The 57,671-nt window shown below is 72.7% G+C and carries 48 protein-coding genes (2 of these 48 only partly in view); 27 read left to right on the plus strand and 21 right to left on the minus strand.

Annotation, left to right across the window (positions count from 1 at the left end; genetic code table 11):
• From AC6CH9_RS15865 to AC6CH9_RS15875, 3 genes are all read right to left on the minus strand, one after another.
• On the minus strand, positions 1–379 hold the 5' portion of the coding sequence (locus tag AC6CH9_RS15865) for a sugar O-acetyltransferase (protein ID WP_498155760.1). It extends 257 nt beyond the left edge of the window; only the first 379 of its 636 coding nucleotides appear in the window; its start codon is at positions 377–379; its stop codon lies beyond the left edge, outside the window.
• Positions 380–494: 115 nt separating this feature from the next.
• Positions 495–1,220, minus strand: coding sequence for a HEAT repeat domain-containing protein (locus AC6CH9_RS15870; protein ID WP_498155761.1), 726 nt, complete (start codon positions 1,218–1,220; stop codon positions 495–497).
• Between the two features lie 108 nt (positions 1,221–1,328).
• Positions 1,329–2,768: an NAD(P)/FAD-dependent oxidoreductase gene (locus AC6CH9_RS15875; RefSeq protein ID WP_498155762.1), complete on the minus strand. Its 1,440-nt coding sequence runs from the start codon at positions 2,766–2,768 to the stop codon at positions 1,329–1,331.
• Between the two features lie 191 nt (positions 2,769–2,959).
• Here AC6CH9_RS15875 and AC6CH9_RS15880 point away from each other — a divergent pair, with 191 nt between their 5' ends.
• On the plus strand, positions 2,960–3,421 hold the full coding sequence (locus tag AC6CH9_RS15880; RefSeq protein ID WP_498155763.1) for an Lrp/AsnC family transcriptional regulator: 462 nt from the start codon (positions 2,960–2,962) through the stop codon (positions 3,419–3,421).
• 37 nt (positions 3,422–3,458) lie between these two features.
• On the opposite strand, the gene AC6CH9_RS15885 is transcribed toward AC6CH9_RS15880, so the two are convergent.
• The gene (locus tag AC6CH9_RS15885; RefSeq protein ID WP_498155764.1) at positions 3,459–5,021 is read right to left on the minus strand and encodes a class I adenylate-forming enzyme family protein; all 1,563 of its coding nucleotides are present in this window, start codon (positions 5,019–5,021) and stop codon (positions 3,459–3,461) included.
• Positions 5,022–5,171: 150 nt separating this feature from the next.
• Between AC6CH9_RS15885 and AC6CH9_RS15890 the strand changes: the two genes are divergently transcribed.
• From AC6CH9_RS15890 to AC6CH9_RS15905, 4 genes are all read left to right on the plus strand, one after another.
• Positions 5,172–5,846, plus strand: coding sequence for a TetR/AcrR family transcriptional regulator (locus tag AC6CH9_RS15890; RefSeq protein WP_498155765.1), 675 nt, complete (start codon positions 5,172–5,174; stop codon positions 5,844–5,846).
• An 89-nt stretch (positions 5,847–5,935) separates the two neighbouring features.
• The gene (locus AC6CH9_RS15895; protein WP_498155766.1) at positions 5,936–7,687 is read left to right on the plus strand and encodes an acyl-CoA dehydrogenase family protein; all 1,752 of its coding nucleotides are present in this window, start codon (positions 5,936–5,938) and stop codon (positions 7,685–7,687) included.
• Between the two features lie 69 nt (positions 7,688–7,756).
• Positions 7,757–8,230, plus strand: coding sequence for a GNAT family N-acetyltransferase (locus tag AC6CH9_RS15900; RefSeq protein ID WP_498155767.1), 474 nt, complete (start codon positions 7,757–7,759; stop codon positions 8,228–8,230).
• A 45-nt stretch (positions 8,231–8,275) separates the two neighbouring features.
• On the plus strand, positions 8,276–8,851 hold the full coding sequence (locus AC6CH9_RS15905; RefSeq protein ID WP_498155768.1) for a DUF4240 domain-containing protein: 576 nt from the start codon (positions 8,276–8,278) through the stop codon (positions 8,849–8,851).
• A gap of 49 nt (positions 8,852–8,900) precedes the next feature.
• Here AC6CH9_RS15905 and AC6CH9_RS15910 read toward each other — a convergent pair whose 3' ends face one another.
• A complete protein-coding gene (locus AC6CH9_RS15910) occupies positions 8,901–10,289 on the minus strand; it encodes an FAD-binding oxidoreductase (RefSeq protein ID WP_498155769.1) in 1,389 nt (462 codons plus the stop codon).
• Between the two features lie 115 nt (positions 10,290–10,404).
• On the minus strand, positions 10,405–11,202 hold the full coding sequence (locus AC6CH9_RS15915; RefSeq protein WP_498155770.1) for an alpha/beta hydrolase: 798 nt from the start codon (positions 11,200–11,202) through the stop codon (positions 10,405–10,407).
• Between the two features lie 175 nt (positions 11,203–11,377).
• Between AC6CH9_RS15915 and AC6CH9_RS15920 the strand changes: the two genes are divergently transcribed.
• A complete protein-coding gene (locus AC6CH9_RS15920) occupies positions 11,378–12,439 on the plus strand; it encodes an iron-siderophore ABC transporter substrate-binding protein (protein WP_498155771.1) in 1,062 nt (353 codons plus the stop codon).
• A 43-nt stretch (positions 12,440–12,482) separates the two neighbouring features.
• Here AC6CH9_RS15920 and AC6CH9_RS15925 read toward each other — a convergent pair whose 3' ends face one another.
• Positions 12,483–13,499, minus strand: coding sequence for a 5'-3' exonuclease (locus tag AC6CH9_RS15925; RefSeq protein WP_498155772.1), 1,017 nt, complete (start codon positions 13,497–13,499; stop codon positions 12,483–12,485).
• Between the two features lie 122 nt (positions 13,500–13,621).
• Here AC6CH9_RS15925 and AC6CH9_RS15930 point away from each other — a divergent pair, with 122 nt between their 5' ends.
• The gene (locus AC6CH9_RS15930) at positions 13,622–13,912 is read left to right on the plus strand and encodes a hypothetical protein (protein WP_498155773.1); all 291 of its coding nucleotides are present in this window, start codon (positions 13,622–13,624) and stop codon (positions 13,910–13,912) included.
• Between the two features lie 12 nt (positions 13,913–13,924).
• On the opposite strand, the gene AC6CH9_RS15935 is transcribed toward AC6CH9_RS15930, so the two are convergent.
• Together AC6CH9_RS15935 and AC6CH9_RS15940 are read right to left on the minus strand one after the other, a co-directional pair.
• The gene (locus tag AC6CH9_RS15935; RefSeq protein WP_498155774.1) at positions 13,925–14,791 is read right to left on the minus strand and encodes a CPBP family intramembrane glutamic endopeptidase; all 867 of its coding nucleotides are present in this window, start codon (positions 14,789–14,791) and stop codon (positions 13,925–13,927) included.
• A 115-nt stretch (positions 14,792–14,906) separates the two neighbouring features.
• On the minus strand, positions 14,907–15,269 hold the full coding sequence (locus AC6CH9_RS15940) for an ArsR/SmtB family transcription factor (RefSeq protein WP_498155775.1): 363 nt from the start codon (positions 15,267–15,269) through the stop codon (positions 14,907–14,909).
• An 84-nt stretch (positions 15,270–15,353) separates the two neighbouring features.
• On the opposite strand from AC6CH9_RS15940, the gene AC6CH9_RS15945 reads away from it, so the two are divergent.
• A complete protein-coding gene (locus AC6CH9_RS15945) occupies positions 15,354–16,772 on the plus strand; it encodes an FAD-dependent oxidoreductase (protein WP_498155776.1) in 1,419 nt (472 codons plus the stop codon).
• A 49-nt stretch (positions 16,773–16,821) separates the two neighbouring features.
• Here the strand turns inward: AC6CH9_RS15945 and AC6CH9_RS15950 are convergent, their stop codons facing one another.
• Together AC6CH9_RS15950 and AC6CH9_RS15955 are read right to left on the minus strand one after the other, a co-directional pair.
• On the minus strand, positions 16,822–17,238 hold the full coding sequence (locus AC6CH9_RS15950; protein ID WP_498155863.1) for an arsenate reductase ArsC: 417 nt from the start codon (positions 17,236–17,238) through the stop codon (positions 16,822–16,824).
• A 43-nt stretch (positions 17,239–17,281) separates the two neighbouring features.
• Positions 17,282–18,298 (minus strand): metalloregulator ArsR/SmtB family transcription factor, encoded by a 1,017-nt coding sequence (locus AC6CH9_RS15955; RefSeq protein ID WP_498155777.1) that lies wholly within the window; start codon positions 18,296–18,298, stop codon positions 17,282–17,284.
• 164 nt (positions 18,299–18,462) lie between these two features.
• On the opposite strand from AC6CH9_RS15955, the gene AC6CH9_RS15960 reads away from it, so the two are divergent.
• Together AC6CH9_RS15960 and AC6CH9_RS15965 are read left to right on the plus strand one after the other, a co-directional pair.
• Entirely contained in the window at positions 18,463–18,906 is a 444-nt protein-coding gene (locus AC6CH9_RS15960; protein ID WP_498155778.1) for an acetyltransferase, read from the plus strand.
• A gap of 89 nt (positions 18,907–18,995) precedes the next feature.
• On the plus strand, positions 18,996–19,373 hold the full coding sequence (locus AC6CH9_RS15965) for a VOC family protein (RefSeq protein WP_498155779.1): 378 nt from the start codon (positions 18,996–18,998) through the stop codon (positions 19,371–19,373).
• Positions 19,374–19,462: 89 nt separating this feature from the next.
• Here the strand turns inward: AC6CH9_RS15965 and AC6CH9_RS15970 are convergent, their stop codons facing one another.
• From AC6CH9_RS15970 to AC6CH9_RS15980, 3 genes are all read right to left on the minus strand, one after another.
• Positions 19,463–20,137, minus strand: a complete 675-nt coding sequence (locus AC6CH9_RS15970) for a response regulator transcription factor (RefSeq protein WP_498155780.1) — start codon at positions 20,135–20,137, stop codon at positions 19,463–19,465.
• Complete coding sequence (locus tag AC6CH9_RS15975; protein WP_498155781.1) at positions 20,134–22,146, minus strand: sensor histidine kinase; 2,013 nt, start codon at positions 22,144–22,146, stop codon at positions 20,134–20,136. The genes AC6CH9_RS15970 and AC6CH9_RS15975 overlap by 4 nt, the downstream gene beginning before the upstream one ends.
• Positions 22,147–22,316: 170 nt before the next feature.
• Complete coding sequence (locus AC6CH9_RS15980) at positions 22,317–23,012, minus strand: hypothetical protein (protein WP_205201303.1); 696 nt, start codon at positions 23,010–23,012, stop codon at positions 22,317–22,319.
• Positions 23,013–23,189: 177 nt separating this feature from the next.
• Here AC6CH9_RS15980 and AC6CH9_RS15985 point away from each other — a divergent pair, with 177 nt between their 5' ends.
• From AC6CH9_RS15985 to AC6CH9_RS15995, 3 genes are all read left to right on the plus strand, one after another.
• The gene (locus AC6CH9_RS15985; protein ID WP_498155782.1) at positions 23,190–25,079 is read left to right on the plus strand and encodes an alkyl/aryl-sulfatase; all 1,890 of its coding nucleotides are present in this window, start codon (positions 23,190–23,192) and stop codon (positions 25,077–25,079) included.
• A gap of 188 nt (positions 25,080–25,267) precedes the next feature.
• A complete protein-coding gene (locus tag AC6CH9_RS15990) occupies positions 25,268–33,148 on the plus strand; it encodes a DUF5979 domain-containing protein (protein WP_498155783.1) in 7,881 nt (2,626 codons plus the stop codon).
• Positions 33,149–33,212: 64 nt separating this feature from the next.
• Positions 33,213–33,632 (plus strand): phage holin family protein, encoded by a 420-nt coding sequence (locus AC6CH9_RS15995; RefSeq protein ID WP_389275507.1) that lies wholly within the window; start codon positions 33,213–33,215, stop codon positions 33,630–33,632.
• Positions 33,633–33,673: 41 nt separating this feature from the next.
• Here AC6CH9_RS15995 and AC6CH9_RS16000 read toward each other — a convergent pair whose 3' ends face one another.
• A complete protein-coding gene (locus AC6CH9_RS16000) occupies positions 33,674–34,303 on the minus strand; it encodes a PAS and ANTAR domain-containing protein (RefSeq protein ID WP_498155784.1) in 630 nt (209 codons plus the stop codon).
• A 625-nt stretch (positions 34,304–34,928) separates the two neighbouring features.
• Here AC6CH9_RS16000 and AC6CH9_RS16005 point away from each other — a divergent pair.
• Positions 34,929–35,426: a DUF1269 domain-containing protein gene (locus tag AC6CH9_RS16005; RefSeq protein ID WP_498155785.1), complete on the plus strand. Its 498-nt coding sequence runs from the start codon at positions 34,929–34,931 to the stop codon at positions 35,424–35,426.
• A gap of 176 nt (positions 35,427–35,602) precedes the next feature.
• Here the strand turns inward: AC6CH9_RS16005 and AC6CH9_RS16010 are convergent, their stop codons facing one another.
• Entirely contained in the window at positions 35,603–37,162 is a 1,560-nt protein-coding gene (locus AC6CH9_RS16010; protein ID WP_498155786.1) for a helix-turn-helix transcriptional regulator, read from the minus strand.
• A 415-nt stretch (positions 37,163–37,577) separates the two neighbouring features.
• On the opposite strand from AC6CH9_RS16010, the gene AC6CH9_RS16015 reads away from it, so the two are divergent.
• From AC6CH9_RS16015 to AC6CH9_RS16035, 5 genes are all read left to right on the plus strand, one after another.
• Positions 37,578–38,768 (plus strand): metal-dependent hydrolase family protein, encoded by a 1,191-nt coding sequence (locus AC6CH9_RS16015; RefSeq protein WP_498155787.1) that lies wholly within the window; start codon positions 37,578–37,580, stop codon positions 38,766–38,768.
• Positions 38,769–38,908: 140 nt separating this feature from the next.
• Positions 38,909–40,318, plus strand: coding sequence for a glutamate decarboxylase (gene gad, locus AC6CH9_RS16020; protein ID WP_498155788.1), 1,410 nt, complete (start codon positions 38,909–38,911; stop codon positions 40,316–40,318).
• A 92-nt stretch (positions 40,319–40,410) separates the two neighbouring features.
• Positions 40,411–41,148, plus strand: coding sequence for a hypothetical protein (locus tag AC6CH9_RS16025; protein WP_498155789.1), 738 nt, complete (start codon positions 40,411–40,413; stop codon positions 41,146–41,148).
• 51 nt (positions 41,149–41,199) lie between these two features.
• Entirely contained in the window at positions 41,200–41,883 is a 684-nt protein-coding gene (locus tag AC6CH9_RS16030; protein WP_498155790.1) for a GAP family protein, read from the plus strand.
• Between the two features lies 1 nt (position 41,884).
• Positions 41,885–43,585 (plus strand): cation:proton antiporter, encoded by a 1,701-nt coding sequence (locus AC6CH9_RS16035; RefSeq protein WP_498155791.1) that lies wholly within the window; start codon positions 41,885–41,887, stop codon positions 43,583–43,585.
• 9 nt (positions 43,586–43,594) lie between these two features.
• Here the strand turns inward: AC6CH9_RS16035 and AC6CH9_RS16040 are convergent, their stop codons facing one another.
• Positions 43,595–44,380: a tyrosine-protein phosphatase gene (locus tag AC6CH9_RS16040; RefSeq protein WP_498155792.1), complete on the minus strand. Its 786-nt coding sequence runs from the start codon at positions 44,378–44,380 to the stop codon at positions 43,595–43,597.
• 11 nt (positions 44,381–44,391) lie between these two features.
• Positions 44,392–44,949, minus strand: coding sequence for an HdeD family acid-resistance protein (locus tag AC6CH9_RS16045; protein WP_498155793.1), 558 nt, complete (start codon positions 44,947–44,949; stop codon positions 44,392–44,394).
• 422 nt (positions 44,950–45,371) lie between these two features.
• On the opposite strand from AC6CH9_RS16045, the gene AC6CH9_RS16050 reads away from it, so the two are divergent.
• A complete protein-coding gene (locus tag AC6CH9_RS16050) occupies positions 45,372–45,587 on the plus strand; it encodes a hypothetical protein (RefSeq protein WP_498155794.1) in 216 nt (71 codons plus the stop codon).
• On the opposite strand, the gene AC6CH9_RS16055 is transcribed toward AC6CH9_RS16050, so the two are convergent.
• Positions 45,488–47,770 (minus strand): FUSC family protein, encoded by a 2,283-nt coding sequence (locus AC6CH9_RS16055; protein WP_498155795.1) that lies wholly within the window; start codon positions 47,768–47,770, stop codon positions 45,488–45,490. The two genes, AC6CH9_RS16050 and AC6CH9_RS16055, sit on opposite strands and share 100 nt — an antisense overlap.
• Before the next feature lie 768 nt (positions 47,771–48,538).
• Between AC6CH9_RS16055 and AC6CH9_RS16060 the strand changes: the two genes are divergently transcribed.
• The 3 genes from AC6CH9_RS16060 to AC6CH9_RS16070 are packed head-to-tail and all read left to right on the plus strand — an operon-like array spanning position 48,539 to position 53,693.
• On the plus strand, positions 48,539–51,127 hold the full coding sequence (locus tag AC6CH9_RS16060) for a YhgE/Pip domain-containing protein (protein ID WP_498155796.1): 2,589 nt from the start codon (positions 48,539–48,541) through the stop codon (positions 51,125–51,127).
• Positions 51,124–53,310, plus strand: coding sequence for a YhgE/Pip family protein (locus tag AC6CH9_RS16065; RefSeq protein WP_498155797.1), 2,187 nt, complete (start codon positions 51,124–51,126; stop codon positions 53,308–53,310). The genes AC6CH9_RS16060 and AC6CH9_RS16065 overlap by 4 nt, the downstream gene beginning before the upstream one ends.
• A 53-nt stretch (positions 53,311–53,363) precedes the next feature.
• Entirely contained in the window at positions 53,364–53,693 is a 330-nt protein-coding gene (locus AC6CH9_RS16070; RefSeq protein ID WP_498155798.1) for a GAP family protein, read from the plus strand.
• A 31-nt stretch (positions 53,694–53,724) separates the two neighbouring features.
• On the opposite strand, the gene AC6CH9_RS16075 is transcribed toward AC6CH9_RS16070, so the two are convergent.
• Positions 53,725–54,993 carry an AI-2E family transporter gene (locus AC6CH9_RS16075; protein WP_498155799.1) on the minus strand — a complete coding sequence of 423 codons (1,269 nt, stop codon included), beginning with the start codon at positions 54,991–54,993 and terminating at the stop codon, positions 53,725–53,727.
• Between the two features lie 149 nt (positions 54,994–55,142).
• Here AC6CH9_RS16075 and AC6CH9_RS16080 point away from each other — a divergent pair, with 149 nt between their 5' ends.
• The 4 genes from AC6CH9_RS16080 to AC6CH9_RS16095 all read left to right on the plus strand — a co-directional run bounded on the left by AC6CH9_RS16080 (position 55,143) and on the right by AC6CH9_RS16095 (position 56,970).
• A complete protein-coding gene (locus tag AC6CH9_RS16080) occupies positions 55,143–55,550 on the plus strand; it encodes a DUF7144 family membrane protein (RefSeq protein WP_378215421.1) in 408 nt (135 codons plus the stop codon).
• A gap of 83 nt (positions 55,551–55,633) precedes the next feature.
• A complete protein-coding gene (locus AC6CH9_RS16085) occupies positions 55,634–56,065 on the plus strand; it encodes a DUF6325 family protein (protein ID WP_498155800.1) in 432 nt (143 codons plus the stop codon).
• Positions 56,066–56,125: 60 nt separating this feature from the next.
• A complete protein-coding gene (locus tag AC6CH9_RS16090; protein WP_472862953.1) occupies positions 56,126–56,473 on the plus strand; it encodes an SHOCT domain-containing protein in 348 nt (115 codons plus the stop codon).
• Between the two features lie 14 nt (positions 56,474–56,487).
• Complete coding sequence (locus AC6CH9_RS16095) at positions 56,488–56,970, plus strand: DUF1269 domain-containing protein (RefSeq protein WP_498155801.1); 483 nt, start codon at positions 56,488–56,490, stop codon at positions 56,968–56,970.
• A gap of 20 nt (positions 56,971–56,990) precedes the next feature.
• On the opposite strand, the gene AC6CH9_RS16100 is transcribed toward AC6CH9_RS16095, so the two are convergent.
• A protein-coding gene (locus AC6CH9_RS16100; protein ID WP_498155802.1) for a sigma-70 family RNA polymerase sigma factor crosses the window boundary here: on the minus strand, positions 56,991–57,671 show its 3' portion. The gene runs 396 nt beyond the window's last position; only the last 681 of its 1,077 coding nucleotides appear in the window; its start codon lies beyond the right edge, outside the window — the gene reads right to left on this strand; the stop codon is at positions 56,991–56,993.

Genomic DNA, 57,671 nt, shown 5'->3' on the forward strand with positions numbered 1-57,671 from the left:
AGATCGAGCACCGCGGCCCGATGAGGCAGTCGGGACCGATCGTGACGAGGCCTCCGCCGATGACCATGAAGTCGGCGTTGATGAAGGTCCGCGCGCCGATCAGCAGACGGTCGCCGTAGTCGATCGTCAGCGGCGGGCGGAAGTCGATCCCGTCCTCGGCGCCGGGGACGAGCCGGTGGAAGAGGCGGCGCGCCTCGTCGACGTCCTCGAAGTACACGCTCCCGATCCGGGCGCACGTCGCGTGCGCGTCCCGGGTCAGCTCCTGGAGCGCCGGCGACGTGCGGTAGCGCAGCCAGCCGCCGGAGAGCAAGCTCCGGAGGTCCTCGTCCGCGGCGGCCAGCTCGGCCATCCTCGTCGTCGGCTCAGTCGTGCTGGTCATCGGACTCCCTCGTCGCGGATTAGTATTTCCGTTAAACATATAGGTCCCCGCGGCGCGACGCAAGACCTCTCGGCACCACCTCTGTGCCGGCGCCGGGGCGGCTCCGGTGCCCCGGTCAAGCCGTGCCGTCGAGCACACGGCGCAGGCGCGCCTTCTTCTCGTTCTCGCGCACGACCCACGCCACGTCCGGGTCCGACGACCCGCGCAGCGCCGCGAACCGCGGCACGCCGGCGGCCGGGTCACCGGCGACGGCGACGCTCCAGCAGTACCCGAGGGCCTGGCGCAACGTCCGCACGTCGGCGTCGCGGCGTGCGTCGGAGGGGAGCGCGCCGATCGAGGCGGTCGCGGCCGCGCAGGCGTCCAGCGCGGCGGTCGCGGACGCGGGGTTGCGCAGGAGGCGCGGCTCGCAGACCCCGGCGACCGCCGCGCGTCGGACCAGCGGGTCAGGGTCAGCCACCCACGACGACACGAGCGCGCGGAGCGTGGCCGGCTCGGCGTCGCCGATCCGCTGGAGCGCCATCGCGGCGGCCTCGCGGACGCGCCACGACCCGTCCGAGGCACGGGCGCGCAGCCGGTCGGTCGGCTCCGCGCGCGCGTCGGCGGGGGCCTCGACGACGAGCCGGCCCAGCCCGCACGTGCCGCAGCACCGGAGGTACTCGTCGGGGTCGTCGGCGAAGGCGCGCACCAGGTCGGCGGGCGCGACGTCGGCGAACGCGCCCAGGAGCTCGAGGTTCGCCCGGGGCCCCGGGAGCCCGGAACCCGCGGCGAGGTACGCCCGCACCGCGGCCGGGTCGCCGTCGAGGGCGCGCAGCGCGGCCCGGTGCTGCTCTCGCACGCTCATGACGACCACGCTAGGACGCGGCGCCCCCGTTCGACAGGGTCTTTGGGCCGGGCTCGGCCGGGTTCGGCCGGGCGCGGCGGAGCCGTCCGAGGGCGCCTGCCGCCGGGCTCAGCGCAGCGGGTCGAACGCGCGGATCTCGTCGGGGGTCTCGCCGGTCGTCACGAGGTGGGAGAGCGCACGGCCGGTGGCGGGCCCGAGCACCATGCCCCACATGCCGTGGCCGCCCGCGACGTAGACGCCGGGGGTGCGGGTCGCGCCGACGAGCGGCAGGCCGTCGGGCGTGACGGGGCGCGAGCCGACCCACTCGTCGTGCCGGTCGTCGAGGTCGACGCCCTGGAACAGGTGTCGCACGGACGCGAGGATCGCCTCGATGCGGCGCGGCTGGAGCGGCTCGTCCGGGCCGCGGAACTCCATGGTGCCCGCGATGCGGAACCGCCCCTGGTACGGCGTGCACGCGACGCGGCGCGCGGGCAGGTAGATCGGCGTCTCGACGGGCTCGTCGGTCTTCACGGTGAACGAGTAGCCGCGCCCGGCCTGGACGCGCGTGCGCACGCCGAGCGGCGCGGCGAGCGTCGGCAGCCACGCGCCGGTCGCGAGCACGACGGCGTCGCCGCGCAGCACGACCCCCTCCTCGCGCTCGGTGGGGGACCCGGCCCGGCGGGGTGCCCCGGCGTCGGGCCCGACGCCCTCGCCCGCGCCGGACTCCCGGCTCGTCCCGGCCGCGCCGACGAGGGCGGGGTGCGCGGCGGCGTCGGGGTGCACGGCGCGCGCGAAGACGCACGCGCCGAGGCGGCCGGGCTCGACGTCGAGCACCTCGAGCCCGGTGAGGATCCGCCCGCCGCGGGCGCGCACGGAGTCGGCGAGGGCGTGGACGAACGGTCCCGGCTCGAGGAAGCGCTGGCCCTCGAGCGCGTAGACGGTGGAGACGCTGTCGGTGAGCTGGTGCGCGCGCTCGCCGGCCTCGACGCGCCGGAACGGGACGGTCTGGCCGGCGCCGGCGACGTGCTCGAGCTCGCGGAGGAACGGTCGCGCCTCGCGCACGTGCTCGAACGCGACGGTGAACGGCCCGGGCGTGGTGCCGGCCTCGACGCCGTGCCCGAGCCTCCCGCCGCCGGCGAGCTCGTCGAACGCGTCGAGCGCGACGCGGTCGATCGGGGTGAGGGCCGCCATCGCGTGGTCCCAGCGGCGCTGCGTCGCGTGCGCCATGAAGCGCGCGAAGAACGTCCACAGTCGCGGGTCGAACCGCAGCGGCACGTGCAGGGGTGCGGCGGGGTCGAGGAGGGCGCGCGGTCCGTACGTCCAGAGGGACGGGTCCGCCAGCGGCATCGCCATGCCCGGGGTGAGCCACCCGGCGTTGCCCCACGAGGACCCCGCGGCGACGCCCTCGCGGTCGACGACGGTGACCTCGACGCCCTGCTCCTGGAGGTGCCAGGCGGTGGCGAGGCCCACCATGCCGGCGCCGACGACGACCGCCGTGCGGGGCGCTCGGCCGGGCGACGCGGACCGGGCGTCGCGGGTGCGGGGACGGGAACGGGGGGTCGTGCTCACGCCGGGCTCCTTCGACCGACGCCCGCCTCGCGGGTGGCGAGGCGGGCGCGTGGCTGGTGTGCGACGGGATGGTGTCGCAACGACTCCAGCGTGGTGGATCCTTCGGTGTGCGGCAAGATGTGCCGAAGGATCGTCGTGACGCCCCGCGGCGACCGACCCGACCTTCGTCGAACCACCTCAGGAGGCTCCCCGTGCCGAAGGATCTTCGACCCGCCGTCCTGGACCACGTGGACCGCCGCATCCTCGACGTCCTCGCGACCGACGCGCGGGCGACGAACGCGGCGATCGCGGCCCGCGTCGGCATCGCCGCGTCGACGTGCCACGCGCGCGTGCGCGCCCTCGTGGACCGCGGCGTGATCCGCGGCTTCCGGGCCGACGTCGACCCGGCCGCGCTCGGCCGCGGGCTCGAGGCGCTCATCGCGATCCGGCTCCAGGCGGGCGCGCGCAAGGGCCTCGAGGCGTTCCGCGACTACCTGCTCACGCTGCCCGACGTCGAGGGCGTCTTCTTCGTCACCGGCGACCGTGACTTCCTCCTGCACGTCGCCGTCGCCGACTCCGACGCCCTGCGCGACCTGGTGTCCAAGACGCTCAGCGTCCGGCCCGAGGTCGCGGGGACCAGCACGACCGTGATCTTCGAGCACGCGCGTCCCTGACCCCGGCGGCACGGTCGGGGTCAGGGACGGCGACGGGTCAGACGGCGGCGTCCTCGCGGACCTGTGAGCGCAGCACGTGCTTGGTGAGCTTGCCCGAGGGGTTGCGGGGCAGCTCGGTGACGAGCACGACGTCGCGCGGCACCTTGTAGCGCGCGAGCCGGTCGGCGAGGAACGCGCGCAGCGAGTCGAGCGAGGGCTCGGCGCCCGGGGCCGGGACGACGAACGCGACGACGGTCTCGCCCCAGTCGGCGTGCGGGCGCCCGACGACGGCGACGTCCGCGACCTCGGGCGACCCGCGCAGCGCCTCCTCGACCTCCTGCGAGTACACGTTCTCGCCGCCGGTGATGATGACGTCCTTGAGCCGGTCGACGATGAAGAGGTACCCGTCCTCGTCGACGTGCACGACGTCGCCCGTCCGGTACCAGTCGCCGACGAGGACGGCGGCGGTCGCCTCGGGGTCGTCGAGGTAGCCGACCATGCGGGTGTCCGACCGCAGCCAGACCTCGCCCGTGCCGCCCGGCCCGACGTCGTTCCCGTCGAGGTCGACGACCCGCACGTCGACGCCCGGCATGCCCGCGTGGCCGATCGAGCCCGCCTTGCGCTCCTGGTCGGCCGGACCGAGCGCCGTGCCGACCGGACCCATCTCGCTCATGCCGTAGACCTGGTGCAGCTCGCCCGGGTAGGCGGCGCGGATCGCCCGGACGGTGTCCGCGCCGACGGGCGCGCCGCCCGCGAGCCAGAGCCGCGCGCTCGACAGGTCGAACGCCGACAGGTCGATCCCCTGCGCGGCCGCGACCTGGAGCGGCGCGACGTACGCGATGGGCGCGCCGAAGAACGCGGTCGTGCGCTCGGCCGCGACCGTCCGCAGCATCTCGATCGGGTGGTACTCGCGCAGCAGCACGGTCGTCCCGCCGAGGAACACCATCGACAGGAACCAGTTGTTGAGCGGCGACGCGTGCCAGATCGGCATCGCGAGCAGGAAGCGGTCGTCCGCGCGCAGCCCGACGGCGGCCGTCGTGTACGCCGCGACCGAGCTCAGTCCGCGGTGGGTGTGCTCGCAGCCCTTCGGGGCCGCGGTCGTGCCGGACGTGTAGAGCACCTGGGCGATCACGTCCTGGTCGGGCGGGACGCCGTCCCACGGCGCGGCGGCCACGACGAGCGCGTCGAAGTCGTCGTGCCCTGGCGTCCCCTCCGCGCCTGCCGCGTCCTGACCGACGGCGTCCGTCTCCGTCCACAGCCAGCGCACCGCGGGCGCGGCTGCGGTCACGACCGGGGCCAGGCTCGCGTCCGCGACGCCCAGCACCGCGCCGCTGTGCGCGACGAGCCGCGCGACCTCCGGCGCCTGGAGCTTGTGGTTGACGGGGACGAGCACGGCGCCCGCGCGCCACAGGCCGAACGCCGCGACGACGAAGCCGGGGGTGTTGAACGTCATCACGGTGACGCGGTCGCCGGGGCGCACCCCGGCGTCGCGGAACACCGCGGCGGCGCGGCGTGCGGCGTCGTCCAGCTCGGCGTAGGTGAGCCGGCGCTCGCCCAGCACGAGCGCCTCCTTGGCGGGGACCTTGCGTGCCGTGCTCTCCAGCATGCTGCCCAGGTGCATGTCGTCCTCCTCGACGTCCTGCCCGGCGTCGCCCTCGACGCCGTCTCGGCGGCCCGGCCGGAGCCGGTACCGTGATGAATTGAACCATGGTTCAATTCTTGGTGGGAAGCCGCGACGGGGCGGCGCACCCTCGACGACGACGGAGGAACCGTGCCCTACCGCGAGACGCCCGCCACGCGGGCCGCCCGCGAGCGCAAGCGTGCGGCGCTGCTCGACGCGGCGCGCACGATCGTCGCCGCGCACGGGTTCGCCGGGGCGAGCGTCCAGGCGCTCGCCGCGCGCGCCGGGGTGAGCACGGGCGGCGTCTACTCGTACTTCCCCACCAAGGCCGACCTGCTCGTGGCCGTGTTCCGGCAGGCGGCGGACGTCGAGCTCGACGCCGTGCGCGCCGCCGCCGCAACCCGCCCGGACGACCCCCCGGGCGACCGGACCGCCGCGCGCCTCCGCCGCGCCGTCGACACCTTCGCGCGGCGCGCGCTGCGCGGCCCGACGCTCGCGTGGGCGCTGCTGCTCGAGCCGGTCGACCCGGCCGTGGACGCCGCGCGCCTGGAGTACCGGCGCGCGTACGCGGAGACGTTCGCGGACGTCGTGCGCGCCGGCGTCGACGCCGGGGAGATCCCCGACCAGGACGTGGCGGTCGTCGCGACCGCCCTCGTCGGCGCGATCGGCGAGTCGCTCACCGGTCCGCTCTCCCCGCTCGCGGGTGGCCCGACCGGCCCCGACGGCGCGGTCGCGCCCGCGGCGCGGGACGCCGTCGTCGCGACGATCCTGCGCTTCTGCCTGGGCGCCGTCGGCGCCCAGGCCGCCGCGCACGAGTCGACCTGACCGCGCCCTGGCCGACCTGAGCACCGGACCAGTCCGCACCACCGCCGCAGCGCGGCCCCGAACCACCCGCAGAGCCGCAGGAGGACACCGTGACCCCCACCGACACCACCACGACACCCGCCTCGGGCACTGCCTCGAACCCGGCCGCGACGGCGGCGCACCCGGCGCCGCACGTCACCCACCGGGTGACGAACCAGCCGCCCGAGCGCGAGGGCGTCAACGAGTACCTCGACCACCCCGTGCTGCGCGAGGCCGTGCACGCCTACGGCGGCGCGTGGGGCGAGGACCGGCTCGTCGAGGTCGGCGCGCTCGTCGGCTCGGGGGACTTCCAGCGCGCGGCCGAGCTCGCGAACGTCCACGAGCCCGTGCTGCGCACGCACGACCGGCGCGGGAACCGCGTCGACGAGGTCGAGTACCACCCGGCGTACCACGAGGTGATCGGGGCGGCCGTCGCGCACGGCGCGCACACGAGCGCGTGGGCGGAGCCCGGGCCGGGCGCGAACGTCGTGCGGGGCGCGGCGTTCTCGCTGTTCGCGCAGGTCGAGCCGGGTCACGCGTGCCCGGTCTCCATGACGCACGCGGCGGTGCCGTCCCTGCGCCACGCGCCGGGGCTCGCCGCGGTCTGGGAGCCGCGCCTGCTGTCCCGCGGGTACGACGGCGCCCTCGCGGCGCCGGCGAGCAAGCCCGGCGCGCTCGTCGGCATGGCGATGACGGAGAAGCAGGGCGGCTCGGACGTGCGGGCGAACGCGACGACGGCCGTGCCCGCCGGAGCGGACGGCGCGTACCTGCTGACCGGGCACAAGTGGTTCTGCTCGGCGCCGATGTCGGACGCGTTCCTCGTGCTCGCGCAGGTCCCGGGCGCCGCGGGCGAGGGGGCGCCGTCGTGCTTCCTCGTGCCGCGCGTGCTGGAGGACGGCACGCGCAACGTGTTCCGCATCCAGCGGCTCAAGGAGAAGCTGGGCAACCGGTCGAACGCGTCGTCGGAGATCGAGCTCGACGGCACGGTCGGGTTCCTCGTCGGGGAGCCGGGGCGCGGCGTGCGGACGATCATCGAGATGGTGTCGCGCACCCGGCTCGACTGCGTGCACGGGTCTGCCGCGGGGATGCGGCAGGCCGTGACCGACGCCCTGTGGCACGCGCGGCACCGCAGCGCGTTCGGCGCGGCGCTCGTCGACCAGCCCGCGATGACCGCGGTGCTCGCCGACCTCGCGCTCGAGTCCGAGGCGGCGACCCTCACGTCGGTGCGCCTCGCCGCCGCGCACGACGGCGAGTCCGAGCACGACCGCGCGTTCCGTCGCCTCGCGACGGCCGTGAGCAAGTACTGGGTGTGCAAGCGCGGGCCGCACCACGCGTACGAGGCGATGGAGTGCCTCGGCGGCAACGGGTACACCGAGGCGTTCCCCCTCGCGCGCCGCTACCGCGAGCAGCCCGTCATGGCGATCTGGGAGGGCTCGGGCAACGTCATCGCGCTCGACGTGCTGCGCGCCATGGGCCGCGAGCCGGAGTCGGTCGCCGCGTTCGAGGCCGAGCTGGGCACGACGGCCGGCGCGCACCCCGTCCTCGACGCGCACGTCGCGCGCACGCGTCGTCTGCTCGCGGAGGTCGCGGGGGCCGACGCCGGGGCGCAGCAGGCGCAGGCCCGCCGGGTCGTGGAGTCGCTCGCGCTCGCGCTCCAGGCGTCGCTCGTGGTGCGGCACGCGCCGTCGGCCACGGCGGACGCGTTCGTCGCCGCCCGTCTCGGCGAGGACCGTGGCCACGGCTACGGCGTCCTGCCGCGGGGGACCGACGCGCACGCGATCCTGGCCCGGCACGCGGGCCAGGACGTGACCCCGCACGCGTGACCGGCCGTCTCGTCCGCGCGCCGGTCATGCGTTCGGCGCCGCGTGGGACCCCCGGCGTACGGTCCCCGCATGGACGTGCGACTTCGCGACCTCGCGGACGGTGACCTGGACCGGCTCTTCGGGTGGGAGCGCGACCCCGCGGCCGTCGCGCTGGCGGCGTTCACGCGGGCGGACCCGTCCGACCGCGCGGCGTTCGACCGCCACTATGAGCGCATCCGCGCCGACCCGACGTGCACGGTGCTCGCCGTCGAGCACGCCGGGTCGTTCGTCGGGACGATCGGGAGCTTCACCATGGACGGGGAGCGGGAGGTGACCTACTGGGTCGACCCGTCGCTCTGGGGTCGGGGGGTCGCGTCGTCCGCCCTCGCGACGTTCCTGACGGTCGAGCGCGAACGACCGCTGCGGGCGCGCGTCGCCGTCCACAACGTCGGCTCCGCCACGGTGCTGGTTCGCGCCGGATTCGTGGAGGAGGGTCGCGAGACGTCCTACGCCCCCGGCGTGGGATCCGACGTCGTCGAGCTGGTCTACCGCCTGGACTCGTGACCGCCGAACGCGCTCCTGTGGGTGCCGGGCCGTAGCGTCCCAGCAATGGATCGAGAGACCTTCTGGGAGATCGTCGACGCCGCGCGTGACCGGGCGGGCGCGGGTGCGGACGACCGCGGCGCCGAGGACGACCCGCTGCCCGGCGTCCTGACCGACCTGCTCGTCGAGCGGCTGAGCCCGGACGAGATCCTCGCGTTCGCCGACGTCGCCGGTGCCGTGGCGCGCGACGCCTACGCGTGGCCGGTGTGGGGAGCGGCGTACCTCGTCGAGGGCGGGTGCAGCGACGACGGCTTCATGGACTTCCGCGACGGGCTCGTCTTCGCGGGTCGTGCGACGTTCGAGCGAGCGGTCGCCGACCCGGACTCCCTCGCCGACCACCCCGTCGTCGCGGCGATGGCCGACGGCGGGTCGCCCTGGTTGGGGTTCGAGTCGCTGGACTCGCTCGTCGGCGGGGCCTGGTCGCGTGCGACGGGCGAGGACGACGAGGCGTACTACGCGGCCCGGGAGCGGACGTCGTCGGGCCGCGCCCTCGCCGAGCCCGCCGGCGAGCAGTGGGACTTCGACGACGACGAGGAGAACGCGCGCCGTCTTCCGCGGCTCACCGCCCTCTTCGCCGTGTGACCGGGACGGACCGGGGCGCCTCCCCCGGGCGGCGGGGGAGGCGGCGAGGTCAGACCCGCCAGGCGAAGAGGCCCGTCGGGTCGTAGGCCGACCGGACGGACGCGAGCCGCGCCGCCGTCTCGGGCGACCAGGCCCGCGCGAGCGTCTCGTCCGTCCACGGGCCGGGAAGGAAGTTGATGTTCGTCTCCGTCGCGGCCCACGGCTGCGACCACTGCGCGAACGTGGCTGCCGTCTCGATCATGTCCGGCACGCGCGGCGGGTTCACCCCGACCAGGCTGAACAGGAACCCGGCCGTCCGCCCGCCCGCGGCGGACCCGCCGTCGACGTCGCGGGCACCGGCCGCGCCGACGTGCCGCAGCTCTGCCGCGACGAACGGGGACCCGCTGCCCGGGCCGAGCTCGGCCAGGAACCGGTCGAGGAACGCCCCGTCCACCTCGCGCAGGCCCGCGCCGTAGACCCAGGACGGGCCGGCGTCCTCGGGGTCGTTGTGGATCGTCGCGACGGCGGTCGTCGGGATCTCCCCGACCGCGTCGGCCAGGACCGGGGCGAGCGCCCGCAACGGCGCGGCCAGGCGCTCGCCCTCCGCGGCGTCGCCCGGGTAGGCGAAGCGCAGGGTGAGCACGGTGCGACCACGCAGGTGCTCCGGGACGAACGGCAGGTCCGGGAGGGCGAGCACGACGGCCGACGTCGTGACGTCGTCGGGCGCGGTCGCGGTCCAGGCGACCCAGCCGCGCAGCACGTCCTCGATGTGCGGTGCGTCGAACGTGAGCGACCCTGCGTACAGGGTGCGCAGCGGCGCGAGCTCGACGTCGACCCGCGTCACCACGCCGAGGCCGCCCTTGCCGCCGCGCAGCGCCCAGAACAGGTCCGGCTCGGAGTCCGCGCTCGCCTCGACGACCGAGCCGTCGGCCAGCACCACCCGGAAGCCCCGGACCCAGTCCGTCGTGAGCCCGTGGCTGCGCGTGAGCGGGCCGAAGCCACCCCCGAGCGTGTACCCCACGACGCCGACGCCCGTGGAGGACCCGGTGACGGGGAGCAGGCCGTGCTCCGCCGCCGCCTCGACCACGGACTTCCAGCGCGTGCCCGCGCCGATGCGGGCGACTCGTGTCCCCGGGTCGATCTCGACGCCGGCGAGGTCGCCCGTGCCGAGGACCAGGCCGTCCGTGACGGGCGAGGCCGCGCCGTGGCCCGTCGCGTGGGCCCGCACCCGCAGCCCGTGGTGGGACGCGAACCGGACCGCCTCCACGACGTCGGACTCGGTCGCGGCGAGCACCGCGAGGTCGGGGTCGTGCACGACGAGCGTGCTGTGGGCGGCCACGGCCTCCGCGGCGGTGGGGCCGCCGTCGGGCAGGTCGCCGCGGGCGAGGACGCGACCCGTGACGCGGTCGCGCAGCGCGGCGACGTCGGTGGGCGGCAGCGTGGTGGCAGAGGTGGTCATGGTGTGGTCCCCTTCGTCGCGGTGTGCGCGTCTCGACGCTAGGTGCGGTCACCCGCACGACGACGCGCGGGCACGGTGTGTGACACGAGCCCCGACGGGTAGGGAGGGAGCCGGGTCAGGTTCGTGGCGTCCCCGGCAGCGGCAGCCAGTCGAGGACGTCCTGGATCGTGCGGTCCCAGAAGCCCCACTCGTGCGTCCCGGGTGAGAACTCCGACCGCAGCGCGACGCCCGACTCACCGGCGACCCGCTCGAACGCGCGGTTGCCGTCGACGAGGAAGTCCTCCGTCCCGCACGCGAGATACAGGTCCGGCAGGTCCGCGGTGCGCCCCTCGGCGGCGGCCCGGCGCAGGAGCGCGAGCAGGTCGTCGTCCGAGCCCGTGATCTCGCGGTCGCCGAACACGCGCTCGATGTCCGGCAGCCGGCGCTCGCGGTACGACTCGTCGGCGAGGTCGAGGACCCCGGACAGGCTCGCCGCCGCCGCGAACCGCTCGGGGTGGCGCAGCGCCCACCGGAACGCGCCGTAGCCGCCCATCGACAGGCCCGCGACGAACGAGTCCTCGCGGCGCGACGACACCCGGAAGAACTGGCCGACCAGGCTCGGCAGCTCCTCCGACAGGAAGGTCCAGTACCGGTGCCCGTGCACCTCGTCGGCGTAGAAGCTGCGCTCGACGCGCGGCATGACGACGGCGAGCCCGCGGTCGGCGACGTACCGCTCGATCGACGTCCGCCGCGTCCAGATCGTCTCGTCGTCGCTCATGCCGTGCAGCAGGTAGAGCACCGGTGCGCCCTCGGTGCGCGCGCTCGCGGACCCGGTCATCCCGATCTGGGTCGTCGTGGCCTGCGGGAGCACGACGGTCATCGTCGTGCTCACCTCGAGCACGTCGGAGTAGAAGGAGCAGCGGACGAGTGCCACGGGTCGCCTCCCGGCGGGTCGGGGTGTGCCGGCGGGGGCGCCCGGCGGCGCCCTCAGTCTGCCCGCTGTGAGCCAATGCACGGGCCGCGCGCCCCTCATCGGTCAAGGATGAGGCTAGCCTTACCTTGCTCTGCCGCCGTGTCCCGGCGGCGCCACCGTTCCCCTGGGAGAGTCCATGCGTCGTCCGACGTCCTCCACCTCGCGCCGCGCCGCCGCGGTGGCCACCCTCGCGCTCGGCGCGCTCGCGCTCGCCGGCTGCTCCGCCGGGGCCGACGACGGCGCTGCTGCCGACGACGCGTCCAAGGCATCGACCGCCGGCGGCGCCTTCCCCGTGACGATCGAGAGCGCCCTGGGCGATGCCGTCATCCCCGAGCAGCCCGAGCGGGTGGTGACCTGGGGCTGGTCGACGCAGGACGCGGTTCTCGCGCTCGGGGTCGTCCCCGTCGCGATGCCGCGCAACGACTACGGCGGCGGCGAGGCGGGGATCCTCCCGTGGGACGAGGACGCGATCGAGGAGCTCGGCGGTGAGACGCCGACCCTGCTGTCCGGCTCGGACACGGGCGAGGTCCCGTTCGAGGAGATCGCCGCCGCGCAGCCCGACGTGATCCTCGCGCCCTACTCCGGCATCACGCAGGAGGAGTTCGACCGGCTGTCCGAGGTCGCGCCCGTCGTCGCGTACCCGGACCAGCCGTGGGCGCTGCCGTGGCAGGACCAGCTCGAGATCGTCGGGACGGCCCTCGGCAAGAGCGACGAGGCGGCGGCGCTCCAGGCCGAGACCGACGAGTACGTCTCGTCGCTCGTCGACGAGCACCCGGAGCTCGACGGCACCACGTTCGTCTACGCGGCCGCCAACACCCCGGGCACGCTCAACATCTTCCGGGCGGACGACCCGCGCGTCGACCTGCTCGAGGACATGGGCATGACGCTCAGCCCGAGCGTCGCCGAGCTCGACGCGTCGCCCGACGACGGCACGTACTTCTACGGGCTCAGCGAGGAGCGCCTCGGCGAGATCGACACCGACGTGCTCGTCATGTACTTCGGCAGCCAGGAGGAGGTCGACGCGTTCACGGCGCTGCCGTCCGTCGGTGCGATGGAGTCGGTGCAGGAGGGCCGGTTCGCCCCGATCGTCGGCGAGTCGTTCGTCATGGCGAGCAGCGCCCCGACCGTGCTCTCCATCCCGTGGATGCTCGACCAGTACGTCCCCCAGCTCGCCGAGGCGGCCGCCGCGTCGAAGTGACCAGTGCGGCCGCGTCGTGCGCGACGCGGCCGCGACGGCAGCCTCAGCCGCCCAGGACGTCCAGCAGGCGCCGGACCGACGTCCCGAGGCCCCAGCGCTCGGTGAGCTCAGCGAGCGCGTCAGGGTCCGCGGGGGCGGTGGGGAGCGCGTCGTGGAGCTCCCCGACGGGTGCGTCGGGGGCGACGCGCACCACGAGCGGGGCGACCTCCAGGTAGGGAGCCGCCTCGGTGAGCCGACGGCGCTGCGTCGCTGTCAGCCCGGGGTCGCCCGCCTCGCGAGCGGCGAGCACGCCCGCGAGGTCGCCGAACTTCGCGAGCAGCGCGACCGCCGTCTTCTCCCCGATGCCGGGCACGCCCGGCAGGCCGTCGCTCGGGTCGCCGCGCAGCACCGCCATGTCCGCGTACGCCGCGCCGGTCGAGACGCCGTACCGCTCGGCGAGGCGTGCTTGGTCGACGACGTCGAGGTTCTTCACGCCCTTGGTCGGGTAGAGGATGCGTACGCCCGCGGCGTCGTCGACGAGCTGGAACAGGTCGCGGTCGCCGGTGACGACCTCGACGGCGGCCCGGCCCGACGGGTCCGGCGCCGCCCTCTCGGCCGTGCGCCGCGCGACCTCCCGCGCGGTGAGCGTGCCGATGACGTCGTCGGCCTCGTAGCCCGCAGCGCCGACGCGCGCGATGCCCAGCGCCGCGAGCACGTCGACGATCACGGGGACCTGGGCGACCAGCTTCTCCGGGACCTCCTCGACCCCCGTGGTCCCGGGGACCTTCTCGGCCACCCGGTGGGCCTTGTACGTCGGGATCGCCTCGACGCGGAACGCCGGGCGCCAGTCGACGTCCCAGCACGCGACGAGGCGCGACGGACGACGGTCCGCGACGAGCGTCGCGATCATGTCGAGCAGGCCGCGCACCGCGTTGACCGGGGTGCCGTCCGGGGCCTTGATCGAGTCGGGCACACCGAAGAACGCGCGGAAGTACAGGCTCGCGGTGTCGAGCAGCATGAGCTCGCCGCCCGCCGTCGTGGAGGTGCTCGAGGGGGCGCCGTCGTCCGTGCTCTGCGTCATGCCGCCATCCTGCCGCACGGCCCCGACACGGTCCCGTCGTCGCGCCGCACGCGCCTGCCCTCGCCGTCGGGCTGCGCGCGCGGTTCACTGGTGCCGTCGACTGCTGCACGGAGGTGAGCGTCATGTCCACGACGACGCGACGAGGAGCCGCCGCGGTCCTTGCCGTCGCGGTGATCCTGCTCCTGGGTGCCTGCGCCGCCGGGCCGAACGTCGCCGCGAACCCCGGCGGCTACGGGTTCTGGTGGGGACTGTGGCAGGGGATGATCCTGCCGATCACGTTCATCGTGTCGCTCTTCACGGACACCGTGAGCATCTACGAGGTCGACAACAACGGGAACTGGTACGACGTCGGGTTCATGCTCGGCATCGCGCTGTTCTCGGGCCCCGTGATCGCGCTGCGCGGGCGTCGGTAGACGGCCGGAGCCTCAGCCCTGCGTCGGTGCCGTCGTCTTCCCGGCGCGGCCCGAGACGAGGAAGACCGCCAGGATCGCGACGGCGATGAAGAGGACGTTGAACGTCCCGGCGAAGGTGTTGAGCGCGTCGGACCCGGCGTTCGCGCCGTGCGTGTCGACGCCGCCGGTCGCGAGCATCGTCGTGGGGTCGGTCGCGGCGTGCAGGAGGATCGCGGGCACGATGCTGCCGGTGACGCGCATCGAGAGGTACATCATGGTGCCGAACCCGAACGCGTAGAGGACGGTGAAGGCGACGGTCCCGAGCTCCTGCCCGGAGACCAGGTTCGCGGAGTGCAGGAACCCGAAGAGGAGCGAGGAGAGCACCATCACGGCCTTCTCGCCGTACCCGGCGCGGCGGAGCATCGTGACCGCGACGCCGCGCGTCAGGACCTCCTCGGCGAACCCGATGCACAGGCCGAGCGCGAAGACGGTGAGGATCACCGTGACGTCGTACGACGACCAGTCCGTCGCGACGAGGTGCGGCACGACCGGCACGAGCACGAGGACGACCGCGACCCACATCCACGGGCGCCCCGCGACCGGCTGCGGGCCGAACACCTCGCGCCGCCAGCGCATCGTCGACAGGAAGGCGACGAGCAGCAGGCTCATGACGAGGATCGGCAGCAGCAGCCCGAAGAACACGGTGCCGGAGGAGTCGAGGAGCTCCTCGCCGCTGTCCGGGCCCAGCCCGGTGAGTCCCACGAGCTGTCCGAGCCCGAGGTACACCGCGATGTAGAGGACGGCGAAGAGGAACGCGCGCCACCAGCCGCCGCGGTCCCAGAAGCGCTGCCAGCCCGACCGTGGGGTGGCCTGCTCGATCGATCCCGTCACCTCGGTCATGGGTGCACCTCGTTCGTCGTCGCACGGCCGTCGGCGCCGGCCGATCGGTGCGAACGAGCGCGACCGACACGCCGAGCGTAGGGAGCGGGCGCGAGGTGCGCGCGGCGAACGCCCGTCAGTCGCCGGTCGTCGCGGTGAGCGAGGCTGCGAGCCGGGCGAGCGCGCCCGGGACGAGCGAGTAGTACGCCCAGCGGCCGCGCTGCTCGCGGGTGAGCAGCCCGGCGTCGACCAGGATCTTCAGGTGGTGGCTCACGGTCGGCTGGGAGAGGCCGACCGGCTCGGTGAGGTCGCACACGCACGCCTCGCTGCCGTCCTGCGCGGCGACGATCGCGAGGAGCTGGACCCGGGTGGGGTCCGCGAGGGCCTTGAAGGTGCGGGCGAGCTCGCGCGCGGTCTCGGGGTCGACGGCCTGGGTGACGGGGCCGCAGCAGCCGGCGCCGTCGCCGACCGGCGCGAGGGTCAGTTCGGTCGTCGTCATGCCTACCATCGTCGCATAGATTGACAACCTTCGATGCGTGTCCCACGATGCTCACATCGACAACCTTCAATGCGAGGAGTGGTGATGGTCGAGGTGGCGCGGGACGAGCTCCCGGTCGTGGTGATCGGGGCGGGTCCGGTGGGTCTGGCGGCGGCGGCGCACCTGCTGGAGCGGGGCCTCGAGCCCGTGGTGCTCGAGGCGGGCGAGGGGCCCGGTGCGGCCGTGGCGTCGTGGGGCCACGTGCGGTTGTTCTCGCCGTGGCGCTATGACGTCGACGCCGCGGCACGGCGCCTGCTGGAGCCGACGGGCTGGGCCGAGCCGGATCCGGACGCCCTGCCGACCGGTGGGGAGCTCGTGGGGCGGTACCTGGCGCCGCTGGCCGCGACGCCGCAGATCGCGCGGCGTCTGCGCACCGGCACGCGGGTGCTGGCCGTCGCTCGCGACGGGGCGGACAGGACGCGCTCCCTCGGCCGGGACCGCCGCGCCTACCGTGTGCGGACGGTCGGCGCCGACGGCGTGGTGCGCGACGTGCTGGCCCGCGCCGTGGTCGACGCGTCGGGCACGTTCTGGACGTCGAACCCCCTGGGGGCCTCGGGCCTGCCCGCCGTGGGCGAGGCGGAGTCCGCGGCGTTCCTGACCGGTCCGCTGCCGGACGTGCTCGGCGCCCAGCGCGACCGGTTCGCGGGTCGCGACACGCTCGTCGTCGGGATGGGGCACTCGGCGGCGAACACGCTCCTGAGCCTGGTCGAGCTGTCCGAGTCCGAGCCGGGCACCACGATCACGTGGGCGATCCGCGGCGGGTCCGCGCGGCGCCTGTTCGGCGGCGGCTCCGACGACGAGCTTCCCGCCCGCGGGCTGCTCGGCACGCGCCTGCGGGCCGCCGTGGAGGCGGGGCGCCTGACGCTGCTCACGCGCCTCTCGATCGAACGGCTCGTGCCCGGCGCCGGGACCGTCCAGGTGCTGGGGACCGCGCGGGACGGTGCCCTGAACCTCGAGGTGCACCAGATCGTCGACGCGACGGGCTTCCGGCCGGACCTGGACATGCTGCGCGAGGTGCGCCTCGACCTGGACCCGGTCGTGGAGGCGCCCCGGGCGCTGGCCCCGCTCATCGACCCGAACCAGCACTCCTGCGGCACCGTGCCCCCGCACGGGGAGCAGGTGCTCGCCCACCCGGACGACGGGTTCTACCTCGCCGGCATGAAGTCGTACGGGCGCGCGCCGACCTTCCTGCTCGCCACGGGCTACGAGCAGGTGCGTTCGATCGCCGCGGCGCTGGCGGGGGACCGGGCGGCGGCGGACGCGGTCGAGCTGAACCTGCCCGCAACCGGTGTCTGCTCGAGCGACCTGGCCCTGGAGGCCGACGGCGCGAGCGCGGGCGGGTCGTGCTGCGGCACCGCGCCGGCCGAGCCGCAGCTGGTCACCCTCGGGGTCGGGACACCCGGTGGTGTCGGGTTCGCGACCGGCGTCGTCCACGGGCGCTCGGGCGACGCGGACCAGGGCTGAACGCTCGGCCGCGCGTCGGGCCCGGTGGGGAGGGCGCGCGGCCGACGTCTCAGCCGCGCGGGAGAGCCACCGGGGCGACTCCGAGCTCGTCGAGGAGCGTCAGCACGCGGGTGCGGATCTGGTCGCGGATGGGGCGGACGGCGTCGATGCCCTGGCCGGCCGGGTCCTCCAGGGCCCAGTCCTCGTACCGCTTGCCGGGGAAGATCGGGCAGGCGTCGCCGCAGCCCATGGTGATGACGACGTCGGACGCCTGGACGGCCTCGGTCGTGAGGACCTTGGGCTGCTCGGCACGGAGGTCGATGCCCTCCTCGAGCATGGCCTCGACGGCGACGGGGTTGATCTGGTCCGCCGGGGCCGACCCGGCGGAGCGGACCTCGACGGCCCCGCCGGACAGGGCGCGCAGGTAGCCGGCGGCCATCTGGGAGCGGCCGGCGTTGTGGACGCAGACGAACAGGGCGGACGGCATCGTGGTGGCGTTCTCGGTCACGGTGGTCTCCAGGGCGGTGGGGTCAGGCGATGGTCGGGGTCAGGTCGGGCAGCAGGTCGGCCAGCAGGCGCCGCACCCGCTCGTCGAGGTCGTCGCGGATGGCGGCGACCCCGGCCGGGGAGGCCAGGGCAGGGTCGCCCACGAGCCAGTCCTCGTACCGCGTGCCGGGCAGCACGGGGCACACGTCACCGCAGCCCATCGTGACGACGACGTCCGCGGCGCGGACGGCGTCGTCGGTCAGCGGCTTGGGGAAGGCCTCGTCGGCGGTGATGCCGAGCGCGGTCAGGCTCTCGCGCACGCCGTCGTGGATGTCGGCCGCGGGCGCGGACCCCGCGGACCGGACGACGACCCGGTCGCCGGCGTGGTGGCGCAGCAGGGCGGCGGCGAGCTGGGAGCGTCCGGCGTTGGCGACGCAGACGAACAGCACCTGCGGTCGCGCGTCCGCGGGGCGGGTCAGGTCGCTCAGCCGCTGCCGGGCGAACCGACCCGTGAGCGGCACCAGGTGGGCCGAGACCTTCGCCGAGCGGGACAGGTCGGTGTACGACTCGCGGACCACGCGCTGCACGACGTCGAACCGCACGTCGGCGAAGGTCCCGGCCAGGTCCTCGGCCAGGTGGTCGAGGGCGGCGTCGACGTCGTCGAGCCCGGCGAGGACGGTCGCGCCGTGCCCCGCGCCGAGCGCCGCCGGGGCGAAGGAGTCCAGCAGCGTCGTGACCGCGGCCCGGTACCCGGGCGCGACGCGGTACCAGACCCAGGTGCCGCGTCGCTCGGACGTCAGCACGCCGACGTCGCGCAGCACTTTCAGGTGGTGCGAGACGGTCGGCTGCGAGACGTCCGTGAGCGAGGCGAGGTCGCACACGCACGCCTCGCCGGTCGCGGAGGTCGCGATGAAGGAGAGCATGCGCAGCCGCAGCGGCTCGGCGAGGGCCTTGAGCGTCGTGGCGACGGCGCCCGCGACCTCGGCCCCGATCGCGTGCGCCTCGACCTGCGGCGTGCAGTCGGCGTCCGTGACGGTGGTCGGCAGGGGAGCGGCAGTCATGACCTCACCTCGACGAGGCGCACCCGGACGGGGAACCCGACGGGCAGTCAAGGACACCCTGTATCGACATCTGTCTATATTGGCCTGGATCGACGGGCTCGCGCAAGGACGCGCAGCGTCGACCGCGTCTTGAGTTTCCCGAGGGACCGCCGCAGGCTCGTCACATGACCGCCGTCCTGCTCCGTCCCGCACGCCCCGACGACACCGCCGCGCTGGTGGACGTGTGGCGCCGGGCCGTCGAGGCCACGCACGACTTCCTCACCCCGGACGACGTACGTGGGCTGGAGGCCGGGGTGCGCGACGAGTACCTCGCCGCTGTCGACGTGACCGTCGCGGAGCGCGACGGCCGGGTGGCGGGGTTCGTCGGGACGGTCGCGCACCGCGTCGAGATGCTGTTCGTCGACCCGGACCTCCACGGGCAGGGGGTCGGCCGCGCGCTGCTGGCCCACGTCGCTCAGGACCACCCGGTGCTCGAGCTGGACGTCAACGAGCAGAACCCGGCCGCGCTGGGCTTCTACCGCGCGCAGGGGTTCGAGGTCACGGGGCGGTCCGCGACCGACGACCAGGGCCGCCCGTTCCCGCTGCTGCACCTGCGTCGCGAGTCCTGACCGCGGTCTTCGACCGATGAGCGCGCGCGCCCGCGCCGGTCGACCCTGGGGAGAGCGGGCCGCCGGCCCGCGCGACCCCAGGAGGAGACATGCTCGGCAAGGCGTTCAGCGGGTTCTCGGTCGACGACGTCGAGGCGGCGCGGCACTTCTACGGCGACCTGCTCGGGCTCACGGTCGAGGGCGAGGACCTGCTGTGGATCCGGGTGCCCGGCGACTCGGGCGTGCTCGTCTACCCCAAGGGCGACGCGCACGAGCCCGCGTCGTTCACCGTCCTCAACTTCCCGGTCGACGACGTCCCCGCCACCGTCGCGGCCCTGCGCGAGCGCGGCGTCGTCTTCGAGAAGTACGCGGGCACCCCGGTCGAGACGGACGACGACTTCGTGTTCCGCGGCGGCGGCCCCCTCATCGCGTGGTTCACCGACCCGGCGGGCAACGTGCTGTCGATCATCCAGGACGACGACGCCTGAGAGCGCCGGGCTTTCCGAACCAGGGCTCTACCTCGCGCGACCAGGGCTCTACCTCGCGCGACCAGGGCTCTATCTCGCGGGCCGCGGTGCTACCGCCCGGTCCCGAGACCCTCCTCGCGGGCCCGGACGATCGCGGCGGAGCGGTCGCGGACGGCGAGCTTGGCGAGCACGTTGGCGACGTGGTTGCGCACGGTCTTGGGGCTGAGCACGAGGCGGCGCGAGATGGAGGCGTTGTCGAGCCCGGCCGCGACGAGGTCGAGCACCTCGCGCTCGCGGTCGGTGAGCTGCGGGAACGGCACGCGCGCGGCGGCGCGCCCGCCCACGACGTACGCCATGGCCCGGTCGGCGACGGACGGGGAGAGGATCATCGCGCCGTCGGCGACCGCGTGGACGGCGCGCTCGACCTCGGCGGGGCTGGCGGACTTCACGAGGAACCCGCGCGCCCCGGCGCGGACGGCCGCGACGACGGCGTCGTCGTCCTCGTGCATCGTCACGACGAGCACGCGCGCGGCCGGTTCGGCCCGCACGAGGTCGCGCGTCACGTCCACGCCCGAGCCGTCCCCGAGGTCGAGGTCCATGAGCACGACGTCGGCGCTCGCCCCGGTCCCGGGCGGGTCCCCGCCCGGGTCCAGCCCGAGCAGGGTGCGTGCCTCGGCGGCGGACGCCGCGTGCCCGACGACGCGCACGCCGTCGAACGAGTCCAGCAGCGCCGCCATCCCGAGCCGGAACACGGGGTGGTCGTCCACGACCGCGACGCGGATCACGACGCGCCCTCGCGTGCGAGCGCTCCGGCGGGGACGAGCGGGAGGATCGCGCGCACACGCGTGCCCGGGCGCTCGCCGTCGGGCCGCACCGCGGAGACCTCGAGCCGCCCGCCGAGCTCGTCGGTGCGCTCGCGCAGCGACCGCGAGCCGACGCCGCGGGTCGCGTCGGGCGCGACGCCGCGCCCGTCGTCCTCGCACGTGACGACGAGGCAGCGGTCGCCGAGCCGGACGGTCAGACGGCACTCCCCGGCGCCGGAGTGCCGCGCCGCGTTGACGACGCTCTCGCTCGCGATCGCGTAGGCGGCCGCGGCGACGCGCGGGTCGAGGCCGTCGCACGGGTCGCAGCGCACGTCCACGACGAACCCGCCGAGCGCCTGGCGGCCGGCGAGCTCCCCGAGCGCGACCTCGAGCCCGTGCTCGTCGAGCGACGGCGGCAGGAGGCTGCGGGAGAGCGCGCGGACGTCCTCGACGCGCTGCGTCACCTCGGCGCCGAGCGCGTCGAGCACGGCGGCGGCCGCGGCGGGGTCGGTCTCGAGCGTGTTCCGTGCCCCTTGGAGACCCAGGCGCAGGCCGACGAGCCACGGCCCGACGCCGTCGTGCAGCTCCCGGCGGATCACGCGCCGCTCGGCGAGGCGCGCGCGGGTCGTCGCGTCGCGCGCCTCCTCGAGCTCGCGCGCGCCCTGGGCGAGGGCGAGGCCCGCGCCGAGCACGGGGAGGAGCTGGTCGAGCGCGTCCCGGGTCCGCGCGTCGAGGCGTTCGCCCGCCCGGGCGACGACGTGGACACGGCCGAGCACCCTCCCGCCGTGCGCCACGGGGAGCGAGGCGGTCTGCCCGGTCGAGCGCGACGTCGGCCCGGCCCATCCCGGGCCTGGCAGGTCCTCGGGGGCGCCGGGCGCCGCGGGACGGTCCGGCGCGCGCTCGATCGTGACGCTCTCCAGGCGCAGCGACTCCCGCACCCCGACTGCGAGGCTCACGACCAGCTCGTCGGCGGTCGACGCGGACGACAGGTGGCGGCCGACGCTCAGCGCGGCGCGGCCCGGGTCGTTGCCCTCCCCGTAGACGAGCGTGCGGACCCGGTGCCGCAGCCACGCGTGCAGGGGCTGCACCGCGAGCGCGACCCCGACCGCCGCGACGACCTGCGCGGCGGGACCGTCGACGACCGTCGTCGCGAGCACGACGACCACCGCGTAGACGACGGCGAGGCCCACGGCCAGCATCGCGGCGACGGTCGCGCGCGACAGCACGAGGTCGATGCCCCACAGCCGGTTGCGCAGCACGCACACGAGGATCGCGGCAGGGAACAGCGCCTGGCACGCGAGGTGGGTGAGGGGGAGCGCGAGGATCACGTCGGGGCTCGACCAGGTTCCCAGCAGGGGGAGGAACGACAGCGCCATGAGCGCCGTCCCGAGCGCGAGCAGACCCAGGCCGCGGCGTTCCTCGACCGGTCCGCGGCGCCAGCGCCACGCGGTGGCGGCGGCGGTGACGAGCCCCATGACGACGACGCCGACGATCGCCGGGCGCGGGTCGTCCGTGGGGGCGAGGAAGAAGAAGGCGATGGTCGCGACGCCGCCCGCGACGCCGCACCACGCGCCCGCGCCGAGCCGTCCGCCGCGCACGAACCACGGGACGAGGACGAAGAGCCCGACCGTCCCCGGCACCCACGCCCACCCGTAGGCGTCCGCGAGCGGCGTCAGCGGCGGCAGGCCGGGATGGGTCGACGCGTAGCTGCGCCACGCGCCGCCCAGGGCGGCGACCCCGCCGCCGATGCCGGCGAGCGCGACGAGCCACCCGACGACGTGCGGCCGGCGCACGAGGATCACGGCGGCGACGGTCCCGTAGACGAGGGCGACGGTCGCGTCGACGACGACGAACAGCAGGTCGCCGAGCAGCAGCGGCACCCCGGACGTGAGCTGGAGCGCGAGCGCGGACACGCCGAGCACCCAGGCGAGGACGCCGATCGTCCAGCCCGTGCGGGGCATCCCGGCGCGGCCGGGCCCGGGGTCGGCCACGGGCCCACGGTAGGGCCGCGGCACGCGCGGCGAGAAGGGTCCGGGCGGGAGATCACCCGGCCGCGGCCGACGGCGAGATCGGCGGTCCGTGTCGAGATCGGCGGTCCGGACCGCCGACCTCGACCGGACGTGCCGATCTCGCCGCGTGCTGCCGATCTCGCGCGTCGCGCTCAGCGCCGGTCCCCGAGCGCGAAGCCGAGCGCGGTGACGAGGAGCCAGATCGGCCCGACGAAGCCCGCCATGTACTGGAGCGGCGACACGCCCGTGAGGAGGGCGAGCCCGCCGAGCACGAACCCGACCACGCCGATCCACCGCGGCGCGGCCGCGTGCCGCAGTGCCGCGACGCCGAGCGCGACGCCCGCGACGCCCGCGCCGACCCACAGCCAGGGGATCGTCGCGACCCAGTCGCTGTAGAACGCGCCCGACTCGGGGACGATGAGCGCGGTGTCGCCGAGGCCGAAGAGGAACTGCGTGTCCAGGCCCGAGCCGAGCAGCCCGGCGACCGAGACGAGCACGAGGCCCCAGCCCGCGACGGTCGGCAGGAGCGACCCGGCGGGCGCCTGCGCGTCGAGCCGGCGCTTGAGGCCCGCGGCGAAGACGAGCACGAGCAGCGCGCACGCGATCGTCGCGGTGTGGAACACGATCTGGGTTCCCGTGCGGCCCGCGAGGTCGGCGACGATCGCCTCGGCGTCGCCGGCGGTCTCCTCCCAGTTCACGCCGAGCGCCATCGAGGACTGGATCGAGACCAGGCCGAGGACCCCGGCGACGACGCCGGTCCAGGCCCACGCGCGGGGCGTCGTGCCGCGCGAGCGGCGGGTCGGGTCGCCGGCGAGCGGCGACGGGGCGGTGAGCGAGCTGTCCTGCATGGGACGACCTTCCGTTCGGGCCGCCCATCCCGCGGCCGGGGCCCGCCACGTGCCGCAGCGGTCCCCGCAGCGTCGGCCGGGATGCGTCCCGGGCCCCAGGGGCAGGTGTCCCGACCTGCCGGGCAGGTCGCAGGGCTCCGGGTGCACGACCCCACCCCCGGTGCCATGCTCCGAACCATGTCGACTCCGAAGCCCGCGACGCCCGCGATCGTCGCGCAGGACTCCGCTCTTCTCCAGACGCTCCCCTTCTCCGACGCCCGGGACTTCGACGACGCGACGCGCGGCCTGGTCGCCCGGCGCGAGCCGAGCGCGGTGACGGCGGACGACGGGCGCGTCGTCTGGGACAACGACAGCTACGCGTTCCTCCAGGGCGACGCCCCGGACACCGTGAACCCCAGCCTGTGGCGGCAGTCGCAGCTCGTCGCCGAGCAGGGGCTGTTCGAGGTCACCGGCGGCATCTACCAGGTGCGCGGGTTCGACCTCTCCAACGTGACGTTCATCGAGGGCACGACCGGCGTGATCGTCCTCGACCCGCTCATCTCGACCGAGACGGCCGCGGCTGCGCTCGCCCTGTACCGCGAGCACCGCGGCGACCGACCCGTGACGGGGATCATCTACACCCACTCGCACGTCGACCACTTCGGCGGGGTCAAGGGGGTGACGACCCAGGAGGACGTCGATGCGGGCCGCGTGCCCGTCGTCGCCCCCGAGGGCTTCACGGAGCACGCGATCGCGGAGAACGTCTACGCGGGCACCGCGATGGCGCGCCGCGCGGGGTACATGTACGGCGCCGCGCTCGCCCGCGGGCCGCAGGGCCAGGTGGGTGCCGGGCTCGGGCAGACGACGTCGACCGGGACGGTCACGCTCATCCCGCCGACCCTGTTCGTCACGACCACCGGCCAGGAGGAGACGGTCGACGGCGTCCGGATGGTCTTCCAGATGGCGCCGGACACCGAGGCACCGTCGGAGATGCTCGTCTGGTTCCCGGACCACAAGGCGCTGTGCGCGGCCGAGGACGCGACCCACACGCTGCACAACCTGCTGACGTTGCGCGGGGCCGTGGTCCGCGACCCGCACGTGTGGTCGCGCTACCTGACGGAGTCGATCGACCTGTTCGGCGACGAGGCCGAGGTCGTGTTCGCGTCGCACCACTGGCCGACGTGGGGCACGGCGAGGATCGTCGAGTACCTGTCGCTCCAGCGCGACCTCTACGGGTACCTGCACGACCAGACGCTGCGCCTGCTCAACCGAGGGCTCACCGGTCCGGAGATCGCGGAGCAGATCACGCTGCCCCCCGCGCTCGAGAACGCGTGGCACGCTCGCGGCTACTACGGCTCCGTGAGCCACAACGTCAAGGCGATCTACCAGCGCTACATGGGCTGGTTCGACGGCAACCCCGCCCACCTGTGGGAGCACCCGCCGGTCGAGCGGGCCCGCCGCTACGTCGAGCTCGGTGGCGGGGCGGACGCCGTCGTGGACACGGCGCGGTCGGCGTTCGACGCCGGTGACTACCGCTGGGTGGCCGAGCTGCTCAACCACGTGCTGTTCGCCCAGCCCGACCACGCCGCCGCGCGCGAGCTGCTGGCCGACACCTACGAGCAGCTCGGCTACGGCGCGGAGAACGGCACCTGGCGCAACTTCTTCCTGTCCGGGGCGACGGAGCTGCGCGACGGCCCGTTCGGCACCCCGACGGCGACGTCCGCCCCGGACATCCTCGCCGCGCTCACGCCGACGCTCCTGTTCGACGCGCTCGCGGTGCAGGTCGACGGTCCGCGCGCGTGGGACGAGGACCTGTCGGTCGACGTCGTGCTCACGGACTCGGGCGAGCGCTACCGGCTGTGGCTGCGCAACGGCGTCCTGTCGTACAGCGCCGCGCCGCAGCGGGGCGACGCGGACGCGACGCTGACGGCCACGAGCACGGCGCTCCCGGTGCTCGCCACGGGCGCGGCCACGCCGGACGCCCTCGCGGCGGCGGGGATCGAGGTCACGGGCGACGCGGGCGTGCTCGCGCGCCTGACCGCCGTGCTCGACCCGGGCGATCCGGACTTCGCGATCGTCACTCCCTGAGCCGGCCGACGCCCGCGCCGCGGCCCGACGCCCGCGCCGCGGCCCGACGCTCGCGGCGGGGGCGTCGTGATTGGACCAGGACGGCCGTCTCGTTCGCCGCGACGAACCCGAGGCGCTGTGTCAGGGTCGTGACGGCGGGCGTGCGCGGACACTCCCCGGGAGGCCGAGCGTGACCGGAGGACGACGGCATGGCGAACGGGCACGCGACGCAGACAACCCGGGGGACGCGAGCACGGGCCGCGCGACGTTCGAGACGCCTGCGCCGTGCCTGGGCGGCACTCGGGACGTTCCTCCTCGCGCTGCCGCTGGTCCTCGTGCCGGCCGTGCCGGCCTCGGCCGCCACGTGGAGCATCAGCAAGGAGGCGACGACCCCCGGCCCGTACAGCCCGGGGCAGACCGTCACGTACGAGGTGCAGATCTCGTGCTCCGACCCGAGCACCGCGTGCCAGAACACGGTGTTCACCGACGACCTGCCGGACGGGCTCCAGCTCGTCTCGGCCGAGATCATCAGCCAGCCGAGCGGGACCACGGGCGACCTCACGGTCGACACCGACGGCGACGTCGTCACGGCCACCTGGCCGACGTTCACCAACGGCCAGCAGGCCACGATCGACATCACGGTCCAGATCGACCCCGACCTGCCGTTCAGCGCCGACGGCGTGCCGATCACGAACACGGCGTCCGTGGTCGCGGACAACGCCCCGCAGAACACCGCCGACGAGTCGATCACGCCCGAGGTCGAGCTCGTCCTGGACTCCGAGACGACGAAGACGATCGCGCCCGAGGGGGCGCTCGCGGCCCCGGGCACGCCCGCGACCATGACGATCGGCGCGACGAACACGTCGAACGACCCGGTCGACACGCTCGTGATCCAGGACCCGGTCGACCCGACCGCGGACCCGAACCCGTTCACCTACCTCGAGTACGTGAGCACGGGCGACGTCACGCTGCCGCCGAACGCGACCACGGTCACCGAGGAGTACTGGGACGGGGACTCGTGGGAGCCGCTCGACGACAGCGTGGACCCCGCGACGGTCCAGGGCGTGCGGTACACGTTCAGCGGCGACATCCAGCCGGGCGCCACGGCGAGCATCCCGGTGAACGTCCAGCAGAGCGACGCGGTCGAGGGCCTCGCCGACCCCACGACGATCACCAACGACACGTCGTCGTACGTCACCCACCCCCAGGGCGAGTCCGAGCCCACGACCGCGGACGACACGTACGTCGTCACGCCGCCGAACAACGGCGTGACCGCCTCCAAGAGCTTCGACCCCGCGACGGTGAGCGCGGGCGACCCGACGACGGTGACCCTGGGCGCGACGAACACGGGCACGGCCGTCGACACGCTGACCATCACCGAGCCCGCGTCCGGCACGCCCAGCCCGTTCGAGGGCGACGACCCGCTGACCTTCACGGGGTTCGGGCCCACGGGCGACGGCACGGGCGTGCAGTGGCCGATCGGGGCGACCAGCGCGAGCGTGACCTTCACGTGCGCCGACGGCTCGACGCCCGAGGTCGACGCCTCCGCGCCCAACACGCTGCCCAACCCGCCCGACGACTGCGTCGTCGTCGGCTTCACGGTCGTCTTCACAGGCGACCTGCCCAACGGCGCGGCGGCGTCGATCCCGTTCACGGCCGACACGGACCCCGACCAGGAGGTCGACGACGTCACGCACCCCAACACCGTCGAGGCGACGGTGCCGAGCGCGGACCCGGCGGACTCCACCGCGAACCTGGTGACGCTCGTCGACCGGCTCGCGACGCAGACGGACAAGCTGATCTCGCCCTCGGAGATCCCCGCGATCCCCGGGCAGAGCGTCATCGTCCAGCTCCCGACCACGCTCCTCCCGTTCGGTCCCGACGGCTCGACGACGAACGCGGACCAGGTGGTCGTCCAGGACCCGACCGACCCCGCGAACCCCGGTGACTTCTGGGACCACTTCGAGGCGTCGGCGGTGCGTTCCACCGACGTCCCTGCCGGATCGACGCTCACGGTCAACTACTGGAACGGGACCGCGTGGGTCGAGGCCCCGGACTGCGGCAGCCCGGTCGCCGGTGCCGCGACCGTGAGCTGCGACCTGCCCGAGGACGCGCAGGGCGTGCAGTTCGTCTACGACTCGACGAGCGGCGGCTTCCCGCCGGGGACGAGCTTCCAGCCGAACTTCGTCGCGGACTTCACCGGACCCACCGGCTGGGACGAGCCGCTCACGAACTGCGGCGGCTCCAGCGCGTCGTCGGGCTCGGTGTCCCCGACCGAGCCCGCCGAGGGGTGCGCGTCGGTCGACCCGTACCCCGTCGACGGCACGGGCGACCTCGACTTCATCGAGAAGTCGTTCCTCGGCGACGCCCCGGTGAGCGTCCTCGCCCGCTCCGACGACCAGGTGACCGCGCAGATCACGTGGTCGACCAACGGGTTCTCCGGCGTCGACCCAATGGTGATCTCGGACATCGCCGACCCGGAGACGACGGCCGTGGCCGACTCGTTCTACGACGCGTTCGACCTCGTCCGCATCGAGGCGATCGACGGCTCGGTCGACCCGCTCATCACCTACGACGCGATCGTCGGGGTCGAGCTGTACGACGGCACGACCTGGACCCAGGCGACGAACGCCACGTGCACGACGGCGACGCCCTGTGCGGGCGGCATGCCCGCCGTCGACCTCACGGCGGACGAGCAGGCGTCCACGACGTCGGTCCGGCTCGTCTACACGGAGAGCCCGGACCGTGGCACGAGCGACCCGCTCGCCCCGCAGCCGGGCGACGGGGTCGCTCGCTCGACGCTGGCGGACGGGCGCCACCTCGACCTCACGTTCGAGGTGCGGGACTACAAGCGCTCCGACCCCTCGGCGCCGGTGCTCGGCTCGACCAACGGGACCGTGTACAACACGGCCGACCCCGGCCTGGTCGACGACACCGCGCGGGCGACGGGCACGTTCGACGGCACCGACTACACGGACACCGACGACGACGAGGTCCTCATCATCGACCAGCCGCTCAACGTGACCGTCGCCAAGGACTGGACGGGCGGCCCCATCTCGGTCCCTCCGACCGGCACCCCGGCCGAGTTCTACCCGACGACGGACGTGGTGGTCACGGCGACGAACGCGTCGGCGGCGAAGGTGGACCAGCTCCGCATCGTCGAGCCGGGAGCGGTCGACTCGAACGACGTGCAGACCGCCGCGGGGACGAAGCCGTTCGACGCGTTCACCCTGCGGGCGATCAGCATCACCCCACCCGCGGGAGCGACGAGCACGACCGTCCTGCTGACGAACGAGGCGGGTGAGGTCGGCACGTTCACGCAGGCCGAGGCCGAGGCGCTGACGGTCGGAGAGCTCGCCGGGGTCGTGGGCGTGGTCGTCGAGTTCGACGGCCTCGTCGAGCCCGGGGCGAGCGGGACGCTCGGCCTCACGCTCCAGCTCCGCGAGCTCGACCGGTACACGGACGCCCCCGTGACCGTCGCGGGCTACAGCCCCGTGCCGAACGGCGCCGTCGCCACGATCACGGACCCGGGCGGCGTCCCGGGCCAGGACGACCGCCACGCGTACGACGACGCCACGACGGAGCTCCAGGACGCGGGCATCGACATCGCGGTGGGCAAGTCGTTCAGCCCGGGCACGATCGTCGAGCCCGGCACGGGCCCGGTGACGATGACGATCTCCGGTCAGCCGCTCGGCCCGTCGCGCAGCGTCGAGATGGTGCTCACCGACGACGACCCCCAGTTCTGGAACCAGTACGACTTCGTCGGGTTCGCGGGGGCGAGCCTCGTCGCGCCGATCCAGCAGGTGCGGGTCGACGCGTTCGTCGGCGGCACGTTCTCCGGCGACCCCGGCTCGCCCGACCCGGTGACCGTGACCGGCGGTGCCTGGGTGCTCGGCCAGGAGCAGGCCTTCTTCGCGCTCCCGGACACCGTCGACCCGGCCGACGTGCAGGGCCTGCGGTTCACCTTCAGCCGCACCGACGGCTCGATCTGGGAGAACCCGGCGACCCCGGTGCAGACCGTCCCGATGTCGGTGGAGCGGCGCGAGGAGATGCGCTCCGGGGGACCCGTGCTCACGGACCTCGCGGCGAACCCGCCCGGTCCGGGCGAGACCGCCCCGGGCGTGGCGAGCAACTCGGTGCAGGGCACCACGACGGGGGCCGACCTCGTCGTCGACCCCGCGACCGGCGAACTGGTCCCGGTGAGCGCCGACGGCTCTGCGGACGCGTCGATCCTCTACGAGCACGCCACGAACGGGGTGCAGATCGTCAAGAACTTCGACGGCGTGGTGTCCGGCAGCCTCAAGCCGCCGAACGCGGTGATCCCGATGAACATCGCCATCACGAACACGGGCGACCGGCCGATCGTCGACCCCGTCGTGGTCGACGACCCCATGCCCGCGGACGCGCTGGGCCCGCAGCTCACGCTGGCCGACGCGGCCGAGCCGTTCGTGTACGCGCTGAGCGGGGCGGACCCCGACCCGACGACTCCGGACCTGCCGACCGACGCGGCGCAGGTCACGGTCGACCAGGCCGGGAACATCGAGAGCCTGCGGTTCTCGTTCCCGGACGGCTCGGTGCTGGAGCCGAACCAGACCTACACGATCACGGTGCTCGTGAAGTTCCGCGTCGGGATCGCGCCGAACACGCTCGTCGCCAACACGGCCGGCGTGATCGGCGACCGGCCCTGGGACGAGTGCGTGACGCGGCTGGACGAGGCGACGGGTGCGTGCGAGGCGGACGCCGACGTGCGACCCACGGAGACCGCCGTCATCGCCCAGTCGAAGTTCGTCAAGGCGACGGACGGCGACGAGCTCGACGTCTTCGTGGACCCGGACTACACGGGCGCGCCCGTCGTGTGCCAGCCCAACGCCGCCGGCTTCTACTCCTACCCGTGCGTCCCCGTCATCGCCCCCGGGCACGACGAGACCTGGCGCGTGCGCATCGACAACGTCGGCAACAACCCGTTCACCAAGGTCGTGGGGTACGACAGGTTCCCGACCCCGGGCGACACGGGCTCGTACGACACGTCGCCACGCGGGTCGGCGTGGGCGCCCGTGCTCACGGCGGACCCGCCCCCGGCGCTCGTGAACGCGCCGCCGGGGACCCAGGTGCAGTTCTCCTACACGACCGCGGACGACCTCTGCGGCGACGACATCGAGGGCCCGCTCGACGAGCCGATCTGCCCGACGGACCCCGCGACCGGGTGGGCCCCGTTCACCCCGGACACTCCCGAGGCCGTCTTCGCGGAGATCACCGCGATCAAGTTCGTCCTCACGTTCCCCGAGGACGAGCCGTTCGAGCCGGGCGAGTTCGTGGCGATCGAGGCGACGTCGACCACGCCGGCGGAGGTCCCCGCCGCGGGCGACCGGTCGATCGCGTGGAATTCCGCAGCGGTGTCCGCGGCCTACCAGCGGTCGGACGGCACCATGCACAGCCTCCTGCCGACCGAGGGCCAGAAGGTGGGCGTCGCGACGGCGTCCGGGCCGCTCGAGGTGAACAAGGTCGTCACCGGCGAGGGGGCCCCGTACGCGCCCGACTCGTTCTCGATGTTCGTGCAGTGCACCTCGGCCGTCGGGTCGTGGCTCGAGACGCCGCTGGACCCGATCCCGATCACCGTCGTCCCCGGGACGCCGACGGTCGTGCCGGACCTCCCGTACGGCGCCGAGTGCACGATCACCGAGGACGGGACCAACGGGGAGACCGAGCTGATCGTCGGCACGGTGACGATCGACAGCGAGGACCCGGAGGACCCCGTCTCGATCACCGCGACCAACGTCTACGCGCTGTCGAGCATCGAGATCTCGAAGGAGGTCGTCACCGACGCGGTGGACCAGGACGGGAACCCGGTGCCGTTCGGCCCGTTCGCGGTCGACGTCGCGTGCACGTTCCTGGGCGAGGACGTCTACGCCGAGGGCTACGACGCCGAGAACCCGATGACCGCCATCCCGATCGAGGACGGGGAGACGATCGAGCTCACCGGACTGCCCGTCGGCTCCGTCTGCACCGTCACCGAGTCGGGCACGGGCAACGCGTCGTCGGTGACGATCACCGTCGACCAGGGCCTCCCGGGCCACCCCGTGACGACCGACGGCCCGACGACGGACGTCAGCCTCACCCCCGACGTGCTCGGCGCGAGCACGAACGACGTCACGCTGACCAACACGTACGACGTCGGCGCGATCGGTCTCCAGAAGGTGGTCGACGGCGAGGGCGGCCCCGCGTACGGGAGCGGCCCGTTCACCGTCACGGTCGTCTGCACGTACGACGACGACGGCGACGGGCCGGGCGCCCCGCGCACGGTCTACGACGGCACCGTCGTGCTGGGCGGGGCGGGGCCGCTCGACGCGCAGATCGCCAACCTGCCGACGGGCGCGGTCTGCGACGTCGAGGAGGTCGACGACGCCGGCGCCACGGGGTCCGTCGTCGTCCCCGAGACCGTCACGGTCGGCAGCGGCGACGTCGCGAACGTGGTCATCACCAACACGTTCGACGTCGGCTCGATCGAGGTCGACAAGGAGCTCGACGGCCTCGGCGCCCTCTACGGCCCGGGACCGTTCGAGGTCACGCTCGAGTGCACCTACGAGGACGTCGAGATCCTCGTCCCGGATGGGGCGGTGCGGACGTTCGTCCCGGGCCGGCCCGCGGTGTACGAGGACCTTCCGGTCGGGTCGCAGTGCACGGTCACCGAGACCGACGACTTCGGGGCCACCGAGGTCACGGTGAGCGTCGACGGTGGCGAGCCGGTGGACGGCACGTCGGTCGACGTCGTCGTGCCGCCCGCGGCCGAGGACGGGTCGCCGACCACCGTGACCGTCACGGTGACCAACGCGTTCCACACCGCCCCGCTCCTCGTGGAGAAGGTCGTGGACGGCGACGCCGCGGGCTTCGCGCCGTCGATGCCGGACATCCCGCCGCTGCCCGAGCTGCCCGCCGAGCCGGTCACGCCCGAGGAGCTCGCCGCCCTCATCGCGCAGCTCGAGGAGTTCTACGCGCAGTTCCCGCTCGAGGGCATCCCGTACCGGGCGTCCGCCTCCTGCACGTTCCAGGGTGCCGAGATCGAGGTCCCGGGCGGTGCCGTGCGGCCGTTCGGCCCGGGTCTGCCGGGCGTGTACTTCGGCCTCCCCGTGGGGGCGGTGTGCACCGTCACCGAGACGGAGACCGGCGGGGCGACGGCGGTCACGGTCGAGCCGGACCCGGTCCAGGTCGAGGAGCGCGTGCTCCCGGCCCCCGCGCAGGTGGTCACCGTGACCAACACCTACGACGCCGGGTCGATCGAGGTCACCAAGGTCGTGGCCGGCGACGGCGCCGAGGCGTTCGGCTCCGGGCCGTTCACCGTGAGCGCCGCCTGCACGTTCCTGGGCGAGGCCATCGAGGTGCCTGGTGGCGCCGAGCGCACGATCTCCGGGGGCGAGGTCGCCGTCTACGACGGCCTGCCCGTCGGCGCGGAGTGCGTCGTCACGGAGACGGAGACGGGCGGGGCCGCCTCGACGACGATCTCCGCGTCGGTCGAGGGCGGCGAGCCCGGCGCGGTCACGATCGGTCCCGACCCCGCCCAGGTGACGGTGACGAACACGTTCGACGTCGGGCAGGTCGTCGTGACGAAGAGGCTCGCCGGGCCGGGCGCGTCGCAGCACCGCGGCGACGAGTTCGTCGTCACGCTCGCGTGCACGTGGGACGTCGACGGCGTCACGACGGACGTCGTGGTCCCGGGCGGTGCCGAGCGCACGCTCTCGGCCGACGACGACTGGACCGCCGTCTACGCGCAGGTCCCCCAGGGGGCCGAGTGCACGCTCGCGGAGACCGACGCGGGCGACGCCGAGGCCGTGACGCTCGCCGTCGCGGGGACCGACGTGACCGTCGACCCCGACGACACGACGCCGACGTCCGACGCGTTCACCGTCCCGACGGGCGACGGCGCCGAGGTCGACGCGACCGTGACCAACGCGTTCCGCGCCACCGGCGGGGGCAGCCTCCCGCCGACCGGTGCGAGCGTCGGGGCGGTCGCGGTGCTCGCGATCCTGCTCACGGGTACCGGTGCGCTGCTGGCCGACGCCCGGCGGCGCGGGACCCGGACAGCGGGCCGCGCCTGACACGGCCCCTGGTCAGGCCGCGCCTGCGGTTGCGGAACCTGACCAGGGGCGGGACCGTTACCGCATGATCCGCTTCCTGCTGAGCTTCGCGATCAACGTGGTCCTCGCCGCCGTGGGCCTCCTCGTCGCCTCGAGCCTGTTCGACGGCGTCACCGTGCACGCCTCGGGCTTCGTCGTCGCCGTGCTCATCTTCGCGGTGGCCCAGGCGATCCTCGCGCCGTTCGTCTTCAACGTGGCGCGCAAGTACGCCTCGGCGATCCTGGGCGGGATCGGCCTCGTGTCGACGTTCCTCGCCCTGTGGGTCGCGACGCTCATCGGGGATGGCCTCGAGATCTCGGGCGCGTCCACGTGGATCGGGACGACGGTCGTCGTCTGGCTGATCGGCGCGCTCGGCGGCTGGTTCCTCGGGTGGCTCGTCCTCACGCGCTGGTGGGACGGCCGCCAGGAGCAGAAGCGGATCCGCGAGGCCACGGCCAAGGGCTGATCGCGACGGCTGCCCCGACGGGTCCGGGGCGGCCGTCCGCGCTATCGCAGCAGAACGTCGACGTGCTCGACGCTGTCGGGGCCTCCTCGCACGCCCGCGTGCACGACGAGCCGGGCGAGCTCGCGCAGCGGGACGTTGCGGTTGTTGGACGCGTGCTTGAGGCGCGCGAACGCCTCGTCGGGGTGCACGCCGTAGGCGGCCACGACGACGCCCTTCGCCTGCTCGATCACCCCGCGGGTCTCCGCGGCGGCCGCGATGTCGCGCCGGGCGCGCTCCTGGGCGTTGTCGGCGACGGTCCGCGTCACGTCCACGAAGTACCCGACGAGCTCGGTCACCTCACCCGTCTCGTGGTCGCGGCGGCCGTGCCCGACCACCACGAGGAACCTCTCGCCGCCGTGGGCGTCCATGATCCGGTGCACGCTCGAGAACGGCTCGCCGGTGCGTCGTGCCTCGTCGAGGATCTGCCGGACCCGCTCGCGGTCGTCGGGGTGCTTGTGGGCGAGGACGAGGTCGGTCGTCGGCACGACGTCGCCCGGTTCGAAGCCGTGCAGGCGGTACGTCTCGGGCGACCACCACCACACGCCCGTGCTCAGGTCCAGGCGGTACTGGCCGATCTGCTGGTGCGCTCCGCGCGCGAGCGCCTGCTCGATGGCATGGTCGTCTACGGACATGCTGGCCTCCGGCTATCCGGTGGATGAGGAGCCAGGTCCAGACTCGACCCTCAGACGGTACTCCACTTCTCGACCGGGAGTGCCGCTCGCGAGCACGGGGTGACTTCGGCGAAGTCCGGGGCGACCGCGACGAGGGCCGGGGGCACCGACGGTCGCGGCCGCCATGAACAGGGCGAGCCAGCCGTCGCGGGCCACCACCAGGACGGCTCCCAGCACGCCCGCGGCGACGACGAGCGCGATGAGCGTGACGACGGCCATGAGGAGGATCGCGTACCAGGCGAGGGTGTCGGCCCGGTCGCGAGCTCCTTTATCTCGTCGAGGCGCTTGAAGAGGGTGAGCGGCCCGCCCAGGACACCGAGCAGGCCCAGCACGATCCCGCCGATCGCGAGCGTGAGCACCGGGCTGCGGAAACGGTGGAACAGGGTGTGCACGGGGGTGAACGCGAGCACCGCGAGGAGAACCGCGGTGGGGCGAGGGCTGCATCCGGAGCCCCGACGCCCGCGTGGCGTGGATCGGGGCCGGATGCTCGACGCGCGCGACCCGGCACCCGGGGATACGTTCGACGCATCCCGGAGCGCAGCGCCGCGCTCCCGCCGAACGTACGAACCGGAACGAGAGGTCTGACGTGGCAACGCTCACCGTGTGGAAGTTCGACACTCCCGAGGGCGCGCAGCGCGCCGAGGACGCGCTGCTGGCGCTCCAGAAGCAGGAGCTCATCCAGGTCCAGGACGCGGCGATCGTGTCCTGGGAGGAGGGCAAGAAGAAGCCGAAGACGCGGCAGGGCACCAGCACGACGGCGGTCGGGGCGCTCGGCGGCACGTTCTGGGGCCTCCTGTTCGGCCTCCTCTTCTTCGTCCCGCTGCTCGGGGCGGCCATCGGTGCGGCGTCCGGGGCGATCGCGGGAGCGCTGACCGACGTCGGCATCGACGACGACTTCATCGACTCGGTCCGCAGCAAGGTCACGCCGGGCACGTCGGCCCTGTTCGTGCTCACGTCGGGCGCCGTGATCGACCGCGTGCACGACGCGCTCCAGGCCGAGGGCGTGCACGGCGAGCTCATCCAGACGAACCTCTCCGCGGACGAGGAGGCCAAGCTCCGCGCGGCCTTCGACGAGAACGCCTGAGCGGTCCTCTCCCGGGTGAGGCGCCCGACGGCGGTGCGCGTCGTCGTCCAGGAACGGCATGAACTCGCTCCCTGCGCCTGCTCGGCGTCGACCGCGGTGTGCATCGGCCCGAGCTCACGGGCCGTCTTGTCCCCGTCCTGCTGGGCGGCGTAGCGGGACGTGTGCCGCCGACGCCGTCAGGACGTTCTGAGCCCGCTGTCGTCGGGCGCATTCGTGAAGAAGAGCGCGCTGAGCTCTATCGCCTCGTTTCTCGTCGAGCATCCGAGCTTGCGGTAGAGGGACTTGAGCTGTGACTTGATCGTGTTCGGCGAGACGTGGAACTGGGCTGCCAGCTCGGCGACGGTGCGATGGAGCGGGAGCGCGTACAGCACGCGCAGCTCGCTCCCGGTCAGCGCCGACCGGTTGGGCACGTCGCGCAGCTCGAGGCCGTCGACCGATCGGTCGAACTGGAGTGCCGACCGTTCGCCCAGGCGGCTCCGGACCGCTTCGACGAGCTGCCGAGGCGTTGACGCGATCAGCCGACGGATGTCGCCCGTGCTCGCGGCACGAGCGACGGCCAGTGCGGTGTGGTGGCTGACTCTCCCGTTGTGCGCCAGCTCGAGCCATGCCGAGAGCACGAGGTGCTCAGCACGCAGACGTGGCCCGAGCGGTGAGTCGCCGGCGAGCCGCCGCAACGTCTTCGTCGCTGTGTCGAGCCGGCCGAGGTGCAGGTCCACCCGGACGGCGGCGAGCCTGGTCATCGGGCCACAGCGGACCCGGTCCTCGGCGAGGCGGCGCGCGGTGGCCTCGTCGCCCATCGCGAGCATCGCCTCGATCGACACCGCTGCGACGATGTCGTTCGCGATCGAACCGTGCTGACGCGGGTGCGACTCCTGAGCGAGCTCAGTCACCTCGATCGCCTCGCTCGGCCTGTGCTGGGCGACGAGCGCGCGTGCACGGGCGAGGAGCGCGAAGGGCCACGTCATCTCTACGCTGTGGTAGGGCTCGAGCTCCGCGAGCCGCAGCCCCATGTCCGCGCTCATCCTGTCGACGGCAACGAGAGCCTCGGTAGTGGCCTCGGTCGCCTGCGTCGACCTCTCGTGCGCAGGGGTGGGGCCGGGCTTGCCTGAGCCCTCGTCGAGCGTCGCCCGCGCGTCCTCGAGGGAACCGCGCAGCGCGTGGGCGAGGGCGAGCCTGCTCAGGGTGAACCGCTCCGCATCCGGCTGGATGGAGTGCCGAGCGAGTTCTCGCGCCCTTGCGAACTCCACGAGTGCTCGGCGGGAGTCGCCGGCAAGGAGGTACGTCGAGCCGATCTGGGCGTGCGCGAACCAGAGGGGCCCGTCGGTCCGTTGGTGCCACTCGGCATCGGCGTTCGCGAACCGGTCGTAGAGGCGCTGAGCGCATACCACCGCTGCTGCGACGTCTCCGCTGAGGCGGAACGCGAGCATCTGCGCCATGGCGAGGCAGTCGAACTCCTCCGCACTCAGAGTCCGTGCCTCGTCGGGATCGATGAGCGGCTTGAACGGGCGGTGCGTCCGGGCGAGGAGGGGCGTCATCGGGTGGACGATTCGGAGCGCGAGGTACCGCTCGACCGTTGTGGCCGGCAGCCCTTCGATCGTCCGCACGAGCAGGTCGTAGTGCGCGCTGTAGAGCGGCCAGAGATTCGTCATCGCTGTCGCCGCGATCGTCTCAGGCGACCCGGATGCGACCGCCTGTTCGAGCGCCGTGACCGCCGCGACCGGGTCGTTGAGATTCACGGGGCTCCCTGCCGCGCGCCGGTGACCGCTGCTGTCGTGGGTCGGCCCCCCCGGACCACGGCACCCCTGGGCGGACCACTCCACTCGCTGTCGCGAACGTCGTTCGACATCGTTTGTCAGAACCTCCAGGTCGGCAGCTCGGAGCCGCAGATCGGTCGATCGAAACTCAGTCGTACCACGGGACCAGCAGGTCAGCATGCCCAATTAACAAAATGCCGGGTGAAAGCGCGGGTGAAAGACCGGGGGGTGCCGCGTGTGAGAGGTCGGGGGAAATTGCAGATTCGACGTCGGGTGGGCAAGTGGCGCTGGCTAGCATCGCGGCATGAGCGTATCCACGGCGGCATCCCAGAGAATGATTATTCGGAATGTCCGAGTTTTCGACGGTCTGAGCGATAAGACGCTCGACAATGCGGACGTGCTGGTCGAGGGCCAGCACGTCGTCGCGGTCTCGTCGTCACCCGTCGGAGGGCACGAGACCGACGGCGTCATCGAGATCGACGGCGGGGCGAGGTTCCTCATGCCCGGCATGAGCGATGCCCACGCGCACCTCATGGGCAACGCCAACACCATGATGGATTTCGTCCAAGGACCGACCGGCACCCTGTACGGCAACACCATCGCGGAGGCGAGACGCATGCTCCTGCGCGGGTTCACGACGGTCCGCGACATGGGTGGGGACACGGCGCCGGTGAAGGCGCTCATCGACCGTGGCGTCTTCCAGGGGCCGCGCATCTTCCCGAGCCAGGCGATGATCTCGCAGACGTCCGGGCACGCGGACTTCGCGTTCGTCTACGACGTGCCCCAGGAGTTCGGCGGCCGACCGAGCCGTACCGACGACCTCCACTTCACGCGCGTCGCCAACGGGGTGCCGCACGTCCTCGCCGCGGTGCGCGAGCAGCTGCGGCAGGGAGCGAGCCAGATCAAGCTCACGCTCGGCGGCGGAGCGGCCTCGATGTACGACCCGCTCAGCACGTTGCAGTACACCCCGGAGGAGATCCGCGCCGCCGTGCAGGCGGCGTCCGACTACGGCACCTACGTCGCCACGCACGTGTACACGGTGGACGGCATCCGCCGTGCGATCGACGCCGGCGTGCGATCGATCGAGCACGGTCACCTGGCCGACGAGGCCACAGTCCGGCACATCGGGGAGACCGGGACGTGGCTCTCGATGCAGCCGTTCGCGGAGCCGGACCACCACTACCCCGACCCGGCGCGCGCCGCGAAGAACGCGCAGATCTGCACGGGCACCGAGCAGGTGTACGAGTGGGCGAAGCGGTACGGCGTCAAGACCGCGTGGGGCACCGACCTGCTCCTCGAGCCGCAGTCGGCGGCCCGGCAGAGCGTCATGGCGGCGCGCATGAGCGAGTTCTACAGCAACGTCGAGGCGCTGAGGATGCTGACGTCCGGGAATGCGGAGCTGTTCGAGCTCGCGGGGGAACGCAACACGTATCGAGCAGGAAGGCTGGGCGTCATTGCCGAGGGTGCCTGGGCCGACCTCGTCCTGGTCGATGGCGACCCTCTCACCGACCTTTCCGTGATCGCCGACCCCGACGCCAACTTCAAGCTCATCGTCAAGGGAGGAGAGGTCGTCAAGAACACGCTCTGACCATGTCGGAGGTGATCTCGGCGAAATCTCTCGTACCGCGGTCACCGACGACGGAGCGGAAGCCGGGTCGTGCGCAGTCCGGTGGGAACCCCTGTCAGAGCCACGACCGACCTACCCCACCCGAGCACCAGGAGGACAGAATGACCGTCAACACCACGAAGGCTCGCCAGACGACGAACATCGACCCGACGCTGAGCATCAACCCGGTCTTCGTGCGGCCCGGTGAGGCGACGGAGCTCGACAAGTTCAAGATGCCCGGGGGTCCGAGCCTTCCCGAGACGGCGTACCAGATCGTGCACGACGAGGCGATCCTCGACGGGAACTCTCGCCTGAACCTGGCGACGTTCGTGTCCACCTGGATGGACGACCACGCGCTCAAGCTCTACAGCGAGTCGGCCGACAAGAACATGATCGACAAGGACGAGTACCCGGCGACGGCCGCGATCGAGGACCGCTGCTGGCGGATCCTCGCGGACCTCTGGCACGTGCCCGACCCCACGGACACGATCGGGACCTCCGCGATCGGCTCGTCCGAGGCGTGCATGCTCGGCGGGCTCGCGCTCAAGCGGCTCTGGCAGGAGAAGCGCAGGGCTGAGGGGAAGTCGACCGAGCGGCCGAACCTCATCATGTCTGCCGCGGTGCAGGTCGTCTGGGAGAAGTTCTGCAACTACTGGGACGTCGAACCTCGCTACGTCCCCGTCTCGCCCGACCACCTGGTCCTCGACGGCCACGGCCTCGAGGACTACGTGGACGAGAACACGATCGGCGTCGTCGCCATCCTGGGCCAGACCTTCACCGGGCTCTACGACCCGGTCGAGGCGATCGCGAAGAAGCTCGACGAGATCGAAGCGAAGACCGGGTTCGACGTCAAGATCCACGTCGACGGGGCCTCCGGTGCCATGGTGGCTCCGTTCTGCCAACCAGACCTCGGCTGGGACTTCCAGATCGACCGCGTGAACTCGATCAGCACGTCCGGTCACAAGTACGGCCTGGTGTACCCCGGCGTCGGATGGGTGGTCTGGCGCAGCACCGCGGTGCTCCCCGAGAGCATGGTCTTCCACGTCAGCTACCTCGGCGGGGACATGCCGACGCTCGCGCTGAACTTCTCCCGGCCGGGGGCGCAGGTCCTGCTGCAGTACTACCAGTTCTTGCGCCTCGGTCGAGAGGGCTATCGGGAGATCCAGCAGAACTCCATCGACGTCGCCACCTACCTCTCGAGCGGGATCGCGGACATCGGACCGTTCGAGCTCATGAGCAAGGGCGACACCATCCCGGTGTTCGCCTGGGTGCTCAAGGACGGTTACACGGACAAGTGGACCCTGTACGACCTTGCCGACCGGCTTCGGATGAAGGGCTGGCTCGTCCCGGCCTACCCGATGGCGGACGACATGGCGGACGTCGTCCTGCAGCGCATCGTGGTCAAGGTCGGGCTCAGCCGTGACCTGGCCTCGGCGCTCCTGTCCGACATCAAGGGTGAGGTCCAGTTCCTCGACGCGCTCGACGCGCCGCTCCCGCGAGAGGCCTCGAGCGGGTCGCACTTCCACCACTGAGCCGGCACCGCGGGGCGAGGGCGGTCTCACCGCCCTCGCCCCGCGGCCGTCCCGTCCACCCGTCCCACCGGCCCACCGAGGGAACCGTCACCATGAGCGAAGCGATCATCACCGCGCCCGTCCGACCACGGCCGTTCCTGGTCCCGACCCTGACGAAGCAGTGCTGGGGGTTCATGATCGGTTCGTCGCTGTTCGCGATCGGCTCGGCACCGGGGTTCGGGTCGTGGGCCGGGTCGTCGGTCGCGAACCTCCTCTACTTCGTCGGGGCGCTCTTCTTCACCGCGGCCGGGTTCACACAGCTCCTCCTCAGCGGGGCGGTGAGCGTCCCCGTGCACTACGCGCCCGGGCGCATGGTGCGGGCCGAGTGGCTGACAGCGGCCACCCAGTCCTTCGGCACGATCATGTTCAACGTCAGCACCACCGCCGCCCTGTACGCGCGGTCGCGCCACGCCGAGACGGAGTACGTCTGGAACCCGGACGCGGCAGGGTCTCTGGCGTTCCTCGTGAGCGCCAACCTCGCGTTCCTCGCATACGTACGCGGGGGTGCGACGTGGTGGGACCCGCGGCGGATCGGATGGTGGTCGGTGGTCGTCAACTTCGTCGGGTGCGCCGCGTTCGCGGTCTCCGCGGTCGGGGCGTTCGTCCTCCCCGACGGGTCGGCGATCAGCAGCTCGCTCGCGAACGGCGGGACGTTCGTGGGCGCACTCTGCTTCTTCGTCGCGTCGCTCGTCGTCCTGCCGTGGTGGAGCCGCCAGCGCCCGTCCGACGCCGCCGGCGCCGCCGTGGGGCGGGAAGGGAGCCCGGGGCCGGGACCGTCGTACCACGACTGACCCGGGTGGCCGGCGCCACCTCCACATCTCGACCGACCCCGGGACGGGCACGTGCTCACAGTTCTCGCAGACCTGCTGACGATCGGTGTCGCCGTGGCGATCAGCCCGCTCGCGATCGTCGCCGTCATCCTCATGGCCACGTCCGGCAAGGGCCGCACCAACGGCACGGCGTTCGTGCTCGGCTGCTACACGTTCGCGATCGTGTTCATCGGTCTGCTCGTGCTCCTGGGGCGATCGAGCGGGACGGACGAGGCAGGTTCCGAACCGCACTACGCCGTCGACGCCCTGGAGATCGCGCTCGGGCTGGCGCTCGTCGCACTCGCGACCGTCCAGTGGCGGAGGCGAACGTCGACGGAGACACCGAAGTGGATGGAGAGCATCGACCAGCTCACGCTGATGAAGGCCTTCCTCGTCGGCGTGCTCATCTCCGGTCCGCTGTCGCCCAAGGACCTGCCGCTGCTCATCGCCGCCGGGGGTCGGATCTCGCAGGCCTCGCTCGCCGTGGCCGAGGTCGTCGCGGTGATCCTCGTCTTCGGGCTCCTCGGCGTGACGGCGGTGGCGGTCCCGTGGGTGCTCAGCGTCGTCGCCCCAGGCCAGGTCGAGAAGAAGCTCGCCGCGCCACGGGACTGGCTCGTCGCGAACCACGCGGTCATCATGACGGTGCTGTTCGTGATCCTGGGGACCAAGCTGGTCGGCTCCGGCGTCTCCGACCTGACGACCGCCGGAGGGACGTGACGTGTCGACCGAGATGCTGTTGGTCGTCGTTTCTGCGGTCGTCCTCGTCGTCGTCGTCACCGTGCTCGCCCGAAAGGTCGGCGTCGCCGGCCCGCTCGTCCTCGTGGGTGTCGGCGTCGCGGTCAGCTACGTCCCCGCGATACCTCCGATCTCGGTCGAGCCGAACCTGATCCTCGTCGGGGTGCTGCCCCCGCTCCTGTACTCCGCCGCCGTCGCGGCGCCCCGGATCGAGTTCCGCCGGGACTCGACCGCGATCGGGGGCCTCGCCGTCGTCCTCGTGATCGTCAGCGCGCTCGTGCTGGGAGTCTTCTTCGCATGGGCGGTCCCCGGTCTGGGACTCGGCCTCGGCATCGCCCTGGGGGCGATCCTGAGTCCGACGGACGCGGTCGCTACTTCGATCGTCAAGGAGCAGGGGGCGCCGCGCCGCGTGCTCGCGGTGCTGGAGGGGGAGAGCCTGCTCAACGACGCCACGGCCCTCGTGACCCTGCGGACGGCGATCGCCGCGACCGCGGTGGGCTTCTCCGTGCTCGGCACGGCCGGCTCGTTCGCCTGGGCGGTGCTCTCCGCGGTCGTCGTCGGGGCCGGGGTCGGCTCGATCGCGCTGCGGGCGCGGGCCTGGACGCAGAGTGCGACCGCCAACACCGCGCTGGGACTGACCGTGCCCTACCTGGCCTACCTTCCGACCGAGGCGCTCGGTGGCTCCGGCGTCGTCGCCGCGGTCGCCGCCGGGATCGTCTGCGGACGCGGTGCGACGCGCTGGCTGACGCCGGAGCAGCGGATCTCCGACAAGCTCAACTGGCGGACGGTCGAGTTCGTCCTCGAGGGCGCGGTCTTCCTGGCGATGGGTCTCGAGCTCTACGGGATCGTCTCCCACGGCGACGCCGACGGGGCGCACCTGCTGGGTGCGCTGTGGATCGCGCCGGCCGCGCTCGTCATCCTGACGGGCATCCGCGCCGCCTACGTGTTCCCGATGCTCGGCCTGCACAACGTGCGGGTCCGCAGGTCGGTCAACAAGCGCCTCGCCGCACGGGAGAAGGCGTTGCGCGACGGGGACGATCCACCTCGACCACTGGTGGTCCTCGGCGAGCGACGGAACGCGAGCGCACCGGAGTCCATCCGTCGCCTGCGCAATGACATCGACTACTACGAAGCGGCTCCGTTGACGAGGAAGGACAGCACCATCGTCGTCTGGGCAGGCATGCGAGGCGTGGTGACCCTCGCGGCGGCCCAGACGCTCCCGGAGCAGACCCCGGCACGGGACCTGCTGGTCTTCATCGCGTTCCTCGTGGCGGCCGGAAGCCTGATGCTCCAGGGCCTCACCCTGCCGGCTCTCGTCCGTCGGCTCAGCGTCCCGGCCGCCGACCACGACGCGCCCGACGACGTGCGCCTCATCCATGCCGACCTGCACGACGTGGCCGAGCGAGCCGTCGCTCGTCGCACGGTGGCGCGCCCCGACTCGACGGCGTTCCCGCCGGAGCTCTACCAGTCGTCGCGGCCGTGGTTCTTCGAGATAGGTCGTGCTCGGCACGACGCCGATCCCGACGCGCTCGAGTTCGAGCTTGCGCTGGTCGGCATCATGAGGGAGCGCCTGCGTGGCCTCACGTCCTCCGGACGGTACGACAGCGGTGCCGCGCAGTACGTCTTCGACGAGCTCGACGCGTACGAGATCACGCTGCGGCTCCACCTCGCCGGCGGCGAGTGACGAAGAACCTCACCCAGCGAGGCGTCGCCGGACGGTGCTCAGCTCGCGAGGCGTGAGTCCGCCCGACATCAGGTACTCCGCGCTCCCGCCGCTGGCGTCGACCCACGCGAGCGCCTGCTGGATCGCGGACGGGGGCGTCCCGGTGGCCAGTGTCCGCAGCTGCGGCGTGACGGTGACGCCGAGCGACTCGATCATGTGGATCATGCCGTCCGCCCACGGACCGGCGAGATGACGCTGGGACTCCGCGTAGTCGTCGACGGTCGCCGTGCGCTCGACCCCCACGGCGTCGAGGAGCAGTGCGACGGCCACACCGGTCCTGTCCTTGCCGGCGGTGCAGTGGACGACCACTGCCGTGGGAGCGCCGTCGTGCGAGGCCGCGACGATGCGCGCGACCTCGGCGAACGCCGCGGCGGACCGCTGAAGCATCCAGATGTAGAGGTCGCCCAGTGCCGGCAACGCCTCGACGCCCGCACGGACGTCGTCCGACGACGGCGCACCCGTCGGGTCCACCAAGGCACCGATCTGCTCGCCGACGGCCCCCTGGGCGATCGCCAGCCGGACCGTGTCGAACGGCCTCGTGCTCGGCAGCCGGTCGGGCGCGGCCTCGCGTTCGGCGGAGGTGCGGAGGTCCGCGACCACGCCGATCTCGGTCGCGGCGAGCTGGGCGACTCCCTGGTCGGTGAGGCTCCGCAACGCCTCCGACCGGTAGAGCACCCCCGGGCGGCTGTAGCCACCGCCCTGGAGCGGGAGCCCGCCGGTGTCGCGAAAGTTGTAGAGGCCGTCGAGGGTGGACATGGTGCGACTCCTCATGCTCGGACGGTTCCGTAGCGGAAGCCGCGCACGATGTTCACGAGGCCGAGGACGATGAGGGAGAGGCCCAGGAGCCACCACAGCACGGTGACGCCCCACAGCGGTGTGAGGAGCAGGACGACGCCCGCGACGATCGACAGGATCGCGAACACGACCGAGATCGTCTTCGAGGCGGCGTCACGGAGCGAGGTCAGGTCCACGATGCCCTCGACGATCCACAGGATCCCGATGAGGATCCCGAGGAACAGCGCGAGGAAGGTGGTGGTCTGGCCGAGGTTCAGGAAAGCCAGGACGCCCGCGACGATGAACACGACCCCGAGAAGGATCCGACCGACACGCGCCCACCCGCCCTTGCCCCCGCTGAAGAGCCCGAGCCCGAGATGGACGAGGCCCGCGATGATCGCATAGGCCGCGACGATCGCGGTGACGACCATCGCGGTGCGTCCCGGCCACACGAGAATGAGGACGCCGAGGATCGCGCTGACGAGACCGCTCACGCCGACGGCCGTGCGGATGCCGTCGACCGTGCGGATCGTTCCGGAGTTTGTACGCACAGCGTCCCTCTCGTGCAGTCGGTCGCATAGCCCCTCGACGACGACGTGCCAGCCGCGTCGGACATTGCTACGCCTTTTGAGTCCGATTGTGTCCACGGCGTCGCGATCCTGCCTGGGAATGCCATCAATATCACCCCGGCGGTCACCCCGGCGGTCACCCGATTTCCATTGAGTGCGCGCGGGACAAGGGGAATATCTGCACGCCCGGACGTCGTCGCGCATCCGCGCGGCACGGGCTCTTCGTCGGGCGCACCGAATATCCCCGCCGATCGGTTGCTCGCACGTCGCCCTGCGACGAGAGGTCATGCGGCACGTCGTCCCCGGTCCCACGCGCCATCGCCGAGAACGACGAGCCCGGCTCCCTCGGCCACCGCCCGCGGGCGGTCATCCGGGCGAGCGGCGTCGTCGCGCTCGTCCTCGGGATGCTCGGCCTGGCCCGGCCGACGAGGACCGCACAGGTGGCGGCCGCGAAGGTGGCCGTCTACGCGCTCGTCGTGGGCGTCGTCTACCTGGCGTTCCGTCCTCGCGTTCGCCGGCGTCAGCGCTCTCGCCGGGGCCCTCCTGCTGTTGGCTCCGACGTGGGGTGTCGTTGCGCTGTGGTGGGTGCTCGGCGTCCCGCCTCGTCGTCCTCGGCATGATCCAGATCCTTCGGACCGCGCGGACGAGCGCGTCCCCGCGGGGGCCGCGTCCTGACCTCCGAGAGGTGTCGCAGAGCCCACTCGACCCGGCCCAGGGCGAAGAGCGCCGACGCGTGGGACGCGCTCGCGTCCGACGGCAACCGATGGACCTGGGAGGCGACTGACGCGGGGACCGTGGACGTGCCGTCCCGCGCGTGGTCGAGCCGCCCCCGGGTGACGTCCGCAGCCGCTCGGACGTCGGCTATCGCCTCCTGAACGACGAGGTCGCCCCTACCGCTGCTCCCGCCCGCCTGTGCCCCGCGCACCATCACCGCCTGCGTGAAGGCCCCGCACGCGCGGGTCGCGACGTACATGAGGTGGATGGCGGACACCTCTGACACGTGGCGGCCGAGCAGCGCCGTCGACATCGTCTCGACGGTCTGCTCGGCGTCGTCCCGTGCAGCCTCGAGGTCGTGCAGGGCAGCGAGGGCCTCGTCACCGTCGCCGCGCCCGCCGAACGTGCGGTCCCCGAACCGGAGCAACTGGTCCAGCGCATGGAAGTAGGCGCTCACCGTCACCACGAGGGCGGGGTGCGAGCTCGCCGAGAGGATCAGGTAGGCGCACAGGACGCCGATGGACGCTCCCGCCAGGGTCTCCTCGAGCCGGAGCTCGAGGACGTCGTGGCGGAGGGCGCCGAGCATGGCATAGATCGCGACCACGACGACCGTCATGAAGAACGACGTGTAGACGTAGTTGACCGGCCCGAGGTAGAGCATGCCGAACACGGCGACGACGCTGATCCCGACGAGGACGCTCGTGTGCTGGTCTGCCAGGGAGACGGCCCCGATGCCGACGACGATGCCTCCCACCGTCCCCTCGACCCGTCGGTACGCACGGGTGAGGACGCCACCCCGTGTGGTCGTCCCCGCGAAGATGACGAACGCGCTCATGACTGCCCAGTACCAGCGGCTCGCGGAGATGGCTTCGCCGACGGCGGCCGCCATCGACGCCGCGATCATCGCCTGCACCGCGAGCCGGCTCGTCGGCGCCCATCCCCGCCACGGCGTCCAGCGCGGGTGGCGCATGGGCCGCTCGGGACGTGGTGCGGCAGCGCCGACGCCGGTCCACGCGTGGGCTCTCGATGGGTCCGGAGCGCCGTCGGGGAGCGTCGGGGTGCCACGCGTCTGCTCGGCCTGGCGCAACCGGGCGTGCGCGAGCGTGCTCCGTGCGACGAGATGCTCCAGGACGCCGTCACCACGGGGTCGCTCTCGCGAGGAGAGCGTCCGGGTGGCCCACGCGCTCGCGGCCTGGACGCGGGCGCTCGAGGGGTGCGGGTCGAGCACCGCGTCCAGGTGCGCGAGAGCGGTCGGGACGGCGCGCTCCCTGGTCCCCGCTCGGCGATCGACAGCACGGGCCAGCTCGTCGCACGTCTCCTCGGTGCAGACCCGGGCGTCGAGCACGAGGCGGGCGAGCGACCGCTCGCTGCAGCCGACATGGCGGGACGTGGAGTAGTCCTGCTGCCATGACGTGAGGGCACGGCCGACCGCGTCGATCCGGGCGAGCCGGGTGCGGAGCGTGCCGGTGCGGGCCGGGTGGGACGCGGAGCGGAGTGCGGTGGCTGACGCGACGCGCAGCTCGGTCAGGAGGGCGAGCAACGTACGGCGAGGGTGCTCGAGCCGGAGGAGGGCGCGGGCGACGGCCTGGGTCGCGACCGCGCCGACGGCGATCAGGCAGTAGGCCGGCAGCTCCTCCGCGGTGGGCCGCACGATGAGGGTGAAGAGGTAGCCCATGAACGCGAGCATGCCGATCGCTGCTGCTCGGGGCCCGTACCGGCGGACCCACGTCGCCGCGCCGGCCAGTGCCACGAAGACTGCGAGAACCGCGGGTCGGTGCGCGGACAGCAGCGAGGCGACGGCGACCGCCGTGGCGACCGTGGGGACCAGGAGCAGGGCCGTGCCGGCGCGGGCGCGAGGTGTGCGGTCCTTGACGACATTGCCTGCCTGGGCCGACAGGAACACCGCCATGGCCAGGAGGGAGGGGTCGGCGTGCAGACGTCGCACGACCTCGAGCGCGAGCACCGCGCTGCACAGCACGCCTGCCGCCACGACCGTCGCGGAGGTCAGGCGCCTGCGTCCGGGATCGCGTGCAGCCAGGTTCTGCGCGACGAGGCGCGGTCCGTCGGGACGCCGTGAGGCGACCACCACAGGGCCTACGTGGCCGACGCCTCGGCCCGCGCTGCGGCGAGGAGCCGGCTCGCCAGGTCGTCCATGTTCCGGCCCTCGACGACCGAACCGTTGGCGTCGGGCCTAACGAGTCGTGTGCGCATGAGGTCCTCCTGGGTGCGATCTTCCGGCGACTGGAATCATCGCGCGGTGCATTTCCGTCGCCCACGCACATGGTCGAACGAGTCCGGGTCGCACCGCGGCTCCGCGGCGTGTCGTCCGTCTTTTCTGCGTCCAGATCTCCGGGCGTGTCGCGCCGTTTGACCGTAGCACCGGCCCTTGTCGGGAGTGCCGCGGGACAGGGAATTCACCTGAGCGCGCACACGGGTCGTCACCCGTTCCTCACCCGTGCGCGACCACGTCCGGGTGCGTGCGGCGCGGCCTCCTGCGGGCCGAGGCGGGCTCGACCGCGAGAGCCGACGCCGGTAGCCCGGACGAGCTGGCACGCCCGCCGACCTCTGTGGCTCCTTGAAAGGGCTGCTGGGCGGTCGACGCCCGCGGCGGTGAGCCGCCTGCTGCAGCGGAGCCGGTGGGGGATGCCAGGGTGATGTGACGGGTGATCTTTGCCCGGTATCACGGGTCGACCAAGAGTTTTTGTGCGGACCGCGCCAAACTCGTGCACCGGGGCACGAGCCCGTGCACCGACGGAGCGCGGTTGTCCGCTGACGCGGAACAATCATTGTCCGGGAGGCGCCCGGGCGGCGTCCGAATGTGCTCGCCGCACACACCGCGGCGCGACGGGGAGGAACGATGGCAAATGCCCTGAGGGTGTTTCGCCGCGATGCCCGAAGAATTCTTCAGGTGCCGAAGGTGTGGGCCATCGTCCTGGGGCTCGTCATCATGCCGTCCATGTATGCGTGGGTGAACATCCTCGCCTTCTGGGATCCGTACTCGGACACCGAGCACGTCAAGGTCGCGGTCGTCAACCTCGACGAGGGTGCGTCGTCGGAGATGACGGGAGAGCTCAACGTCGGCGACCAGATCGTCGACCAGCTCAAGACCAACGACCAGCTCGGGTGGGGATTTCTCGAGAAGGACGCCGCGATGCGCGCGGTGAGATCCGGAGAATATTATGCCGCCATCGTCGTCCCGCCCACCTTCAGCAAGGATCTGCTGAGCATCACTACGGGGACCTACGTCCGCCCGGAGCTCGACTACTACGTCAACGAGAAGGCGAATGCGATCGCTCCGAAGATCACCGGGGTCGGAGCATCGACCCTCGATTCTCAGGTGAACAGCACGTTCGTCTCCACCGTGGCGAAGACCATCGCCGAGGACCTCGAGAAGGCCGGCGTCGACACGGGGGCCCGCCTGCTCGACGCGAGGACGACGACTCTCGACGCTCTCGACGGCACCGTCGGCGAGCTGGAGGCGGCGCGCGGCGGCCTCGCGGACCTGCAGACAACGCTCGCTGACGCGGGGACCGCGCTCACGGACGCCAAGAGCGCGCTCACCCAGGTGGACAAGACGATCGGCGACGTCCAGTCCTCGATCACCGAGGCTCAGACTCTCGTGGCCGACGCGCAGCAGGACCTCGTCTCGTTCACCGACTCGGTCACGTCGGCGTACGTGTCGGGTGCCACGCTGCTCTCCGGGGCGTCGGCGCGGCTGAACCTCGCCGTGACCACGCTCTCGGCAGGCGTGCAGCACGCGAATCTCACCATCGGCACCGCGATCGACGACGCAGGGGCCGTCGCGGACTCCAGCAGCACGGTGCTTGCCGAGCTCCAGGCGCAGCTCGCGACGATGGACCCGGCGGACCCCGGGTATCGCGAGCTGAGCGAGGTGGTCGACCGGCTGGCGGAGCGCAACGAGGCGGACCGGCAGCTCCTCGGCGACCTGGCGGCGCTCAACCAGGACATCACGGACGTCTCCACGGCCCTCCAGGGGACCGCCACCGCGATCAACGTCGCCGTCCAGGACTCGGCGAGCTCGGCGGGCGCCGTCCACACCGTGCTGATCGGTACCGTCCCGGAGATCAACCGGACCATGGCCGAGCTCTCGGCGAGCGCCGGCGCGTTCTCGACGGCGCTCGAGGCGCAACGAGAGCTGGTGATGCAGGCGGTCGTGCTCCTCGACGGTCTCGAGGGGCAGATGGCCGAGGCGAGCGCTGCAGTCACCCTGCTCGACGGCAACTTGGGGAGTGTCGAACAGGACCTCGAGAGGTTGCGGACCGACGTCAGCGCGCTGAGCAGCGCTGAGGTCTGGCGCAAGCTGAGCGCGCTGACCGAGCTCGACCCACAGCAGGTCGCGCAGTTCATGTCGTCGCCGGTCGAGGTGAAGCAGCACAACCTCTTCCCCGTCGCCACCTACGGGTCCGCCATGGCGCCGCTGTTCACCAACCTCGCTCTGTGGATCGGCGCGTTCATGCTCGTCGTCCTCCTCAAGCAGGAGGCCGACACCGACGGGATCCCGGACCTCACGGTGAGCCAGGCCTACCTCGGGCGGTGGATGCTCCTCGCAGCGCTCAACGTGCTCCAGGCGCTCCTGGTCAGCATCGGCGACGTCGTCATCGGGGTGCAGATGGCGAGCGCCCCGGCGTTCGTCGCGACCAGCGTCTTCGCCGGGCTCGTCTACGTGTCGATCATCTACGCGCTCGCAGTGTCGCTCGGCTACGTCGGCAAGGGTTTGGCGATCCTGCTCGTGATCATGCAGATCCCCGGCGCCTCGGGCATCTACCCGATCGAGATGATGCCGGGCTTCTTCCGGTCCCTGTTTCCGCTCTTCCCCTTCACCTACGGGATCGACGCGATGCGCGAGACCATCGGCGGGTTCTACGACGGCTACTACTGGCGGTACGTCGCGGTGCTCCTGCTCTTCGCGGTGCTGGCCTTCGTCCTGGGGATCTTCCTGCGGCAGAGGCTCGGCAACTTCTCGCGGCTCTTCAACGTCAAGCTGGCCGAGACGGGGCTCTTCGTCAGCGAGGACGTGCAGATCCTCGGTTCCCGGCGCCGGCTCAGCCAGATCGTCCAGGCGCTGAGCGATCGACAGCGGTTCCGCGAGGAGACGGCACGCCGGGCGGAGTGGTTCGCGAAGCACCATCTGACCGTGATCCGGATGGCGTTGCTGATCGGTCTCGTCGTGAGTGCGGTACTTCTGGGCGTCGCCTGGGTCGTGCCGGACGCGAAGGCGACGATCCTCGGTCTCTGGGGCGTGCTGTGCCTGCTCGTGATCGGGACCGTCGTGACGATCGAGTACATCCGGCAGAACATCGTCTTCGCGGGGAAGGTGGAGGGGATGCCCGAGAGCACGCTGCGGCAGGTACTGGCACGGGAGGAGCGGGCCACCCGGTCGGACACGCCCCTGGCTGAGCTCCAGGGGCACGGGGAGCGGTCGTGAGGAATGTCTCCCGGCTCTTCCGCCACGACCTGCGGCAGGCGACGCGGAGCACGATCGCCCTCGTCGTGCTGTTCGGGGTCGTCGTCATCCCCTCGTTCTTCGCCTGGTTCAACGTGCTCTCGAGCTGGGACCCGTTCGGCAACGTGAAGAACCTCAAGGTCGCGGTGGCCAACGCCGACGAGGGGTACGAGGGTGGGCTGTTGCCCGTGCGGATCAACATCGGGGATCAGGTGCTGTCAGCCCTGCGTGCCAACACCGACCTGGACTGGGTGGTCACCAGCCCGGAGGAGGCGATCCGGGGCACCGAGGCGGAGGAGTACTACGCCGCTCTCGTGCTCCCCGCGGACTTCAGCCAGCAGATGATGACCTTCCTCGTGCCGGGCGCGACGTCTGCCCGGATCGACTACTACACCAACGAGAAGACGAACGCGCTGTCGCCGAAGATCACGGGCGAGGCGGCGACCGAGGTCTCCGCGCAGATCAACGAGACCTTCACCAAGACCTTGAACGAGGTCGGGCTGGGGGTCGTCTCGTCTCTCGCGGACAACCTCGAGGACCCCGAGACGCGCGCGGCCATCTCCCGGTTGGAGGCGAGCGCCACGGCACTCGCCTCCCAGCTCCGCGCGGGAGCCAGCAGTGCGCAGGCCCTCGGCATGCTCGTCTCGTCCAGCAAGCCGCTCGTGAGCAGTGCGTCGTCGCTCGCGACCTCGTCGGTAGAGGCCCTGCGCGAGACGGCCGGGGCGATCGGTGACGGGTCGAACGCGGCACGGGCTCTCGGTTCCACGCTGGACACCGCGACGGAGTCGCTCGCCGTGGCGTTCTCGACGAGCGCTGACAGCTATCGAGAGCTCGGGGGACAGGTCGACCAGCTCTTCACGTCGCTGGACTCGCAGAGCCAGACGGCGGTGGCGACCTTGAACACGCTCGCCGCGCAGGTCGACTCGCAGATCACGGCCTACCAGGGACTGCGCGACGAGCTCCAGGCACAGGCGGACGCTGCGACCGACCCCGTGCTGCGTGACGCGCTCGAGCTGGTCGTCTCTCGCATCGACGGAGCCCTTGCTCGCCAGGAGCTGTTGCGTGACCGCCTCCAGGAGGCAGCGGCGCGGCTGTCCCAGGGCGAGACGGACAGCCAGGCGACGCGCGACGAGGTCATCGCCCTCGTCGACGAGGCCAGGAACGCCGTCGAGGGCGTCCAGAGCTCGTACGCCGACAGTCTGAGGCCCCAGCTCGACCGGCTCGCCGGCACGCTCTCGTCGATCAACGGCGGCTTCGTCGCCATCGGCGACGACCTGTCGGGCGCAGTGTCTGCCTTGTCGGAGGGCTCCGGGTCCCTCGCCGGCGTGCTCACGGCCGCCGAGGGCACCATGACGACGATCGCCGGGGACCTGGACGCCGCGGCCGTCCGGTTCGACGGCGTGGCCCTCGCGCTGCGCGAAGCCTCGGAGTCGGGCGATCTCAGCAAGCTCACCGAGATCGTCGGCCCCGACCCGGAGACCTTCGCCGGCGAGCTGAGCTCTCCCGTGGCGCTCAAGACCATCCCGGTGTTCAAGGTCGACACGTTCGGTGCCCAGATGGCGCCCTTCTACTCCGTCCTGGGCCTGTGGGTCGGTGCGCTGCTGCTCTCGGTCCTGATCCGGGTCGACGTGGTGCGGGAGCGTCTTCCGGCCGGGGCAGACCTCACGCTCCCCCAGCAGTACCTCGGCCGCTACGGCATCTTCGCCGTCCTCGCCCTCCTGCAGAGCTCGCTGCTGTACGTCGGGCTCATCGGCTTCGTCGGCGTGCGGCCGGTCTACCCGGCACTGCTGATCCTCGCGGGCTGGGTGATGTCGCTGGTCTTCTCGCTCATCACGTACACGCTGGTCCTCTCGTTCGGCGAGGCCGGCAAGGCCCTCGCCGTCTTCCTGCTCGTCGTCCAGATCTCGGCCGGGGGTGGGGCCTACCCACTCAGCGTCCTGCCGCAGTGGTTCCAGAACATCAGCCCCTTCCTCCCGGTCTCCCACGCGACGACCGCAGTCCGCGCGGCCATCGCGGGGATCTACGACGGGGACTACTGGATCTCCCTCGGCTGTCTCTCTCTCTTCGTCCTCCCCACCCTGCTCCTCGGTCTCGTTCTCCGGGTCCCGCTCATCGGTCTCAACGACGACCTCGCGAAGGCGCTCGAGTCGACCCGGCTGATGTAGCGGCGTCGTGCGGTACCACGGTGACGCCCGGAACGGGCCTGGGTGTCGGGACGATGACCGCCGTGAAGGCCGCGGGGCTCGCGGTCCTGCTGGGCGCGGTCAACCCGAAGAACCTGCTGCTCGTCGTCTCCGGGGGTGCGGCGATCGCGTCGGCCGCACCTGACGACACGAACGCCCAGGTCGTCGCCGCGGTCGTGTTCGCGCTCGTCGCGAGCGTCGGCATCGCGGCACCCGTCTTCATCTACCTGTTCATGGGCGCCCGGGCCGCGTCGATGCTCGACGAGCTCAAGGCCTGGATTATCCACAGCAACGCGGTCATCATGGCCGTCCTCCTGCTCGTCCTGGGCGCCACGATGCTGGGCGACGGCATCGCGTCCCTCTGACGCGGAGCCGGCCGAACCGGACCCCGCGGGTCTACTCGATGCCCTCGGCGTGGCGCTCGTCGACCGTGCGCTCGGCCTCCAGGGCGGCCTCACGGTTCTTGCGGCGCCGTCGCGCGGTGCCGCCGTCCCCGTCCCGGCCCTTGCCCTTGCCGTGGGGGTGGTGGCCCTCCGCGTCGGGGTCGTGCAGCATGTGCGACTCGATGAGCTCGTGCCGCTGGAGGTACGTGTTCGCGACCGCCTGGATCGTCGCGGCGATCGGCAGCGCGAGGAACGCGCCCAGCGCCCCGAAGACCGCGCCGAACGCGAGCACGACGACGAAGCTCACCGCCGGGTTCATCTCCAGCGCGCGGGCGGAGACCTTGGGGGAGAAGTAGAGGTTCTCGAGCTGCTGGTACCCGATGATGAACGCGAGCACGCCGAGCGCCTGCGGCAGGCCCTGCGACGTGAGCGCGACCGCGACGGGCAGCGCGCCGCCGATGTAGGTGCCGATCGTGGGCACGAACTGCGAGACGACGCCGGTGAACACCGCGAGGGGGAGCGCGTAGGGCGTCTGGAGGATCACCAGGAACACGAACGTGAAGACGCTGGACAGCGCGGCGAGGACGATGCGCGAGTTGATGAAGTCGGAGACCTTGACCTGCGTGATCTCCCACAGCCGCAGCACCTCCTCCTGGCGGTTCGGGGTCAGCCAGCGGCACACGGCCGCACGGAACTTGGGCCCCGCCGCGAGCAGGTAGTAGGTGACGAGCATGATCGTCAGCGACGCGAAGATCCCCCCGACGATGGTCGTGGTGACGACGAGGGCGCCGGAGGCGACGTCGTCGCCGAAGTCGTTGATGACCTGCTTGATGAGGTCGTCCGAGTCGGGGATGACCACGTCGAAGCGCTCCGCGACGAACTCCTGGATGCTCGCGTACAGGGCGGGGAGCGACTGGACGAGCTGGACGAGCTGCTGGACGAACAGGTTCCCGAAGAGCGCGAGGACGACGAGGATCGTCAGGAGCGAGCCGATCAGGGCCACCGCCGCCGCCGCGCCGCGGCGCCAGCCGTGGCGGACGAGCCACACCACGATCGGCTCCAGGGCGAGCGCGACGAAGGCCGCGATGAGGATGTTGACGCCGAGCGCCTTCAGCTGGCCCAGCGCGTACCACGCGAAGATCCCGACGAAGACCGCGACGACGGCCATCGCGAGCGCTCGCGGGACCCACCGCGGCGGACGCCGGGAGTCGTGCTGGACGGGGCGCGTGCCGGCGTCGGGCACGCCCGACCACGGGTCCTCGGCGGGCGTCGGCGTCGTCATGCCCCGAACCTAGTGGCGGCGGTGGGAGCGGGCCCTGCGGGCGCGCCGTCGCTTCCGGATGCCGAACCTCGTGACCGGTGCCACGATCGACGCGCACGCTCGTCCGCTCGTCTCGCTCCGACCACGGTCGGCACCTCAGGAGGACTCGCATGGCACGCTCGTCACAGGTGACGGCCTGGGTCGGTTGGGTCTGGTTCGCCGGGATCGTCCTCGTGACGATCGGCTTCTTCAACGCGATCAGCGGTCTGGTCGCGGTGTTCTCCCCGAACAGCCTCGTCGGCGTGACCGACGCCGGGATCGTCGTCCTCGACGTGTCCACCTGGGGCTGGATCCACCTCGTCATCGGGGTGCTGCTGGTCCTCACCGGCTTCGCCCTGCTCTCGGGCAAGGGCTGGGCGCGCATGGTCGCCATCGTCCTGGTGGTGATCAACGCGATCGCCCAGTTCACGACGTTGCAGGTGACGCCCTGGTGGTCGCTCATCACGATCGTGCTCGACGTCTTCGTCCTCTGGGCGCTCGTCGTCCACGGCGACGAGGCCGAGCGCGCCGCCCGCTGACCGCCGTCCCGAGGTCGTGGGCTTCCCGGGACCCGCGTCCGCACCGCAGTCCTCGTCCCTCCAGACTCAGGAGCACACCCTCCATGGCAACGTCCACCTTCGGCCCGGTCGAGATCGTCGCGATCGCGTTCCCCACGGACCGCATCCCCGCCGGTGTCCAGGCCTCCGTCCTCGAGGTGCTCGCCGAGGGCACCGTCACGCTCCTCGACCTCGCGGTCGTCAGGCGCTCCGACGCCGGTGACGTCGAGGTCGTCGAGGTGACCGACCTCGGCGACGAGCTGGAGATCACGGACGTCGAGCTCACGGGCGCCGGGCTCGCGGGCGAGGAGGACCTCGACGCCGTCGCCGCCGGGCTCGCGCCGGGCACGTCGGCCCTGGTCCTCGTCGTCGAGCACACGTGGGCCCGCGGCGTGATCGCCGCGACCACTGCGGCCGACGGCGTCGTGCTGCTCAGCGAGCGCATCCCGGCCGAGGTCGTCAACGAGGTCGCCGACCTCGCGCTCGTCGACGACTGAGCCGCCCGTCCACGCCGCCGCGCGCAGCGCCCGACACCGCCCACCGAACCAGGAGAACTCATGCCCATCCGTCGTATCGGCCGTCCCGGGCTCATCGGGACCGCCGCCCGCACCGCGGTCATCGCGGGCACCGCGTCCGCGACCGCGGGCGCCGTGCAGCGCCGCCAGGCGAACCGTGCTCAGCAGTCGTGGGAGGCCCAGCAGGCCGAGGCCGCGCAGGAGCAGGCCCGCATCGAGGCGGCGGCCCAGCAGGCCGCCGCCCAGTACGCCCAGCCCGCGCCGGCCGCCCCCGCGGCGGCCCCGCAGGAAGACCTGCTCGGTCAGCTCGAGCGCCTCGGCCAGCTCCACGCCTCCGGCGTGCTGAGCGACGCCGAGTTCGCCGCGGCCAAGGCCAAGCTGCTCGGCTGACGAGGAGAAGAGCGATGGCCACGTTCACCGTCTGGAAGTTCGAGACCCCCGAGGGCGCGGACACGGCGTCCCGGATCCTGCACGACTCGGCCTCCGAGCACGCGATCCGCATCATCGACACCGCGGTCGTCTCGTGGCCCGAGGGCGCGGCCAAGCCGACCACGCGCCACGGCCACCAGGACGAGTGGCGCGGCACGGGCTGGGGCGCGTTCTGGGGGCTGCTCCTCGGGTCCCTCTTCTTCGCGCCCGTCCTGGGCGCCGCGGCGGGCGCCGCGATCGGCGCCTCGACGAAGGCGATGGCCGCCGTCGGGATCGACAAGGACCAGCTCGACCGCATCCGGGAGGGCGTCACGCCCGGGTCGTCCGCGCTGTTCGTCGTCACCGAGGACGGCGACCTCGACCGCGTGGGCGAGCGGTTCCACGGCGTCCACGGGAAGCTCGTCGCGACGAACCTCACGGACGCCGAGCGGAGCACGCTCCTCGAGACGTTCGACTGACGGTCCGGCCCCGCGCGCCCTCAGTCGTCGAGGCGCGCGGGGAGGCCGAACAGCGGGAACCACGAGGCCGTGTCGAGGAACGCGTTGATCGCCGTCACCCGCCCGTCCTCGGTCTCGATCACCTGGAGCGCCCAGGGCTCGTGCCCGCCACCCTCCGCGCGCCGGTACTGGCCGAACCCGAACGTGCCGTTCACCGCCACCGGCACCATGCGGGACCCCTCGCACTCGTACCCGGGCCCCGTCATCCAGGTCACGATGTCCGCCGTGCCCTTCATCCACAGCGGGTACGGCGGCATGGACAGCGTCGCGTCCTCGTGGAGGATCGCGACGAGCGCGTCCATGTCGTAGCGCTCGAACGCGTCGAGGTAACGCTCGAGCAGCAGCCGCTCCTCCTCGCCGAGCCCGGCGTTCGACGCGACCGGCGCGGGCGCGGTCTCGGCGCCGTCGGCGAGGCCCGAGCTGTCCCAGTGGGCGCGCGCCGCCATCGTCGCGCGTGCTCGCTGGAGCGCGCTGTTCACCGACGCCACGGACGTGTCGAGCAGCTCCGCGACCTCGCTCGCCTGCCAGCGGAGCACCTCGCGCAGCAGGAGCACCGCGCGCTGCTTGGGCGGCAGGAACTGGAGCGCGGCGACGAACGCGAGCCGGATGGTCTCGCGGCCCACCGCGACCTGCGCCGGGTCGCCGTCGTGCGGCAGCACGCG

The sequence above is a fragment of the Cellulosimicrobium sp. GQ32 genome (assembly GCF_059758455.1).

Excerpts from the sequence above, each read along its gene's own strand:
- AC6CH9_RS15870 (WP_498155761.1), bottom strand. The coding sequence starts at position 1,220 with ATGAGCGTGCGAGAGCAGCACCGGGCCGCGCTGCGCGCCCTCGACGGC.
- AC6CH9_RS15885 (WP_498155764.1), bottom strand. The coding sequence starts at position 5,021 with ATGCACCTGGGCAGCATGCTGGAGAGCACGGCACGCAAGGTCCCCGCC.
- AC6CH9_RS15900 (WP_498155767.1), top strand. The coding sequence starts at position 7,757 with ATGGACGTGCGACTTCGCGACCTCGCGGACGGTGACCTGGACCGGCTC.
- AC6CH9_RS15905 (WP_498155768.1), top strand. The coding sequence starts at position 8,276 with ATGGATCGAGAGACCTTCTGGGAGATCGTCGACGCCGCGCGTGACCGG.
- AC6CH9_RS15910 (WP_498155769.1), bottom strand. The coding sequence starts at position 10,289 with ATGACCACCTCTGCCACCACGCTGCCGCCCACCGACGTCGCCGCGCTG.
- AC6CH9_RS15920 (WP_498155771.1), top strand. The coding sequence starts at position 11,378 with ATGCGTCGTCCGACGTCCTCCACCTCGCGCCGCGCCGCCGCGGTGGCC.
- AC6CH9_RS15925 (WP_498155772.1), bottom strand. The coding sequence starts at position 13,499 with ATGACGCAGAGCACGGACGACGGCGCCCCCTCGAGCACCTCCACGACG.
- AC6CH9_RS15930 (WP_498155773.1), top strand. The coding sequence starts at position 13,622 with ATGTCCACGACGACGCGACGAGGAGCCGCCGCGGTCCTTGCCGTCGCG.
- AC6CH9_RS15935 (WP_498155774.1), bottom strand. The coding sequence starts at position 14,791 with ATGACCGAGGTGACGGGATCGATCGAGCAGGCCACCCCACGGTCGGGC.
- AC6CH9_RS15940 (WP_498155775.1), bottom strand. The coding sequence starts at position 15,269 with ATGACGACGACCGAACTGACCCTCGCGCCGGTCGGCGACGGCGCCGGC.
- AC6CH9_RS15945 (WP_498155776.1), top strand. The coding sequence starts at position 15,354 with ATGGTCGAGGTGGCGCGGGACGAGCTCCCGGTCGTGGTGATCGGGGCG.
- AC6CH9_RS15950 (WP_498155863.1), bottom strand. The coding sequence starts at position 17,238 with ATGCCGTCCGCCCTGTTCGTCTGCGTCCACAACGCCGGCCGCTCCCAG.
- AC6CH9_RS15955 (WP_498155777.1), bottom strand. The coding sequence starts at position 18,298 with ATGACTGCCGCTCCCCTGCCGACCACCGTCACGGACGCCGACTGCACG.
- AC6CH9_RS15960 (WP_498155778.1), top strand. The coding sequence starts at position 18,463 with ATGACCGCCGTCCTGCTCCGTCCCGCACGCCCCGACGACACCGCCGCG.
- AC6CH9_RS15965 (WP_498155779.1), top strand. The coding sequence starts at position 18,996 with ATGCTCGGCAAGGCGTTCAGCGGGTTCTCGGTCGACGACGTCGAGGCG.
- AC6CH9_RS15980 (WP_205201303.1), bottom strand. The coding sequence starts at position 23,012 with ATGCAGGACAGCTCGCTCACCGCCCCGTCGCCGCTCGCCGGCGACCCG.
- AC6CH9_RS15985 (WP_498155782.1), top strand. The coding sequence starts at position 23,190 with ATGTCGACTCCGAAGCCCGCGACGCCCGCGATCGTCGCGCAGGACTCC.
- AC6CH9_RS15990 (WP_498155783.1), top strand. The coding sequence starts at position 25,268 with ATGGCGAACGGGCACGCGACGCAGACAACCCGGGGGACGCGAGCACGG.
- AC6CH9_RS15995 (WP_389275507.1), top strand. The coding sequence starts at position 33,213 with ATGATCCGCTTCCTGCTGAGCTTCGCGATCAACGTGGTCCTCGCCGCC.
- AC6CH9_RS16000 (WP_498155784.1), bottom strand. The coding sequence starts at position 34,303 with ATGTCCGTAGACGACCATGCCATCGAGCAGGCGCTCGCGCGCGGAGCG.
- gad (WP_498155788.1), top strand. The coding sequence starts at position 38,909 with ATGACCGTCAACACCACGAAGGCTCGCCAGACGACGAACATCGACCCG.
- AC6CH9_RS16025 (WP_498155789.1), top strand. The coding sequence starts at position 40,411 with ATGAGCGAAGCGATCATCACCGCGCCCGTCCGACCACGGCCGTTCCTG.
- AC6CH9_RS16040 (WP_498155792.1), bottom strand. The coding sequence starts at position 44,380 with ATGTCCACCCTCGACGGCCTCTACAACTTTCGCGACACCGGCGGGCTC.
- AC6CH9_RS16050 (WP_498155794.1), top strand. The coding sequence starts at position 45,372 with ATGCTCGGCCTGGCCCGGCCGACGAGGACCGCACAGGTGGCGGCCGCG.
- AC6CH9_RS16060 (WP_498155796.1), top strand. The coding sequence starts at position 48,539 with ATGGCAAATGCCCTGAGGGTGTTTCGCCGCGATGCCCGAAGAATTCTT.
- AC6CH9_RS16070 (WP_498155798.1), top strand. The coding sequence starts at position 53,364 with ATGACCGCCGTGAAGGCCGCGGGGCTCGCGGTCCTGCTGGGCGCGGTC.
- AC6CH9_RS16075 (WP_498155799.1), bottom strand. The coding sequence starts at position 54,993 with ATGACGACGCCGACGCCCGCCGAGGACCCGTGGTCGGGCGTGCCCGAC.
- AC6CH9_RS16080 (WP_378215421.1), top strand. The coding sequence starts at position 55,143 with ATGGCACGCTCGTCACAGGTGACGGCCTGGGTCGGTTGGGTCTGGTTC.
- AC6CH9_RS16085 (WP_498155800.1), top strand. The coding sequence starts at position 55,634 with ATGGCAACGTCCACCTTCGGCCCGGTCGAGATCGTCGCGATCGCGTTC.
- AC6CH9_RS16090 (WP_472862953.1), top strand. The coding sequence starts at position 56,126 with ATGCCCATCCGTCGTATCGGCCGTCCCGGGCTCATCGGGACCGCCGCC.
- AC6CH9_RS16095 (WP_498155801.1), top strand. The coding sequence starts at position 56,488 with ATGGCCACGTTCACCGTCTGGAAGTTCGAGACCCCCGAGGGCGCGGAC.